The 55,341-nt window shown below is 68.4% G+C and carries 52 protein-coding genes and 7 pseudogenes (2 of these 59 only partly in view); 32 read left to right on the plus strand and 27 right to left on the minus strand.

What is annotated here, in order from left to right:
* The 6 genes and pseudogenes from DPM13_RS10360 to DPM13_RS10385 all read left to right on the plus strand — a co-directional run.
* Window positions 1-317 carry the 3' portion of a DUF1428 domain-containing protein gene (locus DPM13_RS10360; protein ID WP_028721207.1) on the plus strand. It extends 37 nt beyond the left edge of the window, so 317 of the gene's 354 nt are visible here — the last part of the coding sequence; the start codon falls outside the window, past its left edge; its stop codon occupies window positions 315-317.
* Between the two features lie 11 nt (window positions 318-328).
* Window positions 329-1,120 carry a VOC family protein gene (locus DPM13_RS10365; protein WP_112887967.1) on the plus strand — a complete coding sequence of 264 codons (792 nt, stop codon included), beginning with the start codon at window positions 329-331 and terminating at the stop codon, window positions 1,118-1,120.
* Entirely contained in the window at window positions 1,117-1,752 is a 636-nt protein-coding gene (locus tag DPM13_RS10370; protein ID WP_112887968.1) for a YceI family protein, read from the plus strand. The genes DPM13_RS10365 and DPM13_RS10370 overlap by 4 nt, the downstream gene beginning before the upstream one ends.
* Window positions 1,753-1,755: 3 nt before the next feature.
* Window positions 1,756-1,950, plus strand: coding sequence for a thioredoxin domain-containing protein (locus DPM13_RS10375; protein WP_112887969.1), 195 nt, complete (start codon window positions 1,756-1,758; stop codon window positions 1,948-1,950).
* The gene (locus DPM13_RS10380; protein WP_112887970.1) at window positions 1,950-2,609 is read left to right on the plus strand and encodes a glutathione S-transferase family protein; all 660 of its coding nucleotides are present in this window, start codon (window positions 1,950-1,952) and stop codon (window positions 2,607-2,609) included. The genes DPM13_RS10375 and DPM13_RS10380 overlap by 1 nt, the downstream gene beginning before the upstream one ends.
* A gap of 61 nt (window positions 2,610-2,670) precedes the next feature.
* Window positions 2,671-5,762 (plus strand): annotated as a pseudogene (locus DPM13_RS10385) (valine--tRNA ligase).
* 45 nt (window positions 5,763-5,807) lie between these two features.
* On the opposite strand, the gene DPM13_RS10390 reads toward DPM13_RS10385, so the two are convergent.
* Window positions 5,808-6,497: a CbiX/SirB N-terminal domain-containing protein gene (locus DPM13_RS10390; protein ID WP_223251945.1), complete on the minus strand. Its 690-nt coding sequence runs from the start codon at window positions 6,495-6,497 to the stop codon at window positions 5,808-5,810.
* Window positions 6,490-7,053, minus strand: coding sequence for a DUF4202 domain-containing protein (locus tag DPM13_RS10395; RefSeq protein ID WP_112887971.1), 564 nt, complete (start codon window positions 7,051-7,053; stop codon window positions 6,490-6,492). Before DPM13_RS10395 ends, DPM13_RS10390 begins: the two co-directional genes overlap by 8 nt.
* Window positions 7,054-7,146: 93 nt before the next feature.
* Between DPM13_RS10395 and DPM13_RS10400 the strand changes: the two genes are divergently transcribed.
* Window positions 7,147-7,647, plus strand: a complete 501-nt coding sequence (locus DPM13_RS10400) for an NnrU family protein (protein ID WP_112887972.1) — start codon at window positions 7,147-7,149, stop codon at window positions 7,645-7,647.
* Here the strand turns inward: DPM13_RS10400 and DPM13_RS10405 are convergent.
* A complete protein-coding gene (locus tag DPM13_RS10405) occupies window positions 7,631-8,659 on the minus strand; it encodes an NAD(P)/FAD-dependent oxidoreductase (RefSeq protein ID WP_112887973.1) in 1,029 nt (342 codons plus the stop codon). The two genes, DPM13_RS10400 and DPM13_RS10405, sit on opposite strands and share 17 nt — an antisense overlap.
* 46 nt (window positions 8,660-8,705) lie before the next feature.
* Here DPM13_RS10405 and mnmD point away from each other — a divergent pair, with 46 nt between their 5' ends.
* Entirely contained in the window at window positions 8,706-9,383 is a 678-nt protein-coding gene (gene mnmD, locus DPM13_RS10410) for a tRNA (5-methylaminomethyl-2-thiouridine)(34)-methyltransferase MnmD (protein ID WP_112887974.1), read from the plus strand.
* Here the strand turns inward: mnmD and DPM13_RS10415 are convergent.
* Complete coding sequence (locus DPM13_RS10415; RefSeq protein WP_112888753.1) at window positions 9,357-10,076, minus strand: rhomboid family intramembrane serine protease; 720 nt, start codon at window positions 10,074-10,076, stop codon at window positions 9,357-9,359. The two genes, mnmD and DPM13_RS10415, sit on opposite strands and share 27 nt — an antisense overlap.
* A gap of 117 nt (window positions 10,077-10,193) precedes the next feature.
* Between DPM13_RS10415 and DPM13_RS10420 the strand changes: the two genes are divergently transcribed.
* Window positions 10,194-11,462, plus strand: coding sequence for a 4-aminobutyrate--2-oxoglutarate transaminase (locus DPM13_RS10420; protein WP_112887975.1), 1,269 nt, complete (start codon window positions 10,194-10,196; stop codon window positions 11,460-11,462).
* Window positions 11,463-11,625: 163 nt separating this feature from the next.
* Here the strand turns inward: DPM13_RS10420 and DPM13_RS10425 are convergent.
* The 4 genes and pseudogenes from DPM13_RS10425 to pgsA form a co-directional block, all read right to left on the minus strand.
* Window positions 11,626-12,579, minus strand: a pseudogene (locus DPM13_RS10425) (acetyl-CoA carboxylase carboxyltransferase subunit alpha).
* A 74-nt stretch (window positions 12,580-12,653) separates the two neighbouring features.
* Complete coding sequence (locus DPM13_RS10430; RefSeq protein ID WP_028721194.1) at window positions 12,654-13,088, minus strand: molybdenum cofactor biosynthesis protein MoaE; 435 nt, start codon at window positions 13,086-13,088, stop codon at window positions 12,654-12,656.
* A 3-nt stretch (window positions 13,089-13,091) separates the two neighbouring features.
* Window positions 13,092-13,343 (minus strand): molybdopterin converting factor subunit 1, encoded by a 252-nt coding sequence (gene moaD, locus DPM13_RS10435; protein WP_028721193.1) that lies wholly within the window; start codon window positions 13,341-13,343, stop codon window positions 13,092-13,094.
* On the minus strand, window positions 13,333-13,962 hold the full coding sequence (gene pgsA / locus DPM13_RS10440; protein WP_028721192.1) for a CDP-diacylglycerol--glycerol-3-phosphate 3-phosphatidyltransferase: 630 nt from the start codon (window positions 13,960-13,962) through the stop codon (window positions 13,333-13,335). Before pgsA ends, moaD begins: the two co-directional genes overlap by 11 nt.
* A gap of 122 nt (window positions 13,963-14,084) precedes the next feature.
* Here pgsA and DPM13_RS10445 point away from each other — a divergent pair.
* Window positions 14,085-14,760: pseudogene (locus DPM13_RS10445) on the plus strand (ZinT family metal-binding protein).
* A 30-nt stretch (window positions 14,761-14,790) separates the two neighbouring features.
* Here the strand turns inward: DPM13_RS10445 and uvrC are convergent.
* The 9 genes from uvrC to DPM13_RS10495 all read right to left on the minus strand — a co-directional run bounded on the left by uvrC (window position 14,791) and on the right by DPM13_RS10495 (window position 27,669).
* Window positions 14,791-16,659 carry an excinuclease ABC subunit UvrC gene (gene uvrC, locus DPM13_RS10450; RefSeq protein WP_112887976.1) on the minus strand — a complete coding sequence of 623 codons (1,869 nt, stop codon included), beginning with the start codon at window positions 16,657-16,659 and terminating at the stop codon, window positions 14,791-14,793.
* A 414-nt stretch (window positions 16,660-17,073) separates the two neighbouring features.
* On the minus strand, window positions 17,074-17,883 hold the full coding sequence (locus DPM13_RS10455; protein ID WP_112887977.1) for a S49 family peptidase: 810 nt from the start codon (window positions 17,881-17,883) through the stop codon (window positions 17,074-17,076).
* Window positions 17,884-17,920: 37 nt separating this feature from the next.
* Window positions 17,921-20,488: a PfkB family carbohydrate kinase gene (locus tag DPM13_RS26025; protein ID WP_317616298.1), complete on the minus strand. Its 2,568-nt coding sequence runs from the start codon at window positions 20,486-20,488 to the stop codon at window positions 17,921-17,923.
* A gap of 11 nt (window positions 20,489-20,499) precedes the next feature.
* Window positions 20,500-21,822 carry a cytochrome b gene (gene petB, locus DPM13_RS10470; RefSeq protein WP_112887978.1) on the minus strand — a complete coding sequence of 441 codons (1,323 nt, stop codon included), beginning with the start codon at window positions 21,820-21,822 and terminating at the stop codon, window positions 20,500-20,502.
* 10 nt (window positions 21,823-21,832) lie between these two features.
* Window positions 21,833-22,405: a ubiquinol-cytochrome c reductase iron-sulfur subunit gene (gene petA, locus DPM13_RS10475; protein ID WP_028721185.1), complete on the minus strand. Its 573-nt coding sequence runs from the start codon at window positions 22,403-22,405 to the stop codon at window positions 21,833-21,835.
* A gap of 262 nt (window positions 22,406-22,667) precedes the next feature.
* The gene (radC, locus tag DPM13_RS10480; RefSeq protein WP_112887979.1) at window positions 22,668-23,462 is read right to left on the minus strand and encodes a RadC family protein; all 795 of its coding nucleotides are present in this window, start codon (window positions 23,460-23,462) and stop codon (window positions 22,668-22,670) included.
* A gap of 49 nt (window positions 23,463-23,511) precedes the next feature.
* Window positions 23,512-24,669, minus strand: a complete 1,158-nt coding sequence (gene dnaJ / locus DPM13_RS10485; protein ID WP_028721183.1) for a molecular chaperone DnaJ — start codon at window positions 24,667-24,669, stop codon at window positions 23,512-23,514.
* Window positions 24,670-24,750: 81 nt separating this feature from the next.
* On the minus strand, window positions 24,751-26,667 hold the full coding sequence (gene dnaK, locus DPM13_RS10490) for a molecular chaperone DnaK (protein WP_028721182.1): 1,917 nt from the start codon (window positions 26,665-26,667) through the stop codon (window positions 24,751-24,753).
* A 180-nt stretch (window positions 26,668-26,847) separates the two neighbouring features.
* A complete protein-coding gene (locus DPM13_RS10495; protein WP_028721181.1) occupies window positions 26,848-27,669 on the minus strand; it encodes an ABC transporter permease in 822 nt (273 codons plus the stop codon).
* A gap of 130 nt (window positions 27,670-27,799) precedes the next feature.
* Here DPM13_RS10495 and cysQ point away from each other — a divergent pair, with 130 nt between their 5' ends.
* The 9 genes and pseudogenes from cysQ to DPM13_RS10540 all read left to right on the plus strand — a co-directional run bounded on the left by cysQ (window position 27,800) and on the right by DPM13_RS10540 (window position 38,020).
* Window positions 27,800-28,597: a 3'(2'),5'-bisphosphate nucleotidase CysQ gene (gene cysQ / locus DPM13_RS10500; RefSeq protein ID WP_028721180.1), complete on the plus strand. Its 798-nt coding sequence runs from the start codon at window positions 27,800-27,802 to the stop codon at window positions 28,595-28,597.
* A gap of 4 nt (window positions 28,598-28,601) precedes the next feature.
* Entirely contained in the window at window positions 28,602-29,402 is an 801-nt protein-coding gene (locus DPM13_RS10505) for a 3-deoxy-manno-octulosonate cytidylyltransferase (protein WP_028721179.1), read from the plus strand.
* Window positions 29,395-30,597, plus strand: a complete 1,203-nt coding sequence (locus tag DPM13_RS10510; protein WP_112887980.1) for a glycosyltransferase family 2 protein — start codon at window positions 29,395-29,397, stop codon at window positions 30,595-30,597. Before DPM13_RS10505 ends, DPM13_RS10510 begins: the two co-directional genes overlap by 8 nt.
* A 149-nt stretch (window positions 30,598-30,746) precedes the next feature.
* Window positions 30,747-31,637, plus strand: a complete 891-nt coding sequence (locus DPM13_RS10515; RefSeq protein ID WP_028721177.1) for a UTP--glucose-1-phosphate uridylyltransferase — start codon at window positions 30,747-30,749, stop codon at window positions 31,635-31,637.
* Window positions 31,638-31,639: 2 nt separating this feature from the next.
* Window positions 31,640-32,638: a UDP-glucose 4-epimerase GalE gene (galE, locus tag DPM13_RS10520; RefSeq protein WP_028721176.1), complete on the plus strand. Its 999-nt coding sequence runs from the start codon at window positions 31,640-31,642 to the stop codon at window positions 32,636-32,638.
* On the plus strand, window positions 32,628-33,881 hold the full coding sequence (locus DPM13_RS10525; RefSeq protein ID WP_189654636.1) for a glycosyltransferase family 4 protein: 1,254 nt from the start codon (window positions 32,628-32,630) through the stop codon (window positions 33,879-33,881). Before galE ends, DPM13_RS10525 begins: the two co-directional genes overlap by 11 nt.
* Window positions 33,882-33,897: 16 nt before the next feature.
* Complete coding sequence (locus tag DPM13_RS10530; RefSeq protein WP_099648678.1) at window positions 33,898-34,923, plus strand: glycosyltransferase family 2 protein; 1,026 nt, start codon at window positions 33,898-33,900, stop codon at window positions 34,921-34,923.
* Window positions 34,920-36,624: pseudogene (locus DPM13_RS10535) on the plus strand (DUF5927 domain-containing protein). The gene DPM13_RS10530 and the pseudogene DPM13_RS10535 overlap by 4 nt, the downstream one beginning before the upstream one ends.
* Window position 36,625: 1 nt before the next feature.
* The gene (locus tag DPM13_RS10540) at window positions 36,626-38,020 is read left to right on the plus strand and encodes a hypothetical protein (RefSeq protein WP_112887982.1); all 1,395 of its coding nucleotides are present in this window, start codon (window positions 36,626-36,628) and stop codon (window positions 38,018-38,020) included.
* Between the two features lie 3 nt (window positions 38,021-38,023).
* Here the strand turns inward: DPM13_RS10540 and DPM13_RS10545 are convergent, their stop codons facing one another.
* From DPM13_RS10545 to fzlA, 3 genes are read right to left on the minus strand one after another with little or no spacing between them, the layout of a single operon-like run.
* A complete protein-coding gene (locus DPM13_RS10545; RefSeq protein WP_028721171.1) occupies window positions 38,024-38,965 on the minus strand; it encodes a DMT family transporter in 942 nt (313 codons plus the stop codon).
* Complete coding sequence (queG, locus tag DPM13_RS10550) at window positions 38,962-40,005, minus strand: tRNA epoxyqueuosine(34) reductase QueG (RefSeq protein WP_112887983.1); 1,044 nt, start codon at window positions 40,003-40,005, stop codon at window positions 38,962-38,964. Before queG ends, DPM13_RS10545 begins: the two co-directional genes overlap by 4 nt.
* Complete coding sequence (gene fzlA / locus DPM13_RS10555; RefSeq protein WP_028721169.1) at window positions 39,986-40,666, minus strand: FtsZ-binding protein FzlA; 681 nt, start codon at window positions 40,664-40,666, stop codon at window positions 39,986-39,988. The genes queG and fzlA overlap by 20 nt, the downstream gene beginning before the upstream one ends.
* Before the next feature lie 181 nt (window positions 40,667-40,847).
* Between fzlA and choX the strand changes: the two are divergent.
* Together choX and betC are read left to right on the plus strand one after the other, a co-directional pair.
* Window positions 40,848-41,790: pseudogene (gene choX, locus DPM13_RS10560) on the plus strand (choline ABC transporter substrate-binding protein).
* A pseudogene (betC, locus tag DPM13_RS10565) lies at window positions 41,791-43,281 on the plus strand (choline-sulfatase).
* 98 nt (window positions 43,282-43,379) lie between these two features.
* Here the strand turns inward: betC and DPM13_RS10570 are convergent.
* From DPM13_RS10570 to DPM13_RS10580, 3 genes are read right to left on the minus strand one after another with little or no spacing between them, the layout of a single operon-like run.
* Window positions 43,380-44,012 (minus strand): glycosyltransferase 61 family protein, encoded by a 633-nt coding sequence (locus DPM13_RS10570; protein ID WP_112887984.1) that lies wholly within the window; start codon window positions 44,010-44,012, stop codon window positions 43,380-43,382.
* Window positions 43,964-44,425 (minus strand): hypothetical protein, encoded by a 462-nt coding sequence (locus tag DPM13_RS10575; protein ID WP_112887985.1) that lies wholly within the window; start codon window positions 44,423-44,425, stop codon window positions 43,964-43,966. The genes DPM13_RS10570 and DPM13_RS10575 overlap by 49 nt, the downstream gene beginning before the upstream one ends.
* A gap of 3 nt (window positions 44,426-44,428) precedes the next feature.
* On the minus strand, window positions 44,429-44,767 hold the full coding sequence (locus DPM13_RS10580; RefSeq protein WP_112887986.1) for an antibiotic biosynthesis monooxygenase: 339 nt from the start codon (window positions 44,765-44,767) through the stop codon (window positions 44,429-44,431).
* Window positions 44,768-44,937: 170 nt separating this feature from the next.
* Here DPM13_RS10580 and DPM13_RS10585 point away from each other — a divergent pair, with 170 nt between their 5' ends.
* From DPM13_RS10585 to mtgA, 3 genes are read left to right on the plus strand one after another with little or no spacing between them, the layout of a single operon-like run.
* Window positions 44,938-45,558, plus strand: a complete 621-nt coding sequence (locus DPM13_RS10585; RefSeq protein WP_112887987.1) for a DUF1269 domain-containing protein — start codon at window positions 44,938-44,940, stop codon at window positions 45,556-45,558.
* 58 nt (window positions 45,559-45,616) lie between these two features.
* Entirely contained in the window at window positions 45,617-45,766 is a 150-nt protein-coding gene (locus tag DPM13_RS23080) for a hypothetical protein (RefSeq protein WP_223251946.1), read from the plus strand.
* On the plus strand, window positions 45,718-46,383 hold the full coding sequence (gene mtgA / locus DPM13_RS10590; RefSeq protein WP_223251947.1) for a monofunctional biosynthetic peptidoglycan transglycosylase: 666 nt from the start codon (window positions 45,718-45,720) through the stop codon (window positions 46,381-46,383). The genes DPM13_RS23080 and mtgA overlap by 49 nt, the downstream gene beginning before the upstream one ends.
* On the opposite strand, the gene DPM13_RS10595 is transcribed toward mtgA, so the two are convergent.
* A complete protein-coding gene (locus DPM13_RS10595; RefSeq protein ID WP_112887988.1) occupies window positions 46,380-47,417 on the minus strand; it encodes an endonuclease/exonuclease/phosphatase family protein in 1,038 nt (345 codons plus the stop codon). The genes mtgA and DPM13_RS10595 overlap by 4 nt on opposite strands.
* Window positions 47,408-48,008, minus strand: a pseudogene (gene leuD / locus DPM13_RS10600) (3-isopropylmalate dehydratase small subunit). The gene DPM13_RS10595 and the pseudogene leuD overlap by 10 nt, the downstream one beginning before the upstream one ends.
* An 87-nt stretch (window positions 48,009-48,095) precedes the next feature.
* Between leuD and DPM13_RS10605 the strand changes: the two are divergent.
* Window positions 48,096-48,710 carry a hypothetical protein gene (locus tag DPM13_RS10605; RefSeq protein ID WP_223251948.1) on the plus strand — a complete coding sequence of 205 codons (615 nt, stop codon included), beginning with the start codon at window positions 48,096-48,098 and terminating at the stop codon, window positions 48,708-48,710.
* On the opposite strand, the gene leuC is transcribed toward DPM13_RS10605, so the two are convergent.
* Window positions 48,691-50,127 (minus strand): 3-isopropylmalate dehydratase large subunit, encoded by a 1,437-nt coding sequence (gene leuC / locus DPM13_RS10610; RefSeq protein WP_099648689.1) that lies wholly within the window; start codon window positions 50,125-50,127, stop codon window positions 48,691-48,693. The genes DPM13_RS10605 and leuC overlap by 20 nt on opposite strands.
* Window positions 50,128-50,524: 397 nt before the next feature.
* Here leuC and DPM13_RS10615 point away from each other — a divergent pair, with 397 nt between their 5' ends.
* From DPM13_RS10615 to rlmH, 3 genes are all read left to right on the plus strand, one after another.
* The gene (locus tag DPM13_RS10615; RefSeq protein WP_028721158.1) at window positions 50,525-50,770 is read left to right on the plus strand and encodes a hypothetical protein; all 246 of its coding nucleotides are present in this window, start codon (window positions 50,525-50,527) and stop codon (window positions 50,768-50,770) included.
* Window positions 50,771-50,894: 124 nt separating this feature from the next.
* A complete protein-coding gene (rsfS, locus tag DPM13_RS10620) occupies window positions 50,895-51,305 on the plus strand; it encodes a ribosome silencing factor (protein WP_112887989.1) in 411 nt (136 codons plus the stop codon).
* A 12-nt stretch (window positions 51,306-51,317) separates the two neighbouring features.
* On the plus strand, window positions 51,318-51,785 hold the full coding sequence (gene rlmH / locus DPM13_RS10625) for a 23S rRNA (pseudouridine(1915)-N(3))-methyltransferase RlmH (RefSeq protein WP_112887990.1): 468 nt from the start codon (window positions 51,318-51,320) through the stop codon (window positions 51,783-51,785).
* A gap of 670 nt (window positions 51,786-52,455) precedes the next feature.
* Here the strand turns inward: rlmH and DPM13_RS10630 are convergent.
* Window positions 52,456-53,295, minus strand: coding sequence for an LOG family protein (locus DPM13_RS10630; RefSeq protein ID WP_112887991.1), 840 nt, complete (start codon window positions 53,293-53,295; stop codon window positions 52,456-52,458).
* 92 nt (window positions 53,296-53,387) lie between these two features.
* Between DPM13_RS10630 and dapD the strand changes: the two genes are divergently transcribed.
* From dapD to DPM13_RS10650, 4 genes are all read left to right on the plus strand, one after another.
* Window positions 53,388-54,212 (plus strand): 2,3,4,5-tetrahydropyridine-2,6-dicarboxylate N-succinyltransferase, encoded by an 825-nt coding sequence (gene dapD, locus DPM13_RS10635; RefSeq protein ID WP_080621679.1) that lies wholly within the window; start codon window positions 53,388-53,390, stop codon window positions 54,210-54,212.
* Window positions 54,213-54,280: 68 nt separating this feature from the next.
* Entirely contained in the window at window positions 54,281-54,535 is a 255-nt protein-coding gene (locus tag DPM13_RS10640) for a GlsB/YeaQ/YmgE family stress response membrane protein (protein WP_112887992.1), read from the plus strand.
* A gap of 110 nt (window positions 54,536-54,645) precedes the next feature.
* Complete coding sequence (locus tag DPM13_RS10645; RefSeq protein ID WP_112888755.1) at window positions 54,646-54,972, plus strand: hypothetical protein; 327 nt, start codon at window positions 54,646-54,648, stop codon at window positions 54,970-54,972.
* Window positions 54,973-55,040: 68 nt separating this feature from the next.
* Window positions 55,041-55,341, plus strand: partial view of a lytic murein transglycosylase gene (locus DPM13_RS10650; protein ID WP_223251949.1) — the 5' portion only. The gene runs 665 nt beyond the window's last position; 301 of the gene's 966 nt are visible here — the first part of the coding sequence; the start codon lies at window positions 55,041-55,043; its stop codon lies beyond the right edge, outside the window.

Genomic DNA, 55,341 nt, shown 5'->3' on the forward strand with positions numbered 1-55,341 from the left:
CCGCGAACAAGCAGAAGTACATCGACCACGCCAAGATGGCTGCGCCGATGTTCAAGCGCTTCGGCGCCCTGCGGATGGTCGAGGCCTGGGGGGTGGACGTGCCGCGCGGCAAGGTCACGGACTTCTACATGGCGACCCAGGCCAAGGAGGACGAAAGCGTCGTCTTCTCGTGGATCGAATGGCCCGACAAGGCCACGGCCGACGCCGCCTATGAAAAGATGATGTCCGACCCCGACATGCAGAAGATGGGCGAGATGCCCTTCGACGGCATGCGCATGATGTGGGGCGGGTTCGAACCCGTCGTGGACGAGCGCTGAAGGGGGCGGTCATGTTTCACGGAAAACCCTGCTGGTTCGAACTCGCGACCGTGCGCGGCGGGCTTGCCGATGCCGAGGCCTTCTACAACCGCCTTCTGGGCTGGACCTGCAAGGATGCGGGCGTGCCGGGCTTTGACTATCACCTGGCCAGCCAGGGCGGGGACATGGTCGCTGGCCTGATGGAAACCCCCGAGGATCGCAGCGGCGTGCCGCCGCATTGGGCGGTCTATTTCGACGTGGACGAGATCGACGCCGCCGTGGCCAAGGTCGGGACCCTGGGCGGCAAGGTCCTGATGGGTCCGCAGCCGATCCCCGGAACCGGGCGCTTCGCCATTGTCGCCGATCCGCAGGGTGCCGTCTGCGGGCTGCTCGAGCCCGGCGCGATGGATCCGCGCCCGCCGGTCGAGGCCGGGGCCTGGAACCAGCAGAAGGACGGCCACGGCAACTGGCTTGAACTGATGTCCCCCGACCCTGGGGCGGGGTTCGAGTTCTATTCGGAGCTGTTCGGCTGGACCCGGGGCGACGCGCTCGACATGGGCGAGATGGGCACCTATCAGCTGTTCCGCTGGCAGGGGGCCGAGATCGGCGGGATGATGGGCCAGGGCAACGCGCCCGTACCGACCTGGCTGCCCTATTTCGGCGTGAACGGCGTCGCCGAGGCCATCCAGCGCATCCACGACGGCGGCGGCACGGTGCTGCACGGCCCGACCGAGGTGCCGGGCGGCGCCTTCATCGCGGTCGCCCGCGACCCGCAGGGCGCGCATTTCGCCCTGGTCGGCCCAAAGGAACATGCGCCGTCATGATCCGGGCCGCGCTGCTATTGTGCGCCCTTTGCGCCGCCCCGGTGGCGGCGCAAGCGGTGCAGCCCCAGGACATACCGCAGGGCCAGAAGGACTATCACGCCGCCGAGGCGGGAGATTACCGCCTTGACCCTTATCACAGCGCGGTCATCGCCCGGGTGCCGCACATGGGCTTTTCCTACAGCGTGTTTCGTTTCGACCGGGTTTCGGGCGAACTGGCGTGGCACCCCGAGGACCCGGCGCAAAGCCGGCTCAGGGCCGAGGTGCAGGTCGGCTCGATCTCGACCCCGGTGGAAGGGTTTGCCGAGGCGCTGAAGGGCGCCGACTACCTGGATGTCGCGGCCGATCCGGTGGCGCGTTTCGTGTCCGACAGCTTCACTCCCGAAAGCGACACCAAGGGCATCGTGTCGGGGCAGCTGACGCTGATGGGCCGGACCCATCCGGCGACCTTCGCGGTCGAACTGGTCGGCGCCGGCCAGGGCTATACCGGGGACGAGAACGGCAATCCGGTGATCCGCAACCTGTTGGGCGTCCATGCGGAAACGCAGATCGACCCGCAGGCCTATGGCATGAGCCCCTTTTTCACCGCGCCGATCCCCATCGTGATCGACGCCGAATTCGCCCGGCAGGAGTGAGCGATGGATGAGATCGCGACCTGTGACTGGGTGCCCGAGCTGGCGCGCGGCTATGTCCGCGACCTGCGCATCCGCTGGGCCTGCGACGAGGCCGGCCAGCCCTGTCGCGTTGAGACGACCGCCGGGCGGGACGAGACCCCCGAGCATTTCGCCCGCCAGCCTTGTGGCCGGCCGAGGCATTTCGGAAAGGCCGCCTGATGCTCGAACTGTTCGGTCATCCGCTGTCCTCCTATACCCAGAAGGTGCTGGTCGCGCTTTACGAGACCGGCGCCGATTTCACCCTGCGGACCGTCGATCTGAGCCAGCCCGAGGACCGCGCGCTGATGCAGTCGCTGGAGCCAATGGGCCGGATGCCGGCGCTGCGCGACGGCGACCGGGTGCTGTCGCAAAGCTCGCTGATGATCGAATGGCTGGACCGGCACCATCCCGGGCCGCAGCGCCTGCTGGACCCGGACCCCGATGCCTCGCTGGTCGCGCGGCAATGGGACCGCTTCCTGGATTTCCAGGTCATGCAGATGATGCAGCAGATCGTCGATGCCCGCATCTTCATGGGCGAGGGGGCCGAGGACCGCGTGGCCCCTTTGCGCGGGCCGAAGCTGGAGCTGGCCTATGCCGCGCTGGACCGCCGCCTGGACGGGCGCGACTGGATCGCGGGCGGCTTCGGCCTGGCCGATTGCGCGGCGTTTCCGGCGCTGTTCTATGCCGGCGCCATCCACCCCTTTGCCGGGCATTCCCGGCTGATGGCCTATTTCGACCGGCTGGCCGGCCGCGCTTCGGTCCAGAGGGTGATCGAAGGGGCACGGCCCTGGTATCGCTGGTTCCCCTTTGCCGAGGGGATTCCGGCCCGGTTCCGTTAGCGCCTCTTGGCCTTTGGCCTTGGTTTCGCTATCCCCTTTCGCAATTCAAGGGGTGAGCGACATGGCCATGGACAAGAACTTCGACGCGCAATCCGCCGAGGCGCGGATCGCCGGGGAATGGGCGGCGAAAAACGCCTTTGCCGCCGGCGCCAATGCGAAACCGGGGGCGGACAGCTTCTCGGTGGTGATCCCGCCCCCGAACGTGACCGGCAGCCTGCACATCGGCCACGCGCTGAACAACACGCTTCAGGACATCCTGGTGCGCTGGCACCGGATGCGCGGTTTCGACACGCTGTGGCAGCCCGGCCAGGACCATGCCGGCATCGCCACCCAGATGGTCGTCGAACGCCGGATGGCCGAGCGGCAGGAGCCGGGCCGGCGCGAGATCGGGCGCGAGGCCTTCCTGCAGAAGGTCTGGGCCTGGAAGCAGGAATCCGGCGACACCATCATTGGCCAGCTCAAGCGCCTGGGCGCCAGCTGCGACTGGTCGCGGAACGCCTTCACCATGTCGGGCGCGCCGGGCGCGCCAGCAGGCGAGGGCGGCAACTTCCACGACGCCGTCATCAAGGTCTTTGTCGACATGTACGACAAGGGCCTGATCTATCGCGGCAAGCGGCTGGTGAACTGGGACCCGCATTTCGAGACCGCGATTTCCGATCTCGAGGTCGAGAACCGCGAAGTGCCCGGCCATATGTGGCATTTCAAATACCCGCTGGCCGGCGGCGAGACCTATGAATACATCGAGCGCGACGCCGACGGCAACGTCACCCTGCGCGAGACGCGGGACTATATCAGCATCGCCACCACGCGGCCGGAAACCATGCTGGGCGACGGCGCGGTCGCGGTCCACCCTGACGACGCCCGCTATGCACCCATCGTCGGCAAGCTGGTAGAAATCCCGGTCGGGCCGAAACAGCATCGCCGGCTGATCCCGATCATCACCGACGAATACCCGGACCCGCATTTCGGCTCGGGCGCGGTCAAGATCACCGGCGCGCATGACTTCAACGACTATGCCGTGGCGATGCGCAACGGCATTCCGCTGTATGCGCTGATGGACGGCAAGGGCGCCATGCGCGCGGACGGGCTGAGCTATGAGGAAAGCGCCGAGATCGCCACGCGGGCGGCGCGGGGCGAGGACGTGGGCGACGTGTCCGCGGTCAACCTGGTGCCCGAGGAATTGCGCGGCCTGGACCGCTACGAGGCCCGCAAGCGCGTGGTCGAGGCGATCACCGGCGAGGGGCTGGCCGTCACCTATCTGCACAAGGAAATCGACAGGGAAACCGGCGCCGAGCATCTGGAGCGCCGGCCCCTGGTCGAAGCCAAGCCGATCATGCAGCCCTTCGGCGACCGTTCCGGCGTGGTGATCGAGCCGATGCTGACCGACCAGTGGTTCGTCGATACGCCGAAGATCGTCGGCCCGGCGCTGGAGGCGGTGCGGTCCGGCGCGACGAAGATCCTGCCGGAACAGCACGAAAAGGTCTATTTCCACTGGCTGGAGAATATCGAGCCCTGGACCATTTCCCGCCAGCTGTGGTGGGGCCACCAGATCCCGGTCTGGTACGGCTTGGACCTGCGGCTGGAAGGCCAGGTCGATGACGACCACGACGGCGCGCTGGACGATGTGGAGATCTTCGCGCTGCTCGAGGAGGGGCTGGTCCATAGCGACGAGATCCGGCAATGCGCCGCGAATTTCGAGAGCGTGGCCGAGAAGTTTCGCGATGCGCTGGCCGAACTGCCCCAGCCCCTGGAAATCGCCCGGGTGGTCGAGGTCGAGGACCGCGAGGCGGCCGTCGATGCCTTTGCGCAGGGGCTGGCCGACTATAACCTGACGCAGGATCCGACGAAGCTCGTCTATCCGGTCTGGCGCGATCCCGATGTGCTGGACACCTGGTTTTCCTCGGGGCTGTGGCCCATCGGCACGCTGGGCTGGCCCGAGGACACACCGGAACTGCGGCGCTATTTCCCGACCTCGACCCTGATCACCGGGTTCGACATCATCTTCTTCTGGGTCGCCCGGATGATGATGATGCAGCTGGCCGTGGTCGGGCAGGTGCCGTTCCGCACGGTCTATGTCCACGGTCTGGTGCGCGACGAAAAGGGCGCCAAGATGTCGAAGTCGAAAGGCAACGTCATCGACCCCCTGACCCTGATCGACGAATACGGCGCCGACGCGCTGCGCTTCACGCTGACCAGCATGGCCGCCATGGGTCGCGATCCCAAGCTCGGCCCGAAGCATGTCGAGGCGAACCGCAACTTCGTCACCAAGATCTGGAACGCCAGCCGCTTTGCCGAGATGAACGGCGTGCGCGGCGGCGTTGCCCGGCCCGAGCCCCGGCATGTCGTCAACCGCTGGATCATCGGCGAGGTCGCCCGCATCCGCATGGCGACCGATGAGGCGCTGGCCAGTTACCGCTTCAACGACGCCGCGACCGGGCTTTACGCCTTTGTCTGGGGCAAGGTCTGCGACTGGTACGTGGAATTCTCGAAGCCGCTGTTCGACGGCGCGTTCGCGGACGAGACGCGGGCCACCATGGGCTGGGTGCTGGACCAGTGCTATACGCTGCTGCACCCGATCATGCCCTTCGTCACCGAAGAGCTTTGGGCGCTGACCGGCGACCGGGCCAGGCTGCTGGTGCATGGCGACTGGCCAAGCTATGGCGCCGAACTGATCGACCCCGAGGCCGACCGGCAGATGAACTGGGTGATTGCGCTGATCGAGAACATCCGCTCGGCCCGGGCGCAGACGGCGTGCCGGCGGGCGCGCGTCCCGACCTGATCGTGACCGAGGCCGATGCGGCCGCGCGCGCGGCGCTGGAGGCAAACGGCGCGTTGATCGAGCGGCTGGCCCGGGTCAATCCGCCGCAGGCGGGGGCGATGGGGCCGGGCATGATCTCGGTCGCGGCGCTGGGGGCGAGCTTTGCCCTGCCGGTGGGCGAGATGATCGACGTCAAGGCCGAGACCGCGCGGCTGGAAAAGGCTGCCGCCAAGACCGAAAAGGACGCCGCGGGCCTGCGCAACCGGCTGGGCAATCCGAAGTTCGTCGAGAACGCCGAGCCCGAGGTGATCGAGGAAACCCGCGAGAAGCTTGTGGCGCTGGAGGATGATCTGGCGCGGATCAGGGCGGCCCTGGCGCAACTGGCGGCGATGTAGCCGCCCCGCCGCGCGGCCGCATGGGTATTTGGAAAACGGTGAACATCAGGGCCGCTCGGACAGGGCGGCCCTGATGCTTGCGGCGATCATGGCGGGGACTTCGGCGGCCATGCCGACCGGGGGCAGGGTGATGCCCTGGAACCCTGCGGCTTGCAGCGCGGCGGGCAGGTCGTCGGTGACATGCTCGGCCCGGGTGGCGAACAAGGGCAGGCAGATCGCCCGTGCGGGCAGATGGCGGGCGGCATCCGCGATGAAGGGCGCTTCCTCGATGAAGCCGCAGGTTACGGTCAGGGGCGCAAGGTCGCGGGCCATGGCCTGCGCCGCCTCGGCCGGCGCGCGCGAGCGGCCCGAGCCATGGGCCGCCAGCAGGATGTGGGTTTCGGAAAGCGCCCAGCCTTCGGCGGCGGCGGCCTGGTCCAGCAGGCGCCGGCACAGCGCGGGCAGGCCGGGATCGGCGCCGAAGGGCGGCAGGATGCGGGCCCCGGCCGCGCCTGCCAGCGCCAGGCGGCGCGGCAGTTCGCTGCGGGTGAACCAGCCCTGCGCCATGAACAGCGGATAGATCAGCGTCTCGTCGCGGGCGATGTCCAGCGCCCCGGCGATGGCCAGCGTCGCGCCCCGGCGGTCGCGCGGGACCTGGACGCGGGCGGCCAGCGCCTCGGCCGCCCGTTGCTGGGGGCCGGGATCGCCCGGCTGGCCATGGGCGACGATCAGCGCGTCGGGCAGGGGCTCAGCCACGGAAGGCCTGGGCGAAGGGTTCGGGGATGTCGAATTCCTTCAGCGCGATCATCCGCGCCTGGGACGACATCTTGCGCGCGGTCTTTTCCACGATCCGGTGCAACTCCTGGGGGTCGCGGGTTTCGGCGAAGGGGCCGAGATACCAGCGGATGAAGGTGAAGCAGGCCACATCCTCAAGCGCCTGCACCTGCGCGTCGCGCTTGATGCCCTGTTTCGTCAGCATCCTTTCGGCCTGGGCGATCTGTTCGTCGTCATAGCCCGCCTCGCGCATGATCCCGGCCACGCGGGCGGCATGGCGGCGGCCCTGTTCGGTGCGCCAGGCCAGATAGCCGGGCCGGTCCATCGGATAGGCGTCGCGCGGCAGCAGCCAGCGTTCGACATGCTGCCCGCGGCAGGCGATTTGCAGCGGCTCCGAGGCGTCGGGGTAAAGCGCCTGCTGCTCGGCCGTCATGCGCTGGCCATAGAGCAGTTCCTTGGGCTGGCCGGTTTCGTCCAGGTGCGGATCGGCGGCATTGGCCCTGTCGATGGCGTCGAAGGCGGTCTGAAGGCGGCTCATGGGGGTCCCTTTGGCTTTTGCGCCATCATGCCGCAGCCGGGCGCGGGGTCAATCCGATTGCCCGGCGGCGGGCGGCGGCCTAGAAGCGGGACCATGGAATGGGCAGAATTCACCCTGGCGCTGGCGGCCTTTCTGGCATCGCACGTCATTCCGGCCCGGCTGCGCGGGCCGCTGGATCGCGCGATTCGGTGCGGCGGCAATGTCGCGGGCTACAGCCTGCTGTCGCTGGCGCTGCTGTACTGGCTGATCCTGGCCGCGGGAAGCGCGCCCTTTGTCGAGGTCTGGCCGCAGCTGCCCTGGATGCGCTGGCTGGTCAATCTGGCGATGCCGCTGGCGATCCTGCTGGCCGTCGCCGGCGGCATGCGCGGGCTGATGGCGGGGTTCGCGGTCTGGGCCGGGGCGCATCTGGTCGCTAACGGCGATCTGGCGCATGCGATCTTCTTTGGCCTGCTGCTGAGTTACGCGCTGTTCGGGCTGAAGGTCACACGCTTCCGCTGGCGGCTGTCCTGGCGGCGGGGGGCGCTGGCGCTGCTGGTCTGGGCGGCGCTGTTCCACCTGCATCCCTGGGTGATCGGGGTCAGCCCCCAGCCCTAGGATCGGGCACCCTGAACCCTTCGGGGATGGTGTCGCGCCCCTCAAGGATCAGGTCGGCCAGCATCCCCGCGCAGGCCGGTGCCATCGCCAGGCCGATCTTGAAGCCGCCATTGGCGACGTAATGCCCCGGCCGGTCCGGCCACGGCCCGACGATGGGCGCACGGGATTTCGCGCGGGGGCGGATGCCGGCCCAGCGGTCCACGACCGGGGCATCGGCCAGGGCCGGGCACAGCGCGCGGGCCTTGGCGATCAGCGCATCTAGCTGGGCGTCGGTGCCAAGGTCGGTCACGTCGCGCTCCGAGGTCGAGCCGACCGCCACCGTCCCGTCGCCATGCGGCACGATATGGATGCCGTCGGCAAAGACCTGCGGCGCCTCGGGGGCGGCGAAGCCCAGCAGCGCCGACTGGCCCTTGACGCCGCCGCCACCGAAAGGCGCGAGCCCGGCCCAGCCGGTGGCCCAGATGGCGGGGCCTTGTGTGGTCGAACCTTCCTCGATGATGCCGCCCCGCGCCCGGATGGCTGCGACCAGCGCGGCGCAGGCGCGGCGCGGGCTGATCCGCGCGGTCAGCCGGTCGACCAGCCACAGGCCGCTGTCCGACACCGGGACCAGCGCCGCATCGGGGCTGTCGGTCAAGGCCATCGCCGCCCAGCCGGGCCAATGGGAGCGAGCGGCGGCGATACGTTCGGCCATGCGCGCCTCGGTTCCCGGGGCGACGGGCTGGATGCGGCCGGTGCGGGCATAGCCGGGGTCCACGCCGCCAGCCTGGGCCACCTCGGCCCACCAGGCCTCGGCGCCGATCAGCGCCTCAAGCTGGACCTGCTTCTTGGCGTTCCAGTTTTCCGGCGCATGGGGGGCCAGCGCGCCGACATGACCGCCCGAAGCCCCGGCGCCGATCCGGGCCGCTTCGACCACGCGCGCCGGCTGGCCGCGGCGCAGCAGTTCCCAGGCGCAGGCAAGGCCAAAGATGCCCGCGCCCGCCACCGTGACTGTCGGGGTGATTTCGCTTGCCATCCGCTTCCTTTCGCCGCATCTGCCGCCGAAACCGGAGTTAGCGCGAATGCACGATGCGGACCAGAGCGGCGCAGACCTGGACTGGCGCGAGGGGGCGATCCCAGTCTCTCGCCGGTTCGACGACCCGTATTTCAGCCTGAACGGCGGGCTTGCGGAAACCCGCCACGTCTTTCTGGCCGGAAACGGCTTGCCGGCGCGGCTGCGGCCGGGGTTTCATGTGGCGGAGCTGGGGTTCGGCACCGGGCTGAACCTGCTGGCGCTGGCGCAGGTGGCGACGGCGCCCGTCCGCTTCACCAGCTTCGAGGCCTATCCGATGAGCCTGGCCGAGCTGACGCGCGCCCATGCCGCCTTTCCCGAGCTGGCGGTTCTGGCGGCCGAGCTGCGCGCCGGCTGGGCCGAGCGCCGGTTCACGGTCGGCACGGTCGAGGCCCGCATCGTCGAGGGCGATGCGCGGGACACCCTGCCGGCCTGGCCGGGGCGGGCGGATGCCTGGTTCCTGGACGGCTTCTCTCCGGCAAAGAACCCCGAGCTTTGGGGTGAGGCGCTGATGGACCAGGTCGCGCGCCATACCGCGCCGGGGGGCACCTTCGCCAGCTATACGGCGGCGGGGCACGTCCGGCGGGCGCTGGCGGCGGCGGGCTTCGCCGTCAGCCGGGCGCCGGGCTTTGCCGGCAAGCGGCACATGAGCCGGGGCGTCCTAGCGCCGCACGACCGGGATGCGTGAGGGCGCGTAATCCGCCGCGCGATGCGGCGGGCGGCCATGCGTCGCCTGCCAGAAGCGCGGCCCGCCCCGCCGGATGAACAGCGGCAGCGCCAGCACGCCTCCGGCCAGGAAGCCGCCGATATGGGCGACATAGGCCACGCCGTCGTCCAGCATCGCATAGCCCGAGAACAGCTGGATCCCGAACCACAGCATCAGCACCACCCAGGCGGGCAGGGTGAAGCGCTTGATGAAGACGATGATGATGGCGATCACGTCGATCCGGGCGCGGGGAAACAGCAGCAGATACCCCCCCATCACCCCCGCGATGGCGCCCGAGGCGCCGACCATGGGAATCCCGCTGTCCGGGTCGGCCGCGATCTGCCCCGCCGCGGCCGCCAGCCCGCAGGCCAGGTAAAAGGCCAGAAAGCCCAGGGGGCCCATCTGGTCCTCGAGATTGTCGCCGAACACCCACAGGAACAGCATGTTGCCGCCCAGATGCAGCAGCCCGGCATGCAGGAACATGTGCGTGACCAACCCCCACAGCCATTGTTCGTGCATGATGGCGACCGGATACAGCGCCAGCCTGTCCCACAGCCCGATGGCGCCGCCGCCCCAGGGCTCGGTCAGCAGGAACATCGCGATGTTGAGCAGGATCAGCAGGTTCCTGACATGGGGCGTGCGGGTCGAGGGATTGTGGTCTCGGATCGGAAACATGGGGGCCTTCCTTGGCCGGGCCAGCGTGGCAGAGCCGGCGGCGGGGCGCAAGCGGCCCCTGTTCGCGGCCCGGCCGGGCGTATAGCATCGCCCTGAATCGCAGCAGGGAGAGGGCCGATGACCAGCCTGACCGACCGCAAGAACGCCGCCATCTCGCGCGGGGTGGGCATGACGACGCAGATCTATGCCGAGCGCGCCGAGAATGCCGAGATCTGGGATGCCGAGGGCAACCGCTATATCGATTTCGCCGCCGGCATCGCCGTGGTCAACACCGGCCACCGCCACCCGCGCGTGGTGCAGGCGGTCAGGGACCAGCTGGACCGCTTTACCCACACCTGCCACCAGGTCGTGCCCTATGAAAGCTATGTCGCCCTGGCCGAGCGGCTGAACGCGGCGGTGCCGGGCGACTGGCCCAAGAAGACCGCGTTCTACACCACCGGGGCCGAGGCGGTGGAAAACGCCGTCAAGATCGCGCGGCATCACACGGGCCGGGCCGGGGTGGTGGCCTTCTCGGGCGGGTTTCACGGCCGCACCTATCTGGGCATGTCGCTGACCGGCAAGGTCCAGCCCTACAAGGCGGGCTTCGGGCCGATGATGAACGACATCTGGCACCTGCCCTTTCCGGTCGAACTGCACGGCACCAGCCAGCAGGATGCCTTGGCGGCGCTGGACCGGCTGTTCAAGTCCGACATCGACCCGGCCCGCGTCGCCGCCATCGTCGTCGAGCCGGTGCAGGGCGAGGGCGGCTTCTATGAGGTCCCGCCCGGCTTCATGCAGCGTCTGCGCGAGATCTGCGACCAGTATTCCATGCTGCTGATCGCCGACGAGGTGCAGACCGGCTTTGCCCGCACCGGCCGGCTGTTCGCGATGGAGCATCACGGCGTCGCGGCCGACCTGACCACCATGGCCAAGGGCCTGGGCGGCGGGCTGCCGATCAGCGCCGTGACCGGTCGGGCCGAGGTGATGGACAGCCCCGCCCCGGGGGGCCTCGGCGGTACCTATGCCGGCAATCCGCTGGCCGTGGCGGCCGCCCATGCCGTCCTCGACGTGATTGCCGAGGAGGACCTTTGCGCCCGCGCGACCCGCCTGGGCCAGCGGCTGAAGCAGCGCCTGGCCGGGATCGCCCATGATGTACCGGAAATCGTGGACATCCGCGGCCCCGGCTTCATGAACGCGGTCGAATTCAACATCGCAGGATCCGACAAGCCCAACCCCGAAATGACGAACCGCGTCCGCGAGGAGGCGCTCGGGCGCAACCTGATCCTGCTGACCTGCGGCGTCCACGGCAATGTCATCCGCTTCCTCGCGCCGCTGACCATCCCCGAGGCGGTCTTCGACGAGGCGCTGGACATTCTGGAGGATTCGATCCGCGCCGCCCGCAGCTAAGGCCGGCACCCGAAAAGGATCAGTCGCCCGACCAGCGGAAGTGCCGGTCAGGCCTTCGAGCCCATGGCCAGGAACTTCTGCGCCGGGCGCTGTCCGATGTCGAGGCGCGCGCCCGCAGCTAAGGCCGGCACCCGAAAGAGCATGCGGCGCCAGCCGCCGGCGGTCAGGCCAGGGCCTTCGAGCCCATGGCCAGGAACTTCTGCCGCCGGTCGCGGACGATGTCGGCGGGCTTCATGCCGTCGAGCTCGGCCAGCATCTCGGCAATCGCGTCGCCCACGGCGGCGATGGTTTCGGCGGGCGCACGCTGGGCGCCGCCCATCGGTTCGGGAATGATGCGGTCGATGACGTCCAGCTTCTTCAGGTCCTGGGTCAGTTTCAGCGCATGGCCAAACATCGCGCATCTTCTCGGCATCCTTCCACAGGATCGAGGCGCAGCCCTCGGGCGAGATCACCGAATAGATCGAGTGCTCCAGCATGGCGATGCGGCTGGCGGTGGCGAAGGCGACGGCGCCGCCCGAGCCGCCCTCGCCGATGATGACCGAGACCAGCGGCACGCCGATCCGCAGGCATTTCTCGGTCGCCCGCGCAATCGCCTCGGCTGGCCGCGTTCCTCGGCGCCCTTGCCGGGATAGGCGCCGGGCGTGTCGACCAGGGTGATGACCGGCAGCCGAAAGCGGTCGGCCAGGTCCATCAGCCGGATCGCCTTGCGATAGCCCTCGGGTCGGGCCATGCCGAAATTGTGTTCCAGCCGGGTCCGGGTGTCGTTGCCCTTTTCGTGACCGATGACGACGCAGGGCGCGTCGCGAAACCGCGCGAGGCCGCCCATCACGGCGTGATCCTCGCCGAAGGCGCGGTCGCCGGCCAGGGGCGTGTATTCGGTGAACAGGGCTTCGACGTAATCCTTGCAATGCGGGCGTTCGGGGTGGCGCGCGACCAGCGTCTTGCGCCAGGGATCAAGCGACTTGTAGAGATCGCGCAGCATGTCCTCGGCCTTGCGGTCGAGTGCCGCGGCCTCTTTCTCAAGATCGACGCCTTCGCCCTTGCGGGCCAGTGCGCGCAGTTCCTCGGCCTTGCCCTCCAGGTCGGCAAGGGGCTTTTCGAACTCGAGGTAGGTCATGCGAGGCTCCGCGCTGTCATCCTGTCGGGTTGGCGATTATATGCTTGCGGACGGGGCGGATTGCAACGTGCCGCTCACCAGCGCGACAGGGCGCCTTCGTCGGCATCGCGCGCCTCGACCCATTGGCCGGGGCCGTCCGGGCCGATTTCGCGCTTCCAGAACGGGGCGCGGGATTTCAGCCAGTCCATCAGGTATTCGGCACCCTGGAATGCCGCCTGCCGGTGCCGGGCGGCGGTCGCGACCATCATGATCGGCTCCCCCACCGCGATCCGGCCGTGGCGGTGCACGATCCGCCAGTCGGTCAGGCCGAAGCGGCGGGCGGCTTCCTCGCCATAGGATTGCAGGGCCTTTTCGGTCATGCCGGGGTAATGCTCGATCTCCAGCGCGACAAGGCGCCCGTCCTCGGACCGGACCAGGCCGGAGAAGGTGACGACGGCCCCGGCATCCCGGCCGAAGCCCGCGATCTCGGCCCCCAGGTCGAAGGCCTCGGCCTGAACCCGCGCGGACATCGCCTAGCCCCCGGTCATGGGCGGAAAGAACGCCACCTCGCGCACGCCGGCCAAGGGGGCGTCGAGGTCGGCCAGTTCCTGGTCCAGCGCCACGCGCACCGCGCTCAGGTCCGAAAGCGCCGCCGCGTGCCAGTCGTCCATGGCCGCCAGTTGGGCCACCAGGGCGCGCACGGTGGCGGCCTCGGTCTCGACCGTCTCGCGCGGCTGGCCGATGCGTTCGCGCAGCCAGGCGAAGTAAAGCACGTCAAGCCGCATCGGGATCCCTCAGGAAGGGGCGGGCCTTGTCGAAATAGTCCCAGCCCGTGATGGCGGTCAGCACCGCCGCCATCCAGATCAGCGCCAGGCCGATCTGGGTCGCGAGATCCGACCAGCTGTCGGACCAGGGCAGGCTGGTTTCGCCCACCAGGGGCGGATGGCCGACCTCGTAATAGTTCAGGCCGGTGCCCAGGAACAGGACCGAGATGGCGACCATCTGCGCGGTCGTCTTCCATTTGGCAAGCCGGGTGACCTTCAGCAGCTTGGCATTGGCACCCAGGAATTCGCGCAGGCCCGACACGAAGACCTCGCGGAACAGGATCACGGTGGCGGGCAGGATCAGCCAGGGGTTCATGCCGGAATAGCCGGTGATCACCACCACGGCGATGATGACCATGGCCTTGTCGGCGATCGGGTCCATCGCCGCGCCAAAGCGGCTTTCCTGGCCCCAGGCCCGTGCCAGATAGCCGTCGAACCAGTCGGTGATCGCGGCGACAAGGAACAGGACAAGGGCCGCGAAATCGGCAAAGGGCCGGCTGAGGAACAGGAACATCAGCGGCACCAGCGGCGCGGCCAGAAGTCGCAGAACGGTCAGAAGGTTGGGCAAGGTCCAGCGCATGACGCTCAATCTAGGCGCTTGTGCGGGCCGGGGAAAGGGGGCGCGGACGGCAAGGGGTTGCATGGGGTGTGTTTGAAATGTAATAACATCACCAAACTTGGCAAACGAGGGATGACGGACGAATGCGGAACGGGATGATCGGCCGGATCGGCGCAGTGACGCTTGGCTTGGCGCTGCTGGCGGGGGGCGCGCTGGCACAGGGCACGGGCCACAACCATGACCATGAGCACAGCCATGCGCATGGCCACAGCCACAATCATGGCGATGAGCGCATCTACAAGGGGTATTTCGAGGATACCCAGGTCCAGGACCGCCCCCTGTCGGACTGGCAGGGCGACTGGAAGTCGGTCTATCCGCTGCTGCAGGACGGCAGCCTGGATCCGGTGATGGCCCACAAGGCCGAACACGGCGACAAGACGGCCGAGGCGTATCGCGCCTATTACGAAACCGGCTACAAGACCGACGTGGACCGGATCGAGATCGCGGGCGACACTGTCACCTTCATCAGCGGCGACACGGTGGCGCGCGGAACCTATGCCGCCGACGGGCACGGTCCTGACCTATGCCAAGGGCAACCGCGGCGTGCGCTATGTCTTCAGGAAGGTGTCGGGGGACGAGGCGGCGCCCGGCTATATCCAGTTCAGCGACCACAGGATCGCGCCGGCCAAATCCGACCACTACCACCTGTACTGGGGCGATGACCGCAAGGCCCTGCTGGAGGAGGTCACGAACTGGCCGACCTATTACCCGAATGCGCTGAGCGCCGAGCAGATCGTCGACGAGATGATGGCCCATTAGGGCCGGGACGGGAAAGGGGGCACTCGCCCCCTAACCCTTGTGGAAGTGATCGACGATCTTCTGCGCCAGGGATTCGTTGATCCCCTCGACTGCGACCAGATCGGCCAGGCCCGCGCGGCTGACCGCCTTGGCGCTGCCGAAATGCTGAAGCAGCGCGCGCTTGCGCGCGGCGCCGACGCCCGCGATCTCGTCCAGCGGGTTCGCCATCACGGCCTTGGCGCGCTTGGCGCGATGCGTGCCGATGGCCCAGCGGTGCGCCTCGTCGCGCAGGCGCTGGATGAAATACAGCACCGGGTCGTTCATGCGCAGCGCGAAGGGGCGGGCGCCGAAACGGTGGAATTCTTCTTTCCCGTGGTCGCGGTCCTCGCCCTTGGCGACGCCGACCATGGGGATGTCCTCGACCCCCATCTCGGCCATGATCTGGTGCACCGCGCTGACCTGGCCCGCGCCGCCGTCGATCAGCAGAAGATCGGGCCAGGCATCGGTCTGGCGGTCGGGGTCTTCCTTCAGCAGGCGGGCGAAGCGGCGGGTCAGCACCTCCTTCATCATGCCGAAGTCGTCGCCCGGGGTGATCTCGGTGCCCTTGATGTTGAACTTGCGGTATTGGCTCTTGATCCAGCCCTCGGGGCCAGCGACGACCATCCCGCCGACGGCATTGGTGCCCTGGATGTGGCTGTTGTCATAGACCTCGATCCGCTGCGGCACGGCGGGCAGGTCGAAAGCCTCGGCCAGACCCTCCAGCAGCCGTTGCTGCGCCGCGCTTTCCGACATGCGGCGGGCCAGGCTTTCGCGAGCATTGCGCAGGGCGTTCTCCACCAGTTCGGCCTTTTCGCCGCGCTGGGGCACGCCCACGGCCACCTTGCGCCCGGCCTTCTGGGTCAGGATCTCGGCCATCAGGTCCGGGTCCTCGATGCCATGCGACAGCAGGATCAGCCGGGGCGGCACCTTGCCGTCGTAGAACTGCGCCAGGAACGCCTGCATCACCTCATCGGCGGATTCGACGCCGTTGAGCTTGGGGTAGAAGTCGCGGTTGCCCCAGCTTTGATTGCCGCGGATGAAGAAGACCTGCACGCAGGCCTGCCCCCCCTCCATATGCAGCGCGATCACGTCGGCCTCGGGGACGCCGCGCGGGTTGATCGCCTGGACCGACTGCACGGCGGTCAGCGCCTTGATGCGGTCGCGCAGCGCCGCGGCGCGTTCGTATTCCATCGCCTCGGCCGCCTCGGCCATCTCGCGCGCCAGGTTGGCCTGCACGGCGGTGGACTTGCCTTGCAGGAAGCGTTCGGCATCCAGCACCAGGGCGTTGTAATCGGACTGTTCGATGCGGCCGACGCAGGGCGCGCTGCACCGCTTGATCTGGTAAAGCAGGCAGGGCCGGGTGCGACTGCTGAATGTCGCATCGGTGCAGCTGCGCAGCAGGAACACCCGCTGCAACTGGTTCAGCGTCCGGTTCACCGCACCCGCGCTGGCGAAGGGGCCGTAGTAGTCGCCCTTTTCCGACTTGGCGCCGCGATGCTTCTTGATCTGGGCAAAGGGGTGCGACTTGGCGACCAGGATGTTCGGGAAGGACTTGTCGTCGCGCAACAGCACGTTGTAGCGGGGCTTCAGTTGCTTGATGAGGTTCTGTTCCAGCAGCAGCGCCTCGGTTTCCGTGCGCGTGGTCAGAAACATCATCGAGGCGGTTTCGCGGATCATCCGCGCGATGCGCCCCGAATGGCCGCTGCCGCGCGCATAGTTCGAGACGCGCGCCCGCAGATTGCGGGCCTTGCCGACGTAAAGCACGGCCCCCTGCGCATCCAGCATCCGATAGACCCCCGGCGAGCCGTCGAGCGTCTTCAGATAGTCCTGGATCAGCGCCTGGCCTGTCTTGGGGGGCTTTTCTGGGGTGGAATCGGTCATGGTCGTTCAGGAAATGATTCTGGGTCCGCGCTGCAAGGTCCGGGTGCGGAATTCAAGCGGAATCCTGTCCACGGAATCTGGGGATAAGTCTGTGAGTCTCCGTGGGACCAGCATGGCGCGAGCGAGCATTTGTTGGGGTTTGCTTGGCCTGCGTAAATTTTAGGCAGGAAATCAGCACGTTGATTTTCAATGATATTTTTCATTCTGGCAACAATGTGCTGAATCCGTTGGAGGAATCGTAAAGAAATTACGACAGCTGTCCCGCAGGTGGACAAGTAGGGGCGCCCGGACCATGCGGGCGCCACCGTCATTTCCAGCGGATGCCCAGCAGGCGGGCGATCAGCCGGCGCACGCCGGGCCCCGCTGCCAGCGCCAGGGCGATGAGGATCAGCAGGCACAGCAGGACGGTCTTGATCATGCGCCAGTCCCGAATCGCGCAAAGGCCGCGCGTTCCTCAAGGCTGTCCATCACGTCGCCCGCCGACAGGCCAAAGCGGCGCAGCAGCGGTACGCGCTGGCCATAGGGCAGGAAGCGGACCGTGTCGCCGTAAAGCGCGCGCATCCGGGGCACCAGATGGGCGATGCCATCCGCCAGGCCCAGCTCCACCGCCTCGCGCCCGGTCCAGATCTCGCCGGTGAACAGGTCGCGGTCGGCGGCCAGCCGGGTGCCGCGCCGCGCGCGGACGTGATCCTTGAACGCTTCGTGGATCGGGAGCAGCAGACGGTTCAGCCGCTCGACATCCTCGGGGGTTTCGGGGCGGAATGGGTCCAGCATGGACTTGGACCGGCCGGCGGTGTGGACGCGGCGCTGGATGCCCCAGCGCTCGATCAACTCGTGAAAGCCGAAGCCCGCCGAAATCACCCCGATCGAGCCCAGGACCGAGCTTTCGTCCGCCCAGACATGATCCGCGCTGGAGGCCAGCCAGTAGCCGCCCGAGGCCGCCATGTCCTCGACAAAGGCGTGGACGGGAACCTTGCGTTCCTCGGACAGGCGGCGGATGCAGGCGCCGATCAGGCTGGACTGCACCGGCGAGCCGCCGGGCGAATTGACCGCCAGCGCCACGGCGACGGGTTTCTTGCGCTTGAAGGCGCGTTCCAGCACCGGGGCCAGGCCGGCATCCGTCATGCCGCCCCCGCGCGAGGCCATGCCGATCACGCCCTGCAGCCGGATCACGGCGACATGCGGCGCAGGGTTCAGAAGACGGTTCAGGAAGGGGATTTTCATGGCTGTCAGATAGGCATGGAACGGGCGTTCGGCAAGTTCATGCGCCGTCTTTCGCTTGGGCCTGCGCGGCCAGAAACGCCATGACCTCGGCCCGGTCGGGCATGGCGTCGCCCGCGCCCGGTCGCGTGACCTGGATCGCCGACGCCGCCGCCGCATGGCGCAGCGCGGTCGCCGCATCCTCGCCCCGGTCAAGCCCGGCGGCGAACCAGCCGGCAAAGCAGTCGCCCGCGCCGGTCGTATCCACCGCCTTGACCGCAAAGGCCGGCTGGCGCAGCACGCTGCCGGTCGCCATGTCGCGGTATTCGGCCCCTTCGGCGCCTTTGGTGATCAGCAGGCCCTCGATCGGCAGGTCCTCGCCCAGGGCGGCAAAGGTCTGGCGCGCTTCGCCCGCGTTCACCGCCAGAATCGAGACATGGGGCAGGACCAGGCGCAGCGCCGCCAGATCGAAGGGGGCGGCGGAATAGATCACGCGGGCGCCGGCGGCCCGGGCCTGCGCCGCTGCCTGGGGTTGCAGGCTGGTTTCGTTCTGCGCCAGCAGGATATCGCCCGGGCCGATGCCGGACAGGCCGCGCGCCAGCACCTCGGGCGGCAGGGCCACGTTCGCGCCGCCATGGACGACGATGCAGTTCTCGGCCGTCCGGTCGATCAGGATGATGGCATGGCCGGTGACATGGTCGGGCAGGCGGGCGATGGCCCCGGTCTCGACCCCGGCCATGGCAAGCCGGTCGTGCACCCAGTCGTCGGCGGGTCCGGTCGCCCCCAGGTGCACCACCCTGGCGCCGGCGCGGGCGGCCGCGACCGACTGGTTGGCGCCCTTGCCGCCCAGGCCCAGGGCGTGGTCCAGCGCATGGATCGTCTCGCCCGCGCGGGGCAGTTCGGCCAGCCGATAGACATGGTCGATGTTGATCGAACCGAGGTTGTAGATGGTCATTGCGCGCTCCCGCCCCTTGGGACGCATCCAAGCGGCAGGCGGCCTCCTTGTCCAGCGGGCGCGCGCCGGAAAATGCGCGATGTCCCGCCGCCAAACGAAAAACGCGCCCCGAAGGGGGGCGCGCTTTCCTTGAGTCGGGACTGTCCTATTCGGGCTTGCGGGTGCCGTGCTTGATCCGCCACCACAGCTTCTGTTGGTCAGATACAGCAGCGAGGCCAGCACGATCAGGAAGATGACCGAGACGAAGCCCACCTGCTTGCGGTCCATCATCTTCGGCTCGGCCGTCCACATCAGGAAGGCTGCGACGTCGCGGGCCATCTGGTCCACACTCGCCTCGGTCCCGTCCTCATAGGTGACCTGGCCGTCGGACAGCGGCGGCGGCATCTTGATCCAGCCGGTCGAGAAGGCGGCGTTGTGATAGAAGGTGCTGCCCGCCTCTTCCTTTTCCTCGCCGTTGTAGCCCGCGAGGATCGCATGGATGTACTCCGGCCCGCCGATGCCCCGGAACAGCTGCGACAGGCCCGAGCCGTAAGGCCCATGGAAGCCGGCGCGCCCCTTGGCCATCAGCGACAGGTCCGGGCCCATGCCCTCGCCCGAAACGGTCGGGAAATGGTCGGTCGGCGTGCGCGGACGCTCCTCTCCGGTTTCGGCGTCCATGATGGTCAGGTTGGCCGCATAGGCGCGGACCTGATCCTCGGGCAGGCCGGGGCCGCCGGGGTCGCCCAGCGTGCGCAGCGGCACATAGCGCAGCCCGTGGCAGGCCGAACAGACCTCGGTATAGACCTGCAACCCGCGCTGCAGCTGGAACTGATCGAACCTGCCGAACGGCCCCTCGAAGCTGAACGAGATGTCCTCGATATGGGGCGCGGCATGGCCGCCGGCGGCTTCGCCCTCGGCCTCGGCATGGCCACCCGCGGCCTCGCCCGGCGCGGGGGGTTCTGCCGGGGGCTCACCCCCGCTCTCGACCGGCGTGTCGGCGGCGGATTCGGCGGCGGGCGCCGGGGTTTCGACCACGGTGCCGGTCTGGCCCGCAGCTTCGCCCGCTGCGGGTTCGGTGGCCGCTTCGGCTGCGGTTTCAGCGGCCGCAGGCTGCTCGCCAGCGGTTTCGGCCGAAGCGTCGGGCGCCGGAGCCTCGGGCGCAGCGGCGGCGGGCGCGTCGGCTGCCGGAGCCTGGTCCTCGTCCATCGCGGGGGTTTCACCCGCGCTGTCCGGTGCAGGTTGCGAGGCGGTTTCCGACGCCCCCGCCTCGGGCAGCGGAGCCGCGTTCTCGGCGGCGGTTGCCGCCTCGCCCTCGGGGGCGGTGGGCTCGGCAGCCGGCTTGGCGGTCTGGGGTTCCGTGGACTGCGGTTCGGCGGCCTGCGGTTCGTCCGTCTGCGGCTCGGCGGTCAGCGGAGCCTCGGCGGCATTCGTCGGCGTGTCGGTCGGCGCCTCGGCGCCGGTCGTGCCGCTCTGGTTGGCGCCGGTGCCGGTCTGACCCGGCGCGGCGGGTGCCTCGGATGTCGTGGAGGTCCCGGCGGTGCCGCCCGCCCCGGGCTGGGGCGCTGGCGTCCCGGCCGGGGCCGGGGACGCGGGGGTCGCCTGGTCCGTTGCGGTCCCGTCTTGCGCCAGGGCGGCGCCCGACAGCGCAAGGGTCAGGGCCGCAACAGCCGCGAGCGGTGCGTTTCTCAGCGTCATGTTGCCTCTCCTTACTCGGCCGGATGGGTGTTCGCGCCGTAATGGGCGTTGAAGTCTTCCTCGATGGTCGAGGGCATCGGCTCGGGCTTTTCGATGACGCCGAGGATCGGCAGGATCACCAGGAAATAGGCGAACCAGTAGGCCGAGCCGAACAGGGCGATATAGGGATATATCCCCTCGGCGGGCATGGCCCCGACCCACATCAGCACGACGAAATCCACCGCCAGCAGCCAGTACCACCACTTGAACAGCGGCCGGAACCGGCCCGAGCGCACCCGCGAGGTGTCAAGCCAAGGCACCAGCGCCAGCACCAGGATGGCGCCGAACATCGCCAGCACGCCGAAGAACTTGGCGTCGATGATGCCGAAGGACAGCCAGTTGACCAGCATCACCACCCAGACATCGGCGGTGAAGGCGCGCAGGATCGCGTAGAAGGGCAGGAAATACCATTCCGGCACGATATGGGCCGGCGTGGCCAGCGGGTTCGCCTCGATATAGTTGTCGGGGTGGCCCAGATAGTTCGGCATGAAGCCGACGACGGCGAAGAAGATGACCAGGACGATGGCCAGGCCCACCAGGTCCTTGACCACGAAATAGGGCCAGAAGGGCAGCGTGTCCTTTTGCGCCTCGGCCTTCGAGCTGCGGCGCACCTCGACCCCGGTGGGGTTGTTGTTGCCGGTGGTGTGGAAGGACCAGATATGCACGATCACCAGCGCCGCGATCACGAAGGGCAGCAGATAGTGCAGCGAGAAGAAGCGGTTCAGCGTGGCGTTGTCGACCGCCGGGCCGCCCAGCAGCCAGGTCTGGATCGATTCCCCGATGCCCGGAATGGCGCCGAAGAGGCCGGTGATGACGGTCGCGCCCCAGAAGGACATCTGTCCCCAGGGCAGCACATAGCCCATGAAGGCGGTGCCCATCATGCACAGATAGATCAGCATGCCGACGATCCAGGTCACTTCGCGCGGGGCCTTGTAGGAGCCGTAGTAGAGGCCGCGGAAGATGTGGATATAGACCGCCAGGAAGAACAGCGAGGCGCCGTTCGCATGCAGATAGCGCAGCATGTAGCCGCCGTTCACGTCGCGCATGATGTGTTCGACGCTGGCGAAGGCCAGGTCCATATGGGGAGTGTAGTGCATGACCAGCACCACGCCGGTCGCGATCTGCATGACCAGGCAAAAGGCCAGCACGATGCCCCAGATCCACCACCAGTTCAGGTTCTTGGGGGTGGGGATCATGATCGTGTCGTAGATCAGGCCAAGGACCGGCAGGCGGCGGTGCAGCCAGCGCTCGGGCGCGGTCTTGGGTTCGTAATGGTCGTGGGGAATTCCGGCCATCTTGCGCTCCTCAGCCCAGCTGGATGGTGGTGTCGTTCACGAAAGCGGCGACGGGAATGTGCAGGTTCTGCGGAGCCGGGCCTTTGCGGATGCGGCCGGCAGTGTCGTAGTGCGAGCCGTGGCAGGGGCAGAACCAGCCGCCGAAATCGCCTGCGCCGTCGCCGATGGGAACGCAACCCAGGTGCGTGCAGACCCCCAGCATCACCAGCCATTCGCCGTTCTCGTCCAGCGTGCGGTTCTGGTCCAGGGCGGATTCGTCCGGCTTGTTGGCGTTTTCCGCGTTCTGGTCGATCAGCTCGTTCAGCTGGACCTGGCGGCCGGCCTCGATTTCTTCCGGGGTCCGGCGGCGGATGAACACGGGCTTGCCCAGCCATTTCACCGTCAGCTGGGTTCCCGTCTCGATCCCGCTGACATCGACCTGGATCGAGGAGAGCGCCTGCACGTCGGCCGAAGGGTTCATCTGGTTGACAAGGGTCCAGGCTGCGGCACCCGCTGCGATCGTGCCGGCGCCGGCCGTCGCGAAATAGAGGAAATCCCTCCGGGTGGTGCCGTGGTCGCCTACGTGGTCGTCTGCGTGGGACACGGGTTCATCTCCATTAACGCGCCCGTCTCCGGGCGATATGACGGAGTGGGCCGTGCATGCGCACTTCCCCCCCCTTGGCAGAGGTTGTAGCGATCAAAATCTTGTCAGTCCAGATTGGCCCCGGCCGCGGCCTGCAGCAAATCAGCGCAGGTGTGGGATTTTGGCTGCGCGCCGCCATGCCGCCGACCTCGCACGGCATAAGTCACGGCCGCCCGAAGCTTGTCCCGGAGTGCCGGCCGGGACAGGACGCAGGCCGGACGGATCACAGCAGCCCCTCGGCCCGAAAGCTCAGTTCGCGCGCCTTGCCGATGATGAGATGGTCGTGCACCGTCATCCCCATGACCTCGGCCGCGGCGACGATGCGGTTCGTCATGGTGATGTCCGCCTGCGAGGGCGTGGGATCGCCCGACGGATGGTTGTGGACCAGAATCAGGGCGCTGGCCGTCAGCTCCAGCGCGCGGCGCATGATTTCGCGCGGATAGACCGGGACGTGGTCGACGGTGCCGCGGGCCTGCTCCTCGTCCGCGATCAGCACGTTCTTGCGGTCGAGGTACAGCACCCGGAACTCCTCGATCTCGCGATGCGCCATGGCGGTGTGGCAGTAGTCCAGCAGCGCGTCCCAGCTGGTCAGCACCGGCCGGTGCATCACGCGCGACCGCGCCAGGCGCTGCGCCGCCGCCTCGACGATCTTGAGTTCCTGGACCACGGCGGGCCCCACCCCCGGCACCTCGGCCAGCCGGAGGACGGGGGCCGAGAGCACCCGGTTGAAGTCCCCGAAGCGGTCGATCAGCCGCCGCGCCAGGGGTTTGACGTCCTGGCGCGGGATGGCGCGGAAGAGGACCAGTTCCAGCAGTTCGTAATCGGGCATCGCGCCCGCGCCGCCCTGCATGAAACGGTCGCGCAGCCGGGCACGGTGGTCCGAGATATAGCTGGGCAGCCGGGCGCCGCGGGCCAGGGGCGCACCCCCGGCCTGCGGCACCTCATCCGCCGCGGTTCCTGGGCCGGGGCTGGGAAAAAGTGGAAGCGGCGCTTCCTGAAATGAGCGATTCGGGTCCATGCCGCGATGCTGCCACGGCAAGGGTAAACGGGCGGTTAACGCGCGCCTGTCAGCCCTTCATCTCGTCCCAGAACCCCTTGATCTTTTGGAAAAAACCTTGGGTTTCCGGACTGTTGTCGGCCTTGATCCCCTCGAACTCGCGCAGCAGCTCGCGCTGCCGGGCGGTCAGGTTCACCGGGGTTTCCACCGACAGCTCGATCAGCATGTCGCCCGATTCGCCGTTCATGCCGGGGCCGTGGCGCAGGGGCGGCATGCCCTTGCCCCGCAGCCGCAACTGGCGGCCCGACTGGGTGCCAGGCGGGATCTTGACGCGCGAGCGGCCGCCGTCGATGGTCGGCACCTCGATCTCGCCGCCCAGGGCCGCGGTGACCATGCTGACCGGCACCTGGCAGGCCAGCATCTTGCCGTCGCGCATGAAGATGGCGTGGTCCTTGACCTCGATGAAAATGTAAAGGTCGCCCGCAGGTCCGCCGCGCATGCCGGCATCACCCTCGCCGGCCAGACGGATGCGGGTTCCGGTCTCCACCCCGGCGGGGATGTTGACCGACAGCGTGCGTTCCTTTTCGACGCGGCCGGCGCCATGGCATTCCCGGCAGGGATTCTTGACGATCTGGCCCTGGCCGTTGCAGGTCGGACAGGTGCGCTCGACGGTGAAGAAACCTTGGCTGGCGCGAACCTTGCCCATGCCGGAGCAGGTCGGGCAGGTCGCGGGCTCGACCGCGCCCTCGGCGCCGGTGCCCTCGCAGGCGGCGCAGGCGACCGAGCCGGGCACGGTGATCGCCTTTTGCGCGCCGGTGAAGGCCTCTTCCAGCGTCACCCGCAGGTTATAGCGCAGATCCTGGCCGCGGCTTGCGCGCGACCGGCTGCCGCCGCCCTGGCGGCGCCCCATCATGTCGCCGAACAGGTCCTCGAAGACATCGGCAAAGGCCGAGCCGAAATCGGGATGGGCCTGGCCGCCGCGGGTGCCGAAGCCGCCGCCGTTTTCGAAGGCCGCGTGGCCGAAGCGGTCGTAGGCCGCCTTCTTCTGATCGTCCTTGAGACAATCATAGGCTTCGTTCACTTCCTTGAACGCCGCCTCGGACACCTTGCAGTCCTTGTTCCGGTCGGGGTGAAGCTGCTTTGCCTTGGCGCGGTAGGCCTTCTTGATCTCGTCGGCCGAGGCGCCCCGAGTCACACCCAGAACTTCGTAGTAGTCACGTTTCGCCATGTCGATCGCGTCCGGGGTCCTTCAAGAGAAAGCCGGCCCGCGCGGGTTGCGCAGCGGGCCGGCTGGGTTCTTCATCGGCGCTTACTTGCGCTTGTCGCCGCCGAGATCCTCGAAGTCGGCGTCCACGATCTCGTCGTCATCGCGGCCGCGCGACCGGGGCTCGTCGGCCTCGGCGCCTTCTTCACCCGGCTGGCTGGCCTTGTAGATGGCCTCGCCCAGCTTCATCGAAGCGTCCATCAGGTTCTGGATGCCGCCCTTGATCTTGCCGGCGTCCTCGGTCTTGACCGCATCCTCCAGCGCGCCGACGGCCAGTTCGATCGCCTCGACGGTCGAGCCGTCGACCTTGTCGCCGTGCTCTTCCAGCGATTTCTTGGTCGAATGGATCAGGCTTTCGGCCTGGTTCTTGGCCTCGACCAGTTCCTTGCGCTTCTTGTCAGCTTCGGCGTTGGCCTCGGCGTCCTTGACCATCTTCTCGATATCCGCGTCCGACAGACCGCCCGACGCCTGGATGGTGATGTTCTGCTGCTTGCCGGTGCCCTTGTCCTTGGCGCTGACCGAGACGATGCCGTTCGCGTCGATGTCGAAGGTCACCTCGATCTGCGGCATGCCGCGCGGCGCCGGGGGGATGTCCTCCAGATTGAACTGGCCCAGCAGCTTGTTGTCCGAGGCCATTTCGCGCTCACCCTGGAAGACCCGGATGGTCACGGCGTTCTGGTTGTCCTCGGCGGTCGAGAAGATCTGCGACTTCTTGGTCGGGATCGTGGTGTTGCGGTCAATCAGCCGGGTGAAGACCCCGCCCAGCGTCTCGATGCCCAGGGACAGCGGCGTCACGTCCAGCAGCACCACGTCCTTGACGTCGCCCTGCAGCACGCCCGCCTGGATGGCGGCGCCCAGCGCCACGACCTCGTCGGGGTTCACGCCCTTGTGCGGCTCCTTGCCGAAGAAGGCGGTCACTTCCTCGACCACCTTGGGCATCCGGGTCATGCCGCCGACCAGGACGATCTCGTCGATGTCGCCCTTGGACATGCCGGCATCCTTCAGCGCGTCCTGGACGGGCTTCATGGTGCGCTTGATCAGATCGCCGACCAGGCTTTCCAGCTTGGCGCGGGTCAGCTTCATGACCAGGTGCAGCGGCGTGCCCGAGTCGCGGTCCATCGAGATGAACGGCTGGTTGATCTCGGTCTGGCTCGAGCTCGACAGCTCGATCTTGGCCTTCTCGGCGGCTTCCTTCAGCCGCTGCAGCGCCATCTTGTCCTTGGTCAGGTCGACGCCGTGTTCCTTCTTGAACTCGTCGGCCAGGTAGTTGACGATGCGCATGTCGAAGTCTTCACCGCCCAGGAACGTGTCCCCGTTGGTGGATTTCACCTCGAACAGGCCGTCGTCGATCTCCAGGATGGTGATGTCGAAGGTGCCGCCGCCAAGGTCATAGACGGCGATGGTCTTGCTGTCCTTCTTGTCCAGGCCGTAGGCCAGCGCGGCCGCGGTCGGCTCGTTGATGATGCGCAGCACTTCCAGGCCCGCGATCTTGCCGGCGTCCTTGGTGGCCTGACGCTGGGCGTCGTTGAAATAGGCGGGCACCGTGATGACGGCCTGCGTCACCGGCTCGCCCAGATAGGATTCGGCGGTTTCCTTCATCTTCTGCAGGATGAAGGCCGACACCTGGCTGGGCGAATACTTCTCGCCCCGGACCTCGACCCAGGCGTCGCCATTGCCGCCGTCGACGATGGCATAGGGGACGAGCTTCTTGTCCTTTTCGACTTCCGGGTCGGTGGTGCGGCGGCCGATCAGGCGCTTGACCGCGAAGATAGTGTTCGAGGGGTTGGTGACCGCCTGGCGTTTCGCGGGCTGGCCGACCAGGCGTTCGCTGTCGGTGAAGCCGACGATCGAAGGCGTCGTGCGCGCGCCTTCCGAGTTCTCGATAACCTTGGGCTGGCTGCCGTCCATGATGGCGACGCAGCTGTTGGTGGTCCCGAGGTCGATGCCGATGACTTTAGACATGCAGTAACCTTTCTTGCGGCGATATTCTGGGCCTTGGGTCCTCAAGCGGCCCCCGAAGCCCGATCCCTTGGATTTCATCGGAGGGCCAGGCCCTTCCGAACTCTGTGGGGCTATATAGGAAGGCCGCAAACGGCCTGCAAGCTGAGCCTGCGGCAGAATCTGTGGCCCTTGCGCAGGGCGTCAGCGCCCCGCGAGCGTCGAGATGGAAACCGACTTGCGGCTGACGTATTCCGCCATCAGCCCGATCATCAGCAGCGCCACGATGCAGTAAAGCGGATAGCTCAACGAGGAATTGCGCGGCGAATAATTGATGAAGGCGAAGCCCCGCGTCTGGTCGATGATGTGGAACAGCGGGTTCCAGGCAAAGGCGTGCAGCATGTAAAGCGGCAGGGTGTTGGCGACGAACATCTTGCCCGAAAAGATCATGTTCATGCGCTGGTAAAAGCTGGTCAGCACCTGCGACCCTTCGGGCCACCAGGGCCGGAAGGACAGAAAGATCAGCCCGATGCAGCAGCCCGAGAACCAGGCCATCAGCAGCATCCCGTAGCAGGCCAGCGGCTTGTCGATATGCACCGGCTGGATCAGGTAGTGATAGGCCGACAGCACCACGATGGCCGAGAAGGTCTGCCGGTAAAGCGCCGCCAGGGCCGCGCCCGCCATCATGACGGCGGTGTTCATCGGCCCGTGCTTCATCATCTGGTTCGTCGGGCTGCCCGCGCCCGCGACCGCGCCGATGGCCTGGGCATGGGCCATGAACATGAAGATGCCGCTCATGATGTAGACGATGAAGTCGCCGCGGATGGGCGAGTTCCGCACGCCCAGGATCGAGAACATCAGCCAGAACCCCGCGATCATCGTGACCGCCTGCAGGACCGTCATCAAAAGGCCCACGACGGCGTTGCGCTGGCCCTTGCGCAGGTTGTTTGCGGTGATGTGATAGATCAGCGCCAGCGTTGTGAACGCGGCCTCGACCAGATTGCGGCTGCGACGCTGTGCGAACATGTCTTGCGGGATTCCCTGACTGGCATGAGGGCGGCGCTTGCCCTGCGCGATGGCTGGCATCATAAGGAAGCAAACCGCCCAATTCAATCGCCGCCACATGCCCGGCCGGCCGCGACGAAAAGGATAAACCATGCAATTCGATCGAATGATCGCCCAGATGCGCCGCCTTGCCCTGCAGGCGGGCGACGAAATCATGAAGATCTACGGGTCCGAGGATTTCGACGTGCGCGCGAAATCCGACGCCTCGCCGGTGACGGCGGCGGACGAGGCGGCGGACGCGCTGATCTCGGCCGGGCTGCGCGAGGCCTTTCCCGACATTCCGCTGGTGACCGAGGAACAGGCCGCCACGCACGGGCAAAGCCTGTCCACCTTCCTGATCGTCGATCCGCTGGACGGGACCAAGGAATTCGTGCAGCGCCGCGGCGATTTCACCGTCAACATCGCCTATGTGGAAAACGGCACGCCCCGGTTCGGCGTGGTCTATGCCCCGGCCAAGGGCCGGCTGTTCTATACCCTGGCCGAGGGCGGCTCGGTCGAGGAAAAGGCCCCCTTCGGCGATCAGCCGGGCGAGGTCACGCCGATCGGCGTCAACTCCATGCCCGACAACCGCGCGCTGATGGTCGTCGCCTCGAAATCGCACCGCGACGCGGCGACGGACGAATACATCGCCCGCTACGGCGTGCGCGACATGACCTCGGCCGGATCGTCGCTGAAGTTCTGCCTGGTCGCCACCGGCGAGGCCGACCTTTACCCGCGCCTGGGCCGCACGATGGAATGGGACACGGCGGCGGGCGACGCGGTCCTGCGCGGCGCGGGCGGGCAGGTGGTGCGGTTCGACGACCACACGCCCCTGGCCTATGGCAAGGAAGGCTTTGCCAACCCCTTCTTCATCGCCTTCGCGCCGGGCGTGCTGCTGGCGCGGGACTAGGCCCATGTCCGTCGTCATCGTGATCCCCGCGCGGCACGCCTCGACACGCTATCCGGGCAAGCCGCTGGTCGAATTGCGCGGCGCGACCGGGCAGGCCCTGACCCTGATCCGCCGCAGCTGGGAGGCCGCGCGCCAGGTCCGGGACGTGGACCGGGTGATCGTCGCCACCGACGACGAGCGTATCGCCGACCATGCCGCGGGCTTCGGGGCCGAGACCGCCATGACCTCGACCCAGGCCCGCAACGGCACCGAACGCTGCGCCGAGGCGGTGGCCAGGCTTGGCCTGACGCATGAGATCGTGGTCAACCTGCAGGGCGACGCGCCGCTGACCCCCGCCTGGTTCGTCGAGGATCTGGTCGCGGGCCTGCGGGCCGATCCGGGCGCCGACGTGGCGACGCCGGTGCTGCGCTGCTCGGGCGCGATGCGCTCGGACCTGATCGCCGACCGCGTGGCGGGGCGGGTCGGCGGCACCACGGCCGTCTTCGGCCATGACGGCCGTGCGCTTTACTTCTCCAAGGAGGTCATTCCCTTCGCGGCGGATGATTTCGGCCCCTCGGACCCGACGCCGGTGTTTCACCATGTCGGCGTCTATGCCTACCGCCCGGCCGCGCTGGCCGAATACCCCGGCTGGGGCGAGGGCCGGCTCGAGGCGCTCGAGGGGCTCGAGCAGCTGCGCTTTCTGGAGCGCGGCCGCCGCATCCTCTGCGTCGAGGTCGAAGCGCGCGGGCGCGAATTCTGGGAGCTGAACAACCCCTCGGACGTGCCGAAACTGGAAGCAATGATGCAGCGGATGGGCCTTGCCTGATGACGTGCCCGCGCTGCGGGCCAGCGTCGTCGTCGTCTCGCGGCACCGGCCCGAGGCGCTGGCGCGCTGCCTGGCCGCGCTGACCCTGCAGGACCACCCGCTGGAACTGGTGCTGGTCGCGGATCCCGGCGCGGTCGGGATCCGGCCCGACCTGCCCGCCAAGCGGGTGGCCTTCGACCGGCCCAACATCTCGCTGGCCCGCAACCTCGGGCTGGCCCGGGCGGCGGGCGATGTCGTGCTGTTCATCGACGACGACGCGCTGGCGGAACCGGGTTGGGTGCGCGATCTGGTCGCGCCCTTCGCCGACCCGCGCGTCATCGCCGCGACCGGCTTCACCCGCGGTCCCGACGGGCTGAACTGGCAGGCGCGGGCCGAGCGGATCGACGCCTCGGGACGCAGCTATCCGATCCCGGTCGACGGCCCGACCCTGCTGGCCCCGGAATGGGGCGATCCGGTCAGCACCCTGGGCACGAACTGCGCCTTTCGCCGCGATGCGCTGCTGGCAGTCGGCGGGTTCGATCCGGCTTTCGCCTATCACCTGGACGAAAGCGATGTGAACCGGCGGCTGGCCCAGGCCTTCCCGCAGGGCCTGACCGCCGTGGTGCCCGGGGCCGAGGTGATCCACGGCCTGGAGCCCGGCACCTCGCGCGCCAGCCGGGGGGTGCCGCACGACCTGCGCGCAGTGGGCCGCTCGACCGCGATCTTCGCGGCGCGCCATGGCGGCAGCGCGGACTGGCTGGCGGCCGCGCAGCGCAGGCGCCTGCTGCGGCTGATGGTGGCGGGCCGGCTGGAGCCCCGCGCCGTCGGCCGCGTGCTTGCCACCCTGCGCGCGGGCCTGGCCGAGGCGCAGGGCATGGCTCCGCCGCCGCCCGGGCCGCTTGTCCCCGATCCGCCGGCCTTCCTGCCCCTGCCGGCGCGCCCGGGCGAGGCGCTGTTTCTGGCCGGCTGGCACTGGCGCGCCCGTCCATTGCGCCGCCGCGCTGCGCAGGCGGTGGCGCAGGGCCGGCGCGTCACGCTGCTGCTGCTGACGCCCAGCGTCCTGCCGCACCGGCTGATCCTGACGCCGGGCGGCTGGTGGGAACAGCGCGGCGGCCTTTGGGGACCGTCGCGCCCGGGTGATTCTGCGCTGATGTTCTGCCGCCTGCAGGGCAGGACGGAACGGGAACGGAAGATTTTTGCCGCACTGCGGCGTTAAATGGGCGGGAAGCTGCCGTCGGGCCTTGTTCTTTTCCGGCCATTACTGGCAAAAACCGGCCATTCCCTTTGTTAAGCGATTGTTGCGCTAACGGTGGCAAAAGAGGATAAGCTTTGCCAAACTGGCGCAGACATCAGGAGACCATATTGATGAGCCGCAAAGTCACCAAGGCGATCTTCCCGGTTGCCGGCCTCGGAACCCGTTTTCTGCCTGCCACCAAAAGCGTCCCGAAAGAAATCATGACGCTGGTCGACCGCCCCCTGATCCAATATGCGATCGACGAGGCGCGCGCCGCCGGGATCGAGGAATTCATTTTCGTCACCTCGCGCGGCAAGGGCGCGCTCGAGGATTATTTCGACCATTCCCACGAACTGGAATCCAGCCTGAAAAAGGCCGGCAAGAACGACCTGCTGGATATCCTGCGGTCGACCAACATGGATTCGGGCGCCATCGCCTATGTCCGCCAGCACAAGGCCCTGGGCCTTGGCCACGCGGTCTGGTGCGCCCGCCGCCTGGTCCATGACGAACCCGTGGCCGTGATCCTGACCGACGACGTCATCATGGGCGAGCCGCCCTGCCTGCAGCAGATGATCGAGGCCTATCAGGAAACCGGCGGCACCATGGTCGCGACCATGGAGGTCCCGCTCGAAAAGACCAAGTCCTACGGCGTTCTCGACGTGGCCGAGGACATGGGCGCCATCGTGCGCGCCAAGGGCATGGTCGAAAAGCCCAAGGAAAACCCGCCCTCGAACCTGGCGGTGATCGGGCGCTACATCCTGGCCTCGACCGTCATGGAAAACCTCAACAAGCTCAAGCAGGGGGCCGGCGGCGAGATCCAGCTGACCGACGCCATCGCCGACGAGATCGAGGAGGGGCGCGACGTCTTCGGCCTGCGCTTCCGCGGCCAGCGCTTCGACTGCGGCTCGAAGGCCGGCTTCCTGCAGGCGACCGTCGCCTTCGGCCTGGCCCGGGATGAGCTCAAGGACGAATTCGCCGACTATCTGGCCGATGTCATGGCCATGCGAAAAGCCGCCGAATAACCATGACCCAGACCGTATTGGTGACGGGCGGCGCCGGCTATATCGGCTCGCACGCCTGCAAGGCATTGCGCGACGCGGGCTTCGTGCCCGTGACCTATGACAACCTGTGCACCGGCTGGCAGGAGGCGGTGAAGTTCGGCCCCTTCGAGCAGGGCGACCTGATGGACCGCGCGCGGCTGGACCAGGTCTTTGCCACCCACAAGCCCGTCGCGGTGATGCATTTCGCCGCGCTGAGCCAGGTGGGCGAGGCAATGCGCGAGCCGGGCAAGTACTGGCGCGGCAATGTCAGCGCCTCGCTGAACCTCATCGAGGCGACGCTGGCCGCCGGGGTCGGGAACTTCGTCTTTTCCTCGACCTGCGCGACCTATGGCGACCATGACGGGGTGGTGCTGGACGAAAACACCGTCCAGACGCCGCTGAACGCCTATGGCGCCTCCAAGCGCGCGATCGAGGACATGCTGAAGGATTTCGGCGCCTCGGACGGGCTGCGTTCGGTGATCTTCCGCTATTTCAACGTGGCGGGCGCGGACCCCGATGGCGAGGTGGGCGAATTCCACCAGCCCGAAACCCACCTGATCCCGCTGATCCTGGACGCCGTCGACGGCAAGCGCGCGGCGCTGACCATCCACGGCACCGACTATCCGACGCCGGACGGGACCTGCATCCGCGACTATGTCCATGTCATGGACCTGGTCGATGCGCATGTGCTGGGCCTGCGCCACCTGCTGGCCGGCAAGGTCGCGGACGGCGGTCACGAGGTGTTCTGCCTGGGCACCGGCAACGGCTTCTCGGTGCGCGAGGTCGTGGCCGAGGCGCGTCATGTCACCAACCGGCCCGTGCCCATGCAGGACGGGCCGCGGCGCGGTGGCGATGCGGTCAAGCTGGTCTCGGGTAGCGAAAAGGCCGTCTCGGTCCTGGGGTGGAACCCGGCGCGTTCGACCATGCAGCAGATGGTGGCCGATGCCTGGCGCTGGCACCAGAACGGCGGTTATGCCCGCTGATCCGGCGATCCTGCTGGACATCTCGCGGCTCTTGTCCCGGCTGGGGCGCGGCACCGCCACCGGGATCGACCGGGTCGAGGCCGAATGGCTGGCCCATCTGCAGACCCGCGACCACCTGCTGCTGTGCCGCGTCCCCCGCGGCCAGCTGCTGCTGCCGCCCCCCGCCGGGGCGGCGCTGCTGCGCTGGCTGGCGGGCGATCTGGCCGACCGCCGCGCCCCGGCCCGTGGCACCGCCTGCTGGGCCGTGACACGCTGCGGCTGCGGGCGGTCCGGGGGCTGCGGCGCATGGCGCTGCGCCGTATGGCCGCGCGCCCCGGGGCCTCGGCGCCGATTCGCGCGCCGGCTGGGCGCGGATGCGGCCTATCTGAACCTTGGCCATGCCAACTGGGACCGGCGGGTGATGGCCGCCCTGTCGCCGCTGCCGCGCGCGGTCATGGTCCACGACACCATCCCGCTGGATCATCCCGAATATACCCGTCAGGGCCAGAGCGCGCTGTTTCGCGACCGCTTCGCCGCCGTGCTGGCCGGCGCCGACCTGGTGCTGACCGTATCGCAGGCCAGCGCCCAGTCGGTGCGGGACTGGCAGGGCAGGTTGCGCCAGCGCCGTGCCCTGCCGGTGGTCGCCGCCCCCATCGGCACGCGCCTGGCCGCGCCCGATCCGGCGGGGCTGCCGCCCGGCCTGGACCTGTCGCGGCCCTTCTTCGTGACCCTGGGCACGATCGAGCCGCGCAAGAACCACGCCCTGCTGCTGGACGCCTGGCAGGAACTCTCCCGCCGGCTGGACCCGCCGCGCCTGCCGCAGCTGTTCATCGTCGGCAGCCGCGGCTGGGAAAACGCGGAAACCTTCGCCCGGCTCGACGCGCTGCCGCCGGGCGGGCCGGTGCGCGAACTGAACGGGCTGGACGACGGCGCCGTGGCGGAACTCCTGGGCCGCAGCCACGGCCTCTTGATGCCCAGCCGCGCCGAAGGCTTCGGCCTGCCCCTGACCGAGGCGGCGGCGCGGGGCATTCCCGTCATCTCCGCACCACTTCCGGTTGCACGCGAGCTGCTGGGCGGTTACGCCCGGTACCTGCCACCCGACGATGCCCGCGCCTGGGCCGGGGCCGTGGCGCTGCTGGCGGCGGCTTTGCCCCTGCGCCTGCCGCCCCATCCGGTGCCGCAATGGGACGGCCACTTTGCCCAGGTCGCGGCCGCGATCAGGGAACGATTGCCTGCCGGGGCGGCAGGCGCTATGCCGCGATAGGATGTGAACAAGACCCGTGCCGCGCTTTTTCAGGATCTTTCGCAAGAAACTCAGGCTTCGCGCCCGCAGGCAATATCTGCTGGCGCGGGCGATCCGACGTGGCCGCGGGCTGAAGCCGGTGCAGGACCGCACCCGCCGCATCCGCCCGGGCGACATCCTGCTGTTCATGGTGCTGCGCAACGAAAAGATCCGGCTGCCGTTCTTCCTGGACTATTACCGGCGCATGGGGGTGCAGCACTTCCTGGTCGTGGACAACGGCTCGGACGACGGCGGACGCGAATACCTGACCGAGCAGATGGACGTGTCGGTCTGGCTGACCCATGCCAGCTACAAGGAATCGCGCTTCGGCATGGACTGGATGAACTGGCTGCTGCGCCGCCATGGCGCCGGGCACTGGTGCGTGACGGTCGATCCCGACGAGTTCCTGATCTATCCCCACCACGATTCCCGGCCGCTGAAGGCGCTGACGGACTGGCTCGACGCCTCGGCGGTGCGGTCCTTCTCGGCCATGCTGCTGGACATGTATCCCAAGGGTCCGCTGAACGCCCAGCCCTACCGCGAGGGGGGCGACCCGTTCCAGATCGCCAACTGGTTCGATCCGGCGAACTACACGATCCGCAAGAACGGCGAATACTGGAACCTGTGGATCCAGGGCGGGCCGCGCGGCCGGGTGTTCTTTCCCGACAATCCCGAAAAGGGCCCGGCTCTGAACAAGATCCCGCTGGTGCGCTGGGAACGGCCCTATGTCTATGTCAGTTCGACGCACATGCTGCTGCCGCGCTCGCTCAATGTGGTCTATGACGAGGACGGGGGCGAAAAGGCCTCGGGCTGCCTGCTGCACGCCAAGTTCCTGTCCACCTTCGTCGAGAAATCGGCCGAGGAACTGTCGCGCCGCCAGCATTACGCCGACAGCCAGGAATACATGGCCTATCACTCGGGCCTGCAGGACGATCCCGATTTCTGGTGCGAGGAATCGCGCAGGCTCGAGGACTGGCGCCAGCTCGAGGATCTGGGCCTGATCTCCAAGGGGAACTGGGCATGACGGGCGCGGCGGACAGGACGGGTGCGCCGGGGCCGGTGCAACTGGGCGTGGTGATGCTGTGCCACAACGAGATGCCGACGGCCACGCGGATGGCCCGCGTCTGGGCCGAAGGCGGCGCCCGTGTCGGATCCATGTCGATGCCGATGTCTCGCGCGATGCCTTCGCGACGCTGATGACGGACCTGGCCGGCCAGGACCGGATCGTCGTGTCGCCGCGCTACAGCTGCGAATGGGGCATGTTCAGCCTGGTCCGCGCGACGCAGGATGCGGCCGAACTGCTGCTGGAGCGCTTCCCCGAGGTGACGCATGTGCTGACCGTCTCGGGCTCGTGCCTGCCGCTGCGGCCGGTGGCGGATCTGGTGGCCTTCCTGTCGCGCTATCCGCGGCGCGACTTCATCGAAAGCGTCACGGCCGAAGACGTGGGCTGGACCGTCGGCGGGCTGAACGAGGAACGCTTCACCCTGCGCTTTCCCTTTGCCTATCGCCGCCACCGCCGGCTGTTTGACCGCTATGTCGATTTCCAGCGCCGCTGGAAGATCCGCCGCAAGATCCCCGAGGGGCTGGTCCCGCACCTGGGGTCGCAATGGTGGTGCCTGACCCGCCAGACGCTGCTGGCGATCCTGCAGGACCCCCGGCGGCCGGAATACGACCAGTATTTCAACCGCGTCTGGATCCCCGACGAAAGCTATTTCCAGACCCTGGCGCGGCTGCATTCCAACCGCATCGAAAGCCGGTCGCTGACGCTCTCCAAGTTCGACGATCAGGGCAAGCCCTATATCTTCTACAACGACCATTGCCAGATGCTCGAGGAATCGCGCTGCTTCGTCGCCCGCAAGATCTGGCCCAACGCGACCACGCTTTACGCCCATTTCCCCCGCCCGGCGCAGGGCGCGCCCTCGGCCGCCGAGCCGCAGCCCGAGCGCATCGACCGCGTGATCGGCCAGGCCGTCGCGCGTCGCCGCCTGGGGCGCCCCGGGCTTTACATGCAAAGCCGCTATCCGCTGAAGGACCGCGAGAACGGCAAGACCTCGGCCGCCTATGCGGTGATGCAGGGCTTTACCGACATCTTTCCCGATTTCCCCGACTGGCTGGGCCAGCGCCTGGATGCCGATGTCCACGGCCATGTCATGGCCCAGCACGGGGTCGAATACGCCGGTCAGCGCCGGATCGGGCCGGGGGGGCTCTCGGACAGCGCGCAGCTGCGCGACATGGACCCGCGCGGCTTCATCGCCAACCTGATCCGGGTGTCGCCGCGGATGCAGGTCATCCAGTACAGCCCGCGCGACCAGCAGAACCTGAACTGGCTGATGGCGACCGACCCGAACGCCCGGATCTTCGTCATCACCGGCGCCTGGGCGGTGCCGCTGCTGCATTCGGGCATGCCCTTCGACGACATCCGCCGGGTCGCGGCCATCCTGCAGCGCACCGAACTGGCGCAGATCGACGTGCTGAACTCGGTCTGGCTCAAGGCGCGCACCCGGATCTGGAACCTGGGCATTTCTGCGCCCGCCCCGCCGGCGCGCTGCAATCGGTGCTGCGCGACCTGGGCGGCGATCCCGAATCCGCCGCCAACCTGCCGGCGATGCGCGAACTGGCGGGCATGGGGCGGTTCCTGCAACGGCTGCGCAACGCGGGGCTGCGGCCCCAGCTCATGGGGGATTTCCCCGTGACCGACACCCTTCCGACCAAGGATCCCGCCTGACATGACCCAGACCTTCCAGCGCTTCGTGATCTTTGCGGAAATGCGCACCGGCTCGAACCTGCTCGAGGCGACGCTGAACGCCGTCAAGCGCGTCACCTGCTTTGGCGAGGCGTTCAACCCCTACATGATGGGCTGGCCCGACAAGGACGAGCTGAAGGGCATCACCCGCGCCGAGCGCGAGGCCGACCCGATGCGCCTGCTGCGGGCACTGTGGGACAAGCCCAACCACCTGTCGGGCTTTCGCTATTTCCACGACCACGATCCCCGCGTCCTCGACGCGATCCTGGACGACCGCGCCTGTGCCAAGATCGTGCTGACCCGCAACCCGGTCGACAGCTACGTCTCGACCGCGCTCGCCCGCCAGACCAACCAGTGGAAGCTGAACGAGACCGAAACCCCGATCCCCGCCTCGGTCCCCTTCGACGGGGCCGAGTTCCGCCAGGTCCTGGCCGAGGTCGAGGAGTTCCAGCTGAAGATCCAGCACCGCCTGCAGGTCACCGGCCAGACCGCCTTCTGGCTGGGGTACGAGGATCTGCGCGACGCGGGCGTGATGACGGGCCTGTTGCACTGGCTGGGCCGCACCGAACTGGAGCGGGTCGAGCCGGCCAACGACCAGGTGCCGCAAAACCCGCGCGAACTGTCCGAAAAGGTCCAGAACTTCGACCAGATGCAGGCGGAACTGGCCCGGCTCGACCCCTTCGCGCTGCGCAAGATCCCGAACTTCGAGCCGCGCAAGGGCCCGAACGTGCCCAGCTTCCTGGCGGCCGAGGCGGGGCGGGGGCTGGTCTTCATGCCGATCAAGGGCGGCCCCTCGGACCCGGTCGAAACCTGGCTCCGGGCGATGGGCGCGGTCGCGGGGGACCTGAACCAGAACGGCCTGCGCCAGTGGAAGCGCGACCACCCCGGCCACCGCAGCTTCACCGTGCTGCGCCACCCGCTGCGCCGCGCCTGGACCGCCTTCGCCTCGCTCATCCACGGCAAGAACGCCGAACTGCGCGAGCTGATGCGCCGCATCCACCGCGTGCCGCTGCCGCCCGAGGAGGCGCTGGCGGACCTGCCGGAAGGCCGGCAGGCCGAGCTGTTCGAGGCGTTCCTGGATTTCCTGCGCCGCAACCTGAACGCCCAGACCACCTTGCCGACCTATCCCGGCTGGGCCAGCCAGTCCGAGGTCCTGGCCGGGTTTTCTCGCTTTGGCGCGCCCGACATGGTGCTGCGCGAAAGCGATCTGGCGCGCGACCTGTCCTGGCTTGCGGCCAGCGCCGGGATCAAGGCCCCGGCCGATCTGCCCGTGCCCGAGCCGATGCCCGCCTTCCTGAACGACCAGAAACTGCGCGGCGCGGCCAAGCGGGCGTATCTGCGCGACTATGTGGCCTTCGGCTTTTCGGGCCAGCCCTGATCCCTAGCCCTGCGGCGTCATCGCCTTGCGCTGGCGGTTGCGCTCCAGCCCCAGCTGGCGTTCGCGCCAGATGATCAGGATGCCCGCCAGGATGACCAGGGCGGCGCCGGCCAGCATGGCGCCGGTCGGGGCCTCGGCAAAGACGAACCAGCCGATCAGCAGCGCCAGCACCATCGACACATAGTCGAAGGGTGCGATCAGCGAGGCATCGGCATAGCGATAGGCCGAGGTCAGCAGGATCTGCGCCACGCCCCCCAGCAGCCCGATCGCGACCAGCATGGCCAGGGTGCCCGCGTCGGGCATGACCCAGCCGAACGGCAGCGTCAGCAGGCCCAGCAGCGTCGAGGTGACCGAAAACCAGAACACGATGGCCGAGGTACGCTCCTCTTGCGCCAGCTTGCGCACAAAGATCATGGCCATGGCGGTGCAGGCCGCCCCGGTCAGCGTGACGACCGCACCCAGGCTGTGGCGCGGGTCGCCCGTGACGCCGGCGCCCAGCCGGGGCGACAAGACGATCACCACCCCCAGCAGGCCCAGCGCCACCATCGACAGGCGGAACAGGCGCACCGGCTCGCCCAGAAACATCGCGGCCAGGATCACGGTCAGCAGCGGCGCGGCATAGCCGATGGCCGTGACCTCGGGCAGGGGCAGCAGCGCCAAGGCCCAGAAGCTCATGCACATGGCGGCGCTGCCGACCAGCCCGCGATAGAAATGCCCCATCGGCCGGTGCGTGCGCAGGCCGACGCCCAGTTCCCCGCGCATCGCAAGCCAGACCAGAATGACCGGGATGGCAAAGAAGGAGCGGAAGAACATCTGCTGCCCCGGCGGAATCGGCAGCGCGCCCCCGGCGGTGGCCTTGACCAGGGACGACATCACCGTGAACACGACGACGCTGAGGCTTTTCAGCAGGATGCCGCGCAGCGGGCTTGATTGGGTCGGGATCATGGCAACCGTTCGCAGGCCCAGCCGGCCGCGTCGGCGACCGCGGGATCGGGATCATCGCGCAAGGCTTCAGCCAAGGGCCGCAGATGTGCAAGCCCCGAATTGCCGATGGCGTAAAGCACGTTGCGAACCATGCGGTCGCGCCCGATCCGCTTGATCGGACTGCCCGAAAAACGCGCTCGGAACGCCGCATCGTCCAGCTGCGCCAGCTCGGCCAGCGCCGGCGCGCCATGCGGGCCGTGATAGCGCATCTCGCTGGCCTCTTGCGCGAACTTGTTCCACGGACAGGCCGCCAGGCAGTCGTCGCAGCCATAGATGCGGTTCCCAAGCATGGGCCGCAGTTCGGGATCGACCGGGCCGCGATGCTCGATCGTCAGATAGGACACGCAGCGCCGCGCATCCAGCTGATAGGGCGCAGGAAAGGCGCCGGTCGGGCAGGCGTCCAGGCAGGCGCGGCAGGACCCGCACCGCTCACGCTCGGGTGCGTCGCGGGGCAGCTCCAGCGTGGTGAAGATCGCGCCCAGGAAGAACCAGCTGCCCAGGTCCCGCGACAGAAGGTTGGTGTGCTTGCCCTGCCAGCCCAGCCCCGCCGCCTGCGCCAGCGGCTTCTCCATCACCGGGGCGGTGTCCACGAACACCTTGATCTCACACCCGGTCAGGTTGACCAGCCAGCCGCCCAGCCGCTTCAGCCGCTTCTTGACCAGGTCGTGATAATCGCGGCCCTGGGCATAGACGCTGACCGCGCCGCGATCACGCTGGTCCAGCACCGCCAGCGGGTCGTGGCCCGGGGTGTAAAGCTCGGCCAGCATGATGACCGACCGCGCCTCGGGCCACAGCGCGGACGGATCGGCACGCCAATGCGCGCGATCCGCCATCCAGTCCATCTGGCCGTGGCGGCCCTGCTCCAGGAACGCCGCCAGCCGTTCGGGCAGCTGCGGGTTGGCGTCGGGGGCGCAGATGCCCAGGGCCGAAAACCCCTCGGCCCGGGCCTGCTCGGTCAGCCGCGAACGGATCTCGGCCGGGTCAGAAATCCAGCAGCGCATAATGCGGCGCCGGGTGCACCCCCGGCAGGTGGTCGGCCAGCAGGCTGCGGAAGGCCGGGCGCGACTTGATCTTGGCATACCATTCCTGCACCTCGGTCGAATGGGTCCAGTCCACGTCCGAGATGTAGTCGAGACAGGAAATATGCGCCGCCGCCGTGAAATCGGCCAGCGTCATCACGTCGCCCGCCAGCCAGCGCCGGTGCTCCAGCAGCGATTTCATGTAGTCCATGTGATAGCGGATGGCCGAGAGGCCGGCCTTGACGGTGCGGCTGTCGGGGTATCCGGCGCGCATGACCTTCTTCCAGACCCGCTCGTTCATCACCGGGCGGGTGCATTCGGCGTTGAACTTGTCGTCGAACCAGGAACACAGCCGTCGCACCTCGTAGCGGTCGATGGCGGCATGGGGCATCAGCGCGGGGGTCGGGACGCTTTCGTCCAGGTATTCGCAGATCGCCTGGCTTTCGGCCAGCAGCCGGCCGTCCATGCGCAAGACCGGCAGCTTGCCCGCCGGGTTGCGGCGCCAGATTTCCGAGCCCGGCTCCCAGTAGCGGTCCTCGACAAGCTCGACCTCGATCCGCTTCTCGGCCAGCACCAGCCGCACCTTGCGGCAGAACGGCGACAGCGCAATGTGGTAAAGGCGAATCGTGGACTGACTGTTCATCTGGGGAAAACCGGCTTTGTCGCGAACCATCCCGTCTGATACGCCTCGGGGGCCCGGGTTTCAACCGGGATGGGTGGCGCACGCGCCCGCCCGCCGGAAACCGCTTGCGTGCCGCTGCGGGCTGTGGGCTGATGTCCGCCAGTGCCGGGCGCCAAGGCCCGCCCAACAGCAGAGGAACGCCATGACCCGAAGCGCAAGGATCACCGCCGCCGCCGCTCTCCTGACCGCCGCCGCCGCCCTGCCGGCCCTGGCCCAGGACCCGGCGCAATGCGCAACCGTCCGCCTGTCCGACCCGGGCTGGACCGACATCACCGCCACGAACGGCGTCGCCACCGCCGTGCTGACCGGCCTCGGCTACAAGCCCAACGTCGCCACCCTGTCCGTCCCCGTCGGCTACGAGGCGCTCAAGCAGGGCGACACCGACATCTTCCTGGGCAACTGGATGCCGGCAGCAGAAGTTCCGCGACGACCTCGACGCCTCGGGCGTGACCGAGGTGCTGGTCCAGAACCTCGAGGGCGCCAAGTTCACCCTGGCCGTGACCGACGCCGCCAAGGATCTGAACGTCAAGGACTTCGCCGATCTCGACGCGCACAAGGACGCCTTCCAGGGCAAGATCTACGGCATCGAGCCCGGCGCCCCCGCGAACCAGTCCATCGCCAAGATGATCGCCGAGGACAAGTTCGGCCTGGGCGACTGGGAACTGGTCGAATCGGGCGAACAGGCGATGCTGGCGCAGGTTGCGCGCAACGACGGCGCGGGCACCCCTTCGGTCTTTCTGGCCTGGGCGCCGCATCCGATGAACGTGAACCTCAAGATCACCTACCTGTCGGGCGGGGACGAGGAGTTCGGCCCGAACTTCGGCGGCGCCACCGTCCACACCGTCGCCCGCAAGGAATGGGTCGCGGCCTGCCCGAATGTCGCCAAGCTCTTCCGGCAGATGGTCTTTACCGTGGACCAGGAAAACCAGCTGATGGGCAAGATCCTGGACGAGGGCGCGGATGCGACCGATGCTGCGAAGGACTGGATCAAGGCCAATCCCGATGCGGCGAAAGCATGGCTTGACGGCGTCACCACTCTGGATGGAAAACCCGGCGCGGATGCAGTCCTCGCCTCGGTGGAATAAGTGAAACGACCCAATATCCTGATCGTCATGGCGGACCAGCTGTCGGGGGTCCTGTTCCCCGACGGCCCCGCCGATTTCCTGCATGTTCCGCACCTGCGGGCGCTGGCCGGACGCGCGACGCGCTATGCGAACTGCTACACCGGCAGCCCGCTTTGCGCCCCGGGCCGGGCCAGCTTCATGTCGGGCCAGCTGCCCCGCCGCACCCGGGTCTATGACAACGCGGCCGAGTTCTGCTCGGACATCCCGACCTATGCCCACCACTTGCGCCGGGCGGGCTATCACACCTGCCTGTCGGGCAAGATGCATTTCGTCGGCCCCGACCAGCTGCACGGGTTCGAGGAGCGGCTGACCACCGACATCTATCCCGCCGATTTCGGCTGGACCCCCGACTACCGCAAGCCGGGCGAGCGGATCGACTGGTGGTATCATAACCTCGGCTCCGTCACGGCGCCGGCATGGCCGAGATCACCAACCAGTACGAATACGGCGACGACGTTGACGACAAGTCCATTTTCAACTCTAATAAAAATGCAGCGCGTTTTCCCTGCATCGCACTGCTGAGACAGCTTCACCCATCCGCCACCGAACCCTTCGTCGCCCGGCGCAAGTATTGGGACCTTTACGACGGCATCCCGGAACTCGAACCGCCCGCAGGCATGGACTACCAGGACATGGACCCCCATTCGCAGCGCCTGATGGACGCCTGCGACTGGCGCGGCCTGACCGTCACGCCCGACCACATCCGCCGCGCGCGCCAGGGCTATTTCGCCAACATCAGCTATATCGACGACAAGCTGGGCGAGCTGATGGACGTGCTCACGCGCACCCGGCAGGAGGCCATCGTCCTCTTCCTGTCCGACCACGGCGAGATGCTGGGCCAGCGCGGCCTGTGGTTCAAGATGAACTTCTTCGAACCCTCGGCCCGCGTGCCCCTGATGATCGCCGCCCCCGGCATGGCGCCCGGCCGCGTCGACACGCCCGTCTCGACCATCGACGTGCTGCCGACGCTCTGCGACCTCGCCGGCATCTCGATGGACGAGGTGATGCCCTGGACCGACGGCCGCTCGCTGGCGCGCGGCGCGGCCGACCGCGGCCCGGTGGCGATGGAATACGCGGCCGAGGGCAGCATCGCGCCGCTGGTCTGCCGCGCGACGGGAGTGATTACTCTCCTGCCGAGTCATGCAGTCAGTCCTGCTGCTCTTCAACCTGGCCGGATCCCGCCGAACAGGTGAACCGCGCCGCGACCCCGCCTGCGCCCCGGTGCTGCACCGCCTGCGGGCGATGGCGGCCGACCGCTGGGATCTCGACGCCTATGACGCCGAGGTGCGCGAAAGCCAGGCCCGCCGCTGGGTGGTCTACGAGGCGCTGCGCAACGGCGCCTATTTCCCCTGGGACCACCAGCCGCTGATGCAGGCCTCCGAACGCTACATGCGCAACCACATGGACCTGAACGTGCTGGAAGAATCCAAGCGCTTCCCGCGCGGGGAATAGGGCCGGACGAAGCGCGCGGGTCGCCCGGGCAGGGCAACACGGCAGGGTTTCCTTGTTGCCCAAATACCCTCCCGACCCCGCGCCGTCCTCGGAACGCTTCAGTCGAACAGGTCCAGCGTCCGCGCCAGATCGCTCCAGTCGAGGGTGAAAACCGTGTCGTTGCCCTCGGCCACCAGCAGGCCGTAACGCTGGCCCAGCCGGTCGGACAGCTGCTTCAGCGTGGCGGCCACCCGGTCGGGCGGCTGGATCGGCACGATGGCGGCGTCCGGGGGCGCGACGTTGATGCCGTGGACCAGATGGCTGCCCTCGACGCCGACGATGGCGCGGGCGTTCCCGCAGGCCTCGATCAGGTCGTCCGCCGTGACCTTCAGCGGGTCGATGACCAGAAAGCCGCGCTCGCGCTCCAGCCGCTCGGCCAGTTCAGCCTCGTTGCGCAGCAGCCGCAGGTCGCCGCCGCGCCCGCGCAGCAGGAACACGCCCGGCACCGGCGCGGGGCTGCGCCCGGCCAGCAGCCGGTCGCGCAGTTCGCGCTGGCGGCGCCATTTGTCGGCGTTGTTCGACAGATCGCCGAACAGCACCAGCTCGTCGAAATGCACGTCGCCCGCGATGCGGCCCGGGGTCACGCCCAGCAACGCCTCGTAGCGCGCGGCATGGCTGTTCGGCGCGGGGGCAGGGGCCGTGGTCATCGCCATGCCGGTCGCCTGCGCCAGGGGCCAGGCCCAGCCCGCCATAGCCAGCTTCCGAACCAGCGGTTCGGGTCCAGGTCTCGTAAAGCGCCGCGCTGACCGTCCCGGGGCTGGAACGCCAGCCCCAGCCGGTTCCGGCGGCTGCGCAGATGCAGCTCGGCTCCGGGCCGGTACAGCACCCCGTCCACCAGGTCGACGTCGCGAAAGCGCCAGCCCATGGTCGGCCCTTCCCAGGCCTCGCCGTCGCGGGTCAGCGCCTCGATGGTCTCGGGCAGGGTGGCGAAGACGCTGGCCCGGATGCGGCCGACCTGGCCCGGCAGGCTGACCGAGGGGCGGAACACCAGCGTCGAGGCCGGCGCCTCCTCCCAGGTCTCGATGGCGCCGTCGGTGAAATGCGGCTCGGGGCGACGGGCAAGCTTGCGCAGGCGCGCGCTATAGGGGCGCAGGGGGTTGGGCATGGCTCAGGCGCGGTCCCCCGTGCTCTCGGCCGCCCACTCCCCGGCCGCCCCCTCGACCAGCACCGGGGAAAAGAACCGCTTGCTGCGGCTGCCCGTGGTCAGCGGCCCGATCAGCTCGACGCAGCGCCGGTAATGCTCGGTCGCGCGATGGGCGTCCAGCGCCGCCTCGTCGGCAAAGATCTCGTAGCAATGGAAGCGGTTCTCGTCCTCGGGGTCGGCCAGCAGGTCGAAGCGGATGTTGCCCGGCTCGGCCCGCGTCCCCTCCCAGTTGATCCGGAAGGCCGCGACAAAGGCGTCCCGCTGGCCGGGGCGCACCTCGAACTGGACAAGCTGGATCAACATGAAAACTCCTCGGTCAATGGGTCTGGCGAGCGACGCTTGCATTTGGCACCATAACGCCGGGCCGAGACAAGGGCGAAGGGCCGCAACGGTGCCTGTGTCAACGAAACCCGGTCAGGGCCCGGGTGTTCCCTCGCGGCGATCCCCGCCGCACAACCGAAAGGATTTTCAGCGTGTCCGATCTTGTGGTCATTGCCTTCGATGACGAGGCGACGGGCTTCGAGCTGCGCAGCGAACTGGTCAAGATGCAGACCGAATACCTGATCCAGCTCGAGGACGCGGTGGTCGTCACCCGTCCCTCGGCCGAAGACATCCAGCTGCACCAGGCGGTGAACCTGACCGCCGCCGGCGCGGTGGGCGGCGGCTTCTGGGGCACGCTGGTCGGGCTTTTGTTCCTGAACCCGCTGCTCGGCGCGGCGGTCGGCGCGGCCTCGGGGGCGATCGCGGGCAAGCTCAGCGATGTCGGGATCAACGACGACTTCATGCGCAGCCTCGGCCAGTCGATCCCGCCCGGCGGCTCGGCGGTGTTCATCCTGGTGCGCAAGATGACGGCCGACAAGGTGCTGGCGCGGCTGGAAAGCTTCCGCCTGCGCGGCCGCGTGCTGCAGACCTCGCTGCCCGACGCCCAGGAGGAGCGGCTGCGCGAGGCCTTCGCCGGCGGCAAGCTCGGCAGCGCGCTCGGGGTTCCGGCGGCCGACACCGCCCCCGCCTCCGGCGCCACCGCGGCGGAATCCGAAACCGCCCCCACCTCGGGCCAGGGCACCAGCTCTTCGGGCTTCGCCTCGTCCTCGTGACGGGGGCGCGGGCGCGGGACGCTTGACGCAAAGGGGCTGGCCGTGACAGGACGCGGCCATGCCCCGCCGCAGCGACACCCTTCCCGACCCCGAGGCCCTGGCCCAGAGCGATGCGCCAAGGGCCCGCCGCCGCCTGCGCCCGCTGCGCCGGGGCGCCTGGTGGCTGGCCGGCTGGCTGCGCCGGATCGGGCTGCGCTCTTGGCGCTGATGGCGGCGCTGGTCCTGCTGTTCTCGGTCGTGAACCCGCCGACCAGCTGGACCATCATCGCCGGCCAGCGCGAATTCCCGGGCCGCGCCGAACGGCAGTGGACCGACATCGACGACATCGCTCCCCAGATGGTGCGCGCCGTCGTCGCCGCCGAGGACGCCAATTTCTGCCGCCACTGGGGCTTCGACATGGTCGAGATCCGCCGCGTCATCGCCTCGGGCTCCAGCCGGGGGGCCTCGACCATCACCCAGCAGACCGCCAAGAACGTCTTTCTGTGGCAGGGCCGCAGCTGGCCGCGCAAGGCTCTGGAAACGCTCTACACCCCGATGATCGAGGCGCTCTGGTCCAAGCGCCGCATCGTCGAGGTCTATCTGAACCTGGCCGAGTTCGGGCGCGGCGTCTTCGGCGTCCACGCGGCGGCGCAGCACTATTTCAAGACCACCCCCGACCGGCTGACAATGGCGCAGGCGGCGGCGCTGGCCTCGATCCTGCCCGCGCCCAAGACGCGCAACCCGCAGACCGGCTCGGCCCGGACCCGGGCCATCGTCTCGGGCGCGCGCACCATCCAGGCCGACGGGCGCGACAGCTGCCTGGTGCTGCTGCCGCCCGGCCGCTAGGGCGCTAGGGGCCAGTCGATGTCCACCCAGACCAGCCGATGGCTGGACGCGGCCTCGGCGGTCCCGTCCTCGGGCCAGTGGACGCCCGCGCCCAGAACGCCCAGCTCCTTGCCCGGCAGGACGTAATCCACCCGCAGGTTGCCCGGCGGCCTGTCGTCGGGCCAGTCGCCGGTGTCCAGCCCCGGGTCCCCCTTCTGCGCCGCGTTCACCCCCAGCGCGCCGGCGCGCCGCCCGCCTTCGCTGCGGGGCAGGGGGTCCTGCACCCGCGCCATGATCCGCGCCAGCGCGCCCGGGTCGCCCGCGCTGTCAAGGGCATCCATGTTCAGCTTGCCCGCCAGCACGAAGGGCGCGTCCGGCAGGTGCCCCAGCCAGAAGGCCAGCTCGTCGTGGTTGCGCCCGATGTTGCGCTCGCCCCGCCCGAAGGCCGGGGGCGAGGCCGCCATCGCCAGCACATGCAGCCCCCGCCCGCCGACCGTCACCACCGCATCCCAATGCGCCACCGAAGGCAGGCGCTGCACCGCCGCCACCTCGGGCGGGGCCGGGGGCATCCGGTTGCCGGGCAGGTCGCGCCACAGGAAACCGCTGTAATCCGTGACCGGCCCGATCGGGTGGCGCGACAGCAGGACCATGCCGCCCTGGCCCGAAAACCGGCCAAAGCCCTGCCGGTCGTCGGGCGTGCCGCGCCGCCCGTCGCCGTCCATGTCCAGCCCGGTGACCATGCCCGCGTTCGGCCGCCCGGCGAAGGCATGAGGGTAGTCCACCCCCGCCGCCGCCAGCCGGGCGCGAAAGGCGGCCAGCGCGCGCCCCTCGTGGTCCCAGTCAAAGCCGGTCAGCAGCAGGATGTCGGGCCGCACCGCCGCGATCACGCCCAGAACCGCGTCGATCTGCGCGTCCTTGCGGCCAAGATCGCGCAACAAAAGCCCCGGCCCGTCGCGCGACAGGCCGGGGTCGAACGTGGCGATCCGCAGCGGCTGGCCCCAGGCCGCCGGGGCGGCCAGCGCCGACAGCAGCGCGATCAGCCGGATCAGACCCAAGGCCGGCTCTGGGCCATCTGCGCCTCGTAGGCGTCGATGGCGGGGGCCTTTTCCATGGTCAGGCCGATGTCGTCCAGCCCGTTCAGCAGGCAGTGCTTGCGGAACGGGTCCACCTGGAACGGAAAGCTCTGCCCGTCCGAGGTCGTCACGGTCTGGTTTTCCAGATCGACCGTCATGCGCGCGTTGGCGCCCTTGCGGGCATCCTCCATCAGCACCTCGACCACTTCGGGCGGCATGACGATGGGCAGGATGCCGTTCTTGAAGCAGTTGTTGAAGAAGTTGTCGGCAAAGCTGGTCAGCCGCGCGGCTGCCGAAATCGAGCAGCGCTCAGGGCGCGTGCTCGCGCGACGACCCGCAGCCGAAATTGTCGCCCGCCACGATGATCTCGGCCTGGCGATAGGCCGGCTGGTTCAGGACGAAATCCGGGACTTCGCTGCCGTCGGGGTTGTAGCGCATCTCGTCGAACAGGTTCTTGCCCAGGCCCGAACGATGGATCGTCTTCAGGAACTGCTTGGGGATGATCATGTCGGTGTCGATGTTGACCAGCGGCATGGGGGCCGCGATGCCGGTCAGGGTGGTGAACTTGTCCATGGATGTCCTCGTGGAATTGACTGGCCGCCCCTGCGGCCGTTAACCTTTTCGCGCCGGTTTCCGAGTTCCGCCGCAAGGATGTTTCATATGTTTGGCTTTGCAAGTTTCGCGGCGCTGCGCGCCTGCGTGTCCCGCGACTGGACGCCCGCCATCGGCGACCCGGAGGTGACGGGCTGGCTGACGGTCCTGGCCTATCTGCTGTGCATGGTTCTGGCGGTGCGGGTGCTGACCCGCCGGCCGCCCCAGGCCGCGCGCGGGCTGTGGCTGGGCATCGCGCCGCTGATGGGCTTTCTGGCGCTGAACAAGCAGCTCGACCTGCAGACCGCGCTGACCGCGACCGGGCGCTGCATGGCCCATGCCCAGGGCTGGTACGACAACCGCGCTCTGGTGCAGCTGGGCTTCATCGCGGGCCTCATCCTGCTGGTGGTGCTGGTCCTGACAGTCGCGCTCCGTTCGCTCAAGGGACGGCTGCGCATGAACGGGCTGGCCCTTCTGGGCCTTGCCGTGCTCTGCGGCTTCGTCCTGGTGCGGGCGGTGGGCTTTCATCACGTGGACCAACTCATCAGCATGGATTTCGCGCGTCTCCCGTTCAACTTCTGGTTCGAGAACGCGGGGCTTTTCCTGATCGCCGTCAATGCCCTGTGGCTGGCGGGGCGGGACAGCGCGCCCCGCCCCGCCGCCGTCAGACCGTTTCAGAGATAAGCGCGCGCACGTCGGTCAGGTGGCCCCTGATCGCCGCCGCCGCCGCCATCACCGGCGACATCAGATGCGTGCGCCCGCCCCGGCCCATGCGGCCCTCGAAGTTGCGGTTCGAGGTCGCGGCGCAGCGCTCGCCCGGCGCCAGCTGGTCGGGGTTCATGCCCAGGCACATGGAACAGCCCGCCAGCCGCCATTCGAAGCCGGCATCGGTGAAGATCTTGTCCAGGCCCTCCTCCTCGGCCTGCATGCGGACCAGGCCCGAGCCGGGGACGACCATGCCCCGCACGCCCGGCGCCAGCTTCTGGCCCTTCAGGATGCCGGCGGCGGCGCGCAGGTCCTCGATCCGGCCGTTGGTGCAGGACCCGATAAAGACCGCGTCGATCTTGATCTCCTCCAGCGGCGTGCCGGGCTTCAGGCCCATATAGTCCAGGCTGCGGCGCGCGGCCTCGACCTTGCCGCCCTCGAAATCCTCGGGGGCGGGGACGACGGCGGTGATCGGCAGCACGTCCTCGGGCGAGGTGCCCCAGGTCACGACCGGGGCGATGTCCTCGCCGCGGATGGTGACGACCTTGTCCCAATGCGCGCCCTCGTCGGAAAACAACGTTTTCCACCAGGCGACGGCGGCTTCCCAGGCCGCGCCCTTGGGGGCATGCGGGCGGCCCATGCAGTATTCGAAGGTCTTTTCGTCCGGCGCGATCAGCCCGGCGCGGGCGCCGCCCTCGATCGCCATGTTGCAGACGGTCATGCGGCCTTCCATCGACAGGGCGCGGATCGCCTCGCCGCAATATTCGATGACATAGCCGGTGCCGCCGGCGGTGCCGGTCTTGCCGATCACCGCCAGCGTGATGTCCTTGGCGGTGACGCCGGGCATCAGGCGGCCGGTGATCTCGACCTTCATGTTCTTCGATTTCTTCTGGATCAGCGTCTGGGTGGCCAGGACGTGCTCCACCTCGGAGGTGCCGATGCCATGCGCCAGCGCCCCAAAGGCGCCATGCGTCGCGGTGTGGCTGTCGCCGCAGACGACGGTCATGCCGGGCAGGGTCCAGCCCTGTTCGGGGCCGACGATATGCACGATGCCCTGGCGGATGTCGCTCATCGGGTAATAGTTCAGGCCGAACTCGCGGGCGTTCTTGTCCAGCTCCGCGACCTGGATGCGGCCCTCGGGGTTCTCGATCCCGTTCACGCGGTCAGGCGTGGTCGGCACGTTGTGGTCCGGCACGGCGATGGTCTGGTCGGGCCGGCGCACCTTGCGCCCGGCCATGCGCAGCCCCTCGAAGGCCTGGGGCGAGGTCACTTCGTGGACCAGGTGGCGGTCGATGTACAGCACGCAGGTGCCGTCCTCGGCCCGCTCGACCACATGGGCGTCAAAGATCTTGTCGTACAGCGTGCGGGGCGCGCCCGCGTTCATGGTGCCTGTCATGGCTTTCTCTTTCCGAAAGAGTAGCTGGTGGGGTCATGGATCGGGCCGCCCGCCTGTCGGGGGGGTGTCCCAGGGGCGCGCACAAGCATGCGCCCGCTGCCGTCAAAGTCGGGCGGTGACGGACAGGCTTTCGCCGTAGAACCGACCCGGCAGCCGGGCGCGGTCATGGATGTCGAAATAGACGAATCCTTGCATGAGCGCCATTTTACGCCGGTTTTCGCCATCAGGCAATATGGCAGCCGGGGCGGAGGACCGGCGGTGTACGCCCTGTGTACGCGCGGTGTACGCCCGGTGCGGACGCCCCGATGAGCTTTCGGTCACGCGGCGGGCACGGTTCTGTTAATTCATTCTTGGCATCCAGTCCCTATGGTCAAGCCCGGACGAAAGGTGATCTGCCATGATGATTCGTATTTTCCTGCGGGCGTTTCCGCTGCTTTGCGCCGCGCTCTTCACGCTTGCCGTCTTCGTCGCGCAAACCCCGGCGGAACGCGCGCGCCAACTGTTGCGGCTGGAAACCGACCGGCTGGCCTGGGCCGAAGGCCTGGTCAAATGCCCGGAAACATGGGATAATCTTCCGCTGTCGGCCTGCCGGGTCCAGGCCGCGGCCCGCGTCCTGCCCACAAATCTGGCCGCCCCGCATTGAGCCGGGGCAATTCCATGCTACATTATAAGGGCCCCGGCGCCGGGGGAGAGCGGCGCGATGACCGGAGGATGAACCCCTGTCCAATACCGTCTCGCCGGTGACTGCACCGGCTGCGACCGCCGCGATGCCCGGGCTGACCAGCGATCAGCTTCTGGATCGCATTCTTGCCTCGCTCGACGACGACAAGGCCGAAGAGGTCGTGACCATCGACCTGCGCGGCCGTTCAGCCATGGCCGACCATATGGTGATCGCCTCGGGCCGGAACGCGCGCCAGGTCGCGTCGATCGCGGAAAAGCTGGTCGAGCGTCTGAAGGAGCAGACCGGCCGCTCGGCCCGCGTCGAAGGCAAGGACACCGGCGACTGGGTGCTGATCGACACCGACGACGTGATCGTCCATGTCTTCCGCCCCGAGGTGCGCGAGTTCTATCAGCTTGAAAAGATGTGGATGCCGGCGGATGCGCTGCGCTCGGCCACGCTGGACAGGCTGCGCGCCGATCACGCCGCCGACGAAGCCGCCCACCGCCCGCAGGGCTGACGGGCCGGACGCATGCGGATGGTCATTGCCGCGGTCGGGCGGCTGCGGCAGGGCCCCGAGGCGGCGCTGATCGCCGATTATCTCGACCGTCACGCCAAGGCGGGCCGCGCCTTGGGCCTGCCCCCCGTGACCATCGCCGAGGTCGAGGACAAGCGCGGCGGCGGCATGGCGGCCGAGGCGGCGCTGCTGGATCGGGTCATTCCCTCCGATGCGGCGCTGGTGACGCTGGACGAACGCGGCCAGATGCTGACCTCGCCGGAATTCGCAGACCGGATCGCGGGGTTCCGGGACCAGGCTCGCGACATCGCCTTCGTCATCGGCGGCGCCGACGGGATCGACCCCGCCCTGCGGGCCCGCGCCGCGCTGTCGGTCAGCTTGGGCCGCATGGTCTGGCCCCATATGCTGGTGCGTGTCATGCTGGCCGAACAGATCTATCGCGCGACCACCATCCTGGCCGGCAGCCCCTATCACCGCGCCTGATCGTTAAAACTTTAGGAATATTTAACCTTAACAATGGGTTAAAATCGCGCGACGAGGGTTAACATGATCCTGTCCGCACGATGATTCCCGGGTTTCGGCATGGCCTCGCCTTCGATCAGCAGCTCTTCTCCGGTTCCGGCCCTGGCCCCCGCCCCGGGCGCGGCGCGGGACCTTTCCGTCAGCCCCGACCGCGTTGTGGTGCCCCCCGAAGCCACCCGCCCGGGCGAGGAGGATGTCGGGCTGCGGCCCGGCCGCGACCAGGCCGGGTCCCGGGACGACACCGCGCCCCGCGACGGCTTCCGGCTCAGGACGATGCCATCGAGCGGCTGGGAGCGAAGACCCCGCGCTCGAGGCGCGCATCCGCGCCGAGGCCGAGGCCGCGCTGGCCCGCGCCCGCGCGATGGCGGCCGATGCCGACACGCCCCTGGATCAGGCCGCGTTCCGCGCCGAGGTCATCGACTATCTCAAGGCACTACCGAGCGTCCGGCCTTTGCCCGCGCGCTTGAACGCGGGCCATCGTCGTCCGCCCCGCAGCGGGCGACGAGGTCCCGCAGATGCAGCCCGAACTGACCCACGCCGTCGATCGCAGCGGTGCGCTGCGTTCGGGCGCGCCGCTGCCGGGCGAGGGCGTGGACAGGAACGACTTCGTGGCCTGGTGGCCGCCTAGGCCTCAGGCCCCGGATCGGGCATCCGGATCGGGCCAGGCGTCGATGATCGCCAGCGCTTCCTCGGCCGTATCGACAAAGCTGATCAGGTCCAGGTCCTCGGGGCTGATGGTGCCGGCCTCGGCCAGGGCCTGCCAGTCGATCACCCGGTCCCAGAACTCCTTGCCGAACAGGATGAAGGGCACCCGCGTCATCCGGCCGGTCTGGATCAGGGTCAGCGCCTCGAACATCTCGTCCATGGTGCCGAAGCCGCCGGGGAACACCGTGACCGCCCGCGCCCGCATCAGGAAATGCATCTTGCGGATCGCGAAATAGTGGAAGTTGAAGCACAGGTCCGGCGTCACATAGGCGTTCGGCGCCTGTTCGTGCGGCAGCACGATCGACAGGCCGATGGAGACGCCCCCGGCCTCGGCCGCGCCCAGGTTGCCCGCCTCCATCACGCCGGGGCCGCCGCCGGTGCAGATCACGTTCTCGGCGCCCTTGCTCTCCAGGCTGCGCCGCGTCATCAGCCGGGCAAAGATCCGCGCTTCCTCGTAATAGCGGGACAGTTCGGCCAGGACGGGGGTGCGCGCACCGGCCCGCGCCTCGGGGGCGGGGATGCGCGCGCCGCCGAACATGACGATGGTCGAACGCACGCCCAGGGCATCCATGATCATCTGCGGCTTCAGCAGCTCCAACTGCAGCCGCACCGGGCGCAATTCCTCGCGCAGCAGGAATTCGTTGTCGGTAAAGGCCAGCCGATAGGCCGGAGCGCGGGTCTGGGGCGTGTCGGGCACCTGCCGGATGGCGGCGGCATCCTGCTGGCTGTCGCGGAACGGGTGGGCGCGCTCGTCTTCGTCGATCATCGAAACCTCTGGCAGGCGGCGCGGATTGCGCGACCGCACCCCTGGGCTTATAGCCCTTGCGTGACAGTTTCCACCCGAGAGAGGCCAGACCCATGTCGAATGACGCCCTAGAAGCCGCCATCGAATCCGCCTGGGAGACCCGCGACCGGATCACCCCCGACACCCGGGGCGAGGCCCGCGATGCCATCGAGGCGACGCTCGAGGCGCTGGACAAGGGCGTCCTGCGCGTGGCCGAAAAGCGCGGCGCCGACTGGCATGTGAACCAGTGGGCGAAAAAGGCCGTGCTGCTGGGCTTTCGCCTGAAGGACATGGAGATGCAGTCGGGCGGTCCGCAGGGCGGCGGCTGGTGGGACAAGGTGGACAGCAAGTTCCTGGGCTGGGACGATGCGCGCTGGCGCGAGGCCGGGTTCCGCGCCGTGCCGAACTGCGTCGTGCGCCGCTCGGCCTATATCGCCAGGGGCGTGGTCCTGATGCCCAGTTTCGTGAACCTGGGCGCCTATGTCGACGAAGGCACCATGGTCGATACCTGGGCCACGGTCGGGTCCTGCGCGCAGATCGGCAAGAACGTCCACCTGTCGGGCGGCGTCGGCATCGGTGGCGTGCTGGAACCGATGCAGGCCGGCCCGACCATCATCGAGGACAACTGCTTCATCGGCGCCCGCTCCGAGGTGGTCGAGGGCTGCATCGTGCGCGAAGGCTCGGTCCTGGGCATGGGCGTGTTCATCGGCAAATCGACCAAGATCGTGGACCGCGAGACCGGCGAAGTCATGTATGGCGAGGTGCCGGCGGGTTCGGTCGTGGTCGCGGGCTCGATGCCGTCCAAGAACGGCGTGAACCTGTACTGCGCAGTGATCGTCAAGCGGGTGGACGCGCAGACGCGGTCGAAAACCTCGATCAACGAGCTTCTGCGCGACTGAGGACGCGGAACCGCGCCGCCCGCTTCAGCGTTGCCCGACCAAGACAACCTTATGAAGGGGAAGGGAATATGGAAGGAATGGGATGGATCGCCGCGATCATCGTCGGCGCTCTGGCGGGTTGGATCGCGGAAAACCTGATGAAGTCCGAACACGGGCTTTTGCTGAACATCATCCTGGGGATCCTGGGCGCGGTGCTGATGAACTTCATCTTCGTCACCCTGCTCGGCTCGACCCTGGGGGGCTGGCTCGGGCAGCTTGTGGTCGGCGTGATCGGCGCCTGCGTGCTGATCTGGCTGGGCCGGGTGCTGCGACGCAACAGCTAAGCCCCTGCGGGCTGATCGAAACGGGGCGGTCCTGCCGGGCCGCCCTTTTTGCCGCCTTGCGCATCGGGCCGGGGCCTGTCACATCCGGCAAGGACGATGGGAAGGACGCGATGACGAACGCCAGCCAACAGGTCTATACGCTTCTGGTCCAGGTCGGACGCGCCGCCGACGACGGCTTGCCCGAGGGCGCGACGGGCGCGGCGCTGGTCTGCTACGCCTCGGGCCGGGACGAGGACGAGGCGGTGCGCGAGACCGTCGCCCTCCTCAAGCAGGCGGGCCTTGCGCCGCTTGAGGTGACGGGCCACGGCAGCATCGACGAACGCCTGGCCGAGGGGCATGAGATCCCGACCGAGGAGCGGGGCCTGATGGACCGCGCGCTGGCCGAGAACGCGGTGATCGTGGCCCAGATGGAGCCCCTGTTTCCCGATCAGGACTGACCTATCCACCCGGCGCGGCCTGCGCTAGACTGCCCGCAACCATAACAAGAGCGCGGGCAAGGACAGGCATGAACAAAGGCATCTATCGCATGGCGGCCACCGGGCTGCTGACCCTGGCGCTGGCGGGCTGCGGCGCATCCATGAACCAGTCGCCCGGCGCCCTGGGTGGCGGCTATTTCGGCGGGCTTCCGACCGCGAACGGGCAGGGGTCCGAGGCCGGGTTCCAGACCTGGGTCGCCAGCTTCCGCCCCCGGGCGCTGGCCGCCGGGATTTCGCCCCAGGTCTTTGACGGCGCGATGGGGCAGGCGCATTTCATGCCCAGCCTGATCGCGCTGGACCGCAAGCAATCCGAGTTCTCCAAGCCGATCT

Origin of the sequence: Paracoccus mutanolyticus, assembly GCF_003285265.1 — a bacterium.
In the GTDB taxonomy this organism is placed as follows: domain Bacteria; phylum Pseudomonadota; class Alphaproteobacteria; order Rhodobacterales; family Rhodobacteraceae; genus Paracoccus; species Paracoccus yeei.

Excerpts from the sequence above, each read along its gene's own strand:
- DPM13_RS10365 (WP_112887967.1), top strand. The coding sequence starts at position 329 with ATGTTTCACGGAAAACCCTGCTGGTTCGAACTCGCGACCGTGCGCGGC.
- DPM13_RS10370 (WP_112887968.1), top strand. The coding sequence starts at position 1,117 with ATGATCCGGGCCGCGCTGCTATTGTGCGCCCTTTGCGCCGCCCCGGTG.
- DPM13_RS10375 (WP_112887969.1), top strand. The coding sequence starts at position 1,756 with ATGGATGAGATCGCGACCTGTGACTGGGTGCCCGAGCTGGCGCGCGGC.
- DPM13_RS10380 (WP_112887970.1), top strand. The coding sequence starts at position 1,950 with ATGCTCGAACTGTTCGGTCATCCGCTGTCCTCCTATACCCAGAAGGTG.
- DPM13_RS10395 (WP_112887971.1), bottom strand. The coding sequence starts at position 7,053 with ATGAGCCGCCTTCAGACCGCCTTCGACGCCATCGACAGGGCCAATGCC.
- DPM13_RS10400 (WP_112887972.1), top strand. The coding sequence starts at position 7,147 with ATGGAATGGGCAGAATTCACCCTGGCGCTGGCGGCCTTTCTGGCATCG.
- DPM13_RS10405 (WP_112887973.1), bottom strand. The coding sequence starts at position 8,659 with ATGGCAAGCGAAATCACCCCGACAGTCACGGTGGCGGGCGCGGGCATC.
- mnmD (WP_112887974.1), top strand. The coding sequence starts at position 8,706 with ATGCACGATGCGGACCAGAGCGGCGCAGACCTGGACTGGCGCGAGGGG.
- DPM13_RS10415 (WP_112888753.1), bottom strand. The coding sequence starts at position 10,076 with ATGTTTCCGATCCGAGACCACAATCCCTCGACCCGCACGCCCCATGTC.
- DPM13_RS10420 (WP_112887975.1), top strand. The coding sequence starts at position 10,194 with ATGACCAGCCTGACCGACCGCAAGAACGCCGCCATCTCGCGCGGGGTG.
- DPM13_RS10430 (WP_028721194.1), bottom strand. The coding sequence starts at position 13,088 with ATGTCCGCGCGGGTTCAGGCCGAGGCCTTCGACCTGGGGGCCGAGATC.
- moaD (WP_028721193.1), bottom strand. The coding sequence starts at position 13,343 with ATGCGGCTTGACGTGCTTTACTTCGCCTGGCTGCGCGAACGCATCGGC.
- pgsA (WP_028721192.1), bottom strand. The coding sequence starts at position 13,962 with ATGCGCTGGACCTTGCCCAACCTTCTGACCGTTCTGCGACTTCTGGCC.
- uvrC (WP_112887976.1), bottom strand. The coding sequence starts at position 16,659 with ATGACCGATTCCACCCCAGAAAAGCCCCCCAAGACAGGCCAGGCGCTG.
- DPM13_RS10455 (WP_112887977.1), bottom strand. The coding sequence starts at position 17,883 with ATGAAAATCCCCTTCCTGAACCGTCTTCTGAACCCTGCGCCGCATGTC.
- DPM13_RS26025 (WP_317616298.1), bottom strand. The coding sequence starts at position 20,488 with ATGACGCTGAGAAACGCACCGCTCGCGGCTGTTGCGGCCCTGACCCTT.
- petB (WP_112887978.1), bottom strand. The coding sequence starts at position 21,822 with ATGGCCGGAATTCCCCACGACCATTACGAACCCAAGACCGCGCCCGAG.
- radC (WP_112887979.1), bottom strand. The coding sequence starts at position 23,462 with ATGGACCCGAATCGCTCATTTCAGGAAGCGCCGCTTCCACTTTTTCCC.
- dnaJ (WP_028721183.1), bottom strand. The coding sequence starts at position 24,669 with ATGGCGAAACGTGACTACTACGAAGTTCTGGGTGTGACTCGGGGCGCC.
- dnaK (WP_028721182.1), bottom strand. The coding sequence starts at position 26,667 with ATGTCTAAAGTCATCGGCATCGACCTCGGGACCACCAACAGCTGCGTC.
- DPM13_RS10495 (WP_028721181.1), bottom strand. The coding sequence starts at position 27,669 with ATGTTCGCACAGCGTCGCAGCCGCAATCTGGTCGAGGCCGCGTTCACA.
- cysQ (WP_028721180.1), top strand. The coding sequence starts at position 27,800 with ATGCAATTCGATCGAATGATCGCCCAGATGCGCCGCCTTGCCCTGCAG.
- DPM13_RS10505 (WP_028721179.1), top strand. The coding sequence starts at position 28,602 with ATGTCCGTCGTCATCGTGATCCCCGCGCGGCACGCCTCGACACGCTAT.
- DPM13_RS10515 (WP_028721177.1), top strand. The coding sequence starts at position 30,747 with ATGAGCCGCAAAGTCACCAAGGCGATCTTCCCGGTTGCCGGCCTCGGA.
- galE (WP_028721176.1), top strand. The coding sequence starts at position 31,640 with ATGACCCAGACCGTATTGGTGACGGGCGGCGCCGGCTATATCGGCTCG.
- DPM13_RS10525 (WP_189654636.1), top strand. The coding sequence starts at position 32,628 with ATGCCCGCTGATCCGGCGATCCTGCTGGACATCTCGCGGCTCTTGTCC.
- DPM13_RS10540 (WP_112887982.1), top strand. The coding sequence starts at position 36,626 with ATGACCCAGACCTTCCAGCGCTTCGTGATCTTTGCGGAAATGCGCACC.
- DPM13_RS10545 (WP_028721171.1), bottom strand. The coding sequence starts at position 38,965 with ATGATCCCGACCCAATCAAGCCCGCTGCGCGGCATCCTGCTGAAAAGC.
- queG (WP_112887983.1), bottom strand. The coding sequence starts at position 40,005 with ATGCGCTGCTGGATTTCTGACCCGGCCGAGATCCGTTCGCGGCTGACC.
- fzlA (WP_028721169.1), bottom strand. The coding sequence starts at position 40,666 with ATGAACAGTCAGTCCACGATTCGCCTTTACCACATTGCGCTGTCGCCG.
- DPM13_RS10570 (WP_112887984.1), bottom strand. The coding sequence starts at position 44,012 with ATGGCGGGCTGGGCCTGGCCCCTGGCGCAGGCGACCGGCATGGCGATG.
- DPM13_RS10575 (WP_112887985.1), bottom strand. The coding sequence starts at position 44,425 with ATGCCCAACCCCCTGCGCCCCTATAGCGCGCGCCTGCGCAAGCTTGCC.
- DPM13_RS10580 (WP_112887986.1), bottom strand. The coding sequence starts at position 44,767 with ATGTTGATCCAGCTTGTCCAGTTCGAGGTGCGCCCCGGCCAGCGGGAC.
- DPM13_RS23080 (WP_223251946.1), top strand. The coding sequence starts at position 45,617 with ATGCCCCGCCGCAGCGACACCCTTCCCGACCCCGAGGCCCTGGCCCAG.
- DPM13_RS10605 (WP_223251948.1), top strand. The coding sequence starts at position 48,096 with ATGTTTGGCTTTGCAAGTTTCGCGGCGCTGCGCGCCTGCGTGTCCCGC.
- leuC (WP_099648689.1), bottom strand. The coding sequence starts at position 50,127 with ATGACAGGCACCATGAACGCGGGCGCGCCCCGCACGCTGTACGACAAG.
- DPM13_RS10615 (WP_028721158.1), top strand. The coding sequence starts at position 50,525 with ATGATGATTCGTATTTTCCTGCGGGCGTTTCCGCTGCTTTGCGCCGCG.
- rsfS (WP_112887989.1), top strand. The coding sequence starts at position 50,895 with ATGCCCGGGCTGACCAGCGATCAGCTTCTGGATCGCATTCTTGCCTCG.
- rlmH (WP_112887990.1), top strand. The coding sequence starts at position 51,318 with ATGCGGATGGTCATTGCCGCGGTCGGGCGGCTGCGGCAGGGCCCCGAG.
- DPM13_RS10630 (WP_112887991.1), bottom strand. The coding sequence starts at position 53,295 with ATGATCGACGAAGACGAGCGCGCCCACCCGTTCCGCGACAGCCAGCAG.
- dapD (WP_080621679.1), top strand. The coding sequence starts at position 53,388 with ATGTCGAATGACGCCCTAGAAGCCGCCATCGAATCCGCCTGGGAGACC.
- DPM13_RS10640 (WP_112887992.1), top strand. The coding sequence starts at position 54,281 with ATGGAAGGAATGGGATGGATCGCCGCGATCATCGTCGGCGCTCTGGCG.
- DPM13_RS10645 (WP_112888755.1), top strand. The coding sequence starts at position 54,646 with ATGACGAACGCCAGCCAACAGGTCTATACGCTTCTGGTCCAGGTCGGA.